Raw genomic sequence first — 55,116 nt, forward strand, 5'->3', positions numbered from 1 at the left:
GCAAACCCTTGCGAATGATGTTTGGCACTACAGCCTCTCACGGTGTGGCGCGCAATAAGTCTCTGACGCGCAAAGAGAGCCGCCGCTAGTACCCGGGCTCAACCGGCCGTTACCTGTTTAACTTGGGGGGGCAGGTCCGTGCCGACTACCTTGAGACCATGCCGATGGCGGCATGACCATGCTTACGGGGTGTCCAGGGATCCGGGTGCGGTACAAGGTGAAGCCGCCGAGCCAAGCGAACGTCAGCGCGTAGTGCCAAATTTTAAGTGCGCTCCCGGCGCATCAATGAGTTATACGCGCGGCTGTTTAAGTTGGGGGGTCAACGTCCGGCGCTACCTCGAGGACGTGCTCGGGCGCATCCAGGACCACCCCGCCAACCGCATCAGAGAGCTGCTGCCCTACCACTGGAGCGATCCTCAGGCCGCATAAGCGAGTCTGCTCAGACTGCAGCGGCCGCTCCGGGCTATCCAGACGGGGTCAACCGGACGGGTACGACCGACTACGTACATAATCAGGTACTGGCAACTCTTTCTAGACTGTTAGTAACACCGTGTCACACCCATTCATTTGTTGACGCACACGTTATAAAGTTTTTCGATCGCGTGATCCTTTTTGGCTATGATGGTATCAAGTGTGTCGTAGGGAGCGTCGGTCTTAAGAGCGAGATGTATCGCGTGCGCTGCTTCTATGTTTGTTTTTGCTTTTCTAGACAAAGTGAGCAAAAAGGGTGTCGCGTTTATTGAGTTGGCAAGCAAAATTAGCTTTAATGAGCTGGTGGGCGAAGAAAAAGAGGCGTGTCTTTCGGTCAAGAGCACAGCTGGAGTGCCGCGTAGCCAGGAGTTAATGGCGCAGTGATAAGTGTCTGTGATAACGAACTTTGCATCTTGGAGTTCGGCTAGAGTGTGTTCAAAATGCTCAACGTTCCATGGGTTGGTCCTCCAGCCGCTTTTTCGTGTTGGCAGTTGAAAGACATTGGAGAGGTAATTGATTATTCTTGAGGAGTTAGCATGCTTGCGTTTTAAAACAAAACCTTTTGAGGCGAAAGAGCGCGATAATGCGATAAGAATGTGGTCTTTTTTTGGTGGTTGTGAGCAAGCTAGATTGCTATCTAGAAAAAAAGCTGGATCTAACGAAGGGGTGAGATCTCCATTTTTTGCTCTATAGGGAACAAGCGAGGCGAAATAGTCATAAGTAAAAACATCCCTAGGCATGACTAGAAGGCTAGAGGCCAGGAGATTGCGCGCCGCGTTCTTGTATCTATCTGATTTTGGTGCTTTATAACCAGCGTTCGGGAATGTGGAGCCACCAAACAGCACCGTTTTTTGGAGAAGCTCAGGTGATGTGTTTTCAAAGAGAAGGCATTTAAAACAACGGTCCAATGCCTTTTGATAGGTTGTTTGTTCCCGTTTCTGTAATCGGTTGGCGACGTCTAAAAGGTAAGTCTCGCATTGCAAAAAGTCGCCCCAAAAAAAAACGATATCGTAATTTTTTAGTTGGGATTCGGGGGCGACAAGTTGTTCATAGTGGAAGCCACCAAAATGAGGGAAGCATAGTGAATAGTCGGTTTCAATGCAGAAGTAGGTGCACGTCCACTCCGGGGCTATTCTGTTGATGATGTCCCGTGCAGCTATATTCACGGAGAGCATGCCGTGATTACCGTGTACAGGATAGGCAGTGACAAATGCTACGTGTTTCATGCGCGGTATAACCTCCGTGCTGTGTGCCGAGTTTTCTCCGTAAAGGGGTGTGTGTTATGGATGATACCCGAATTTTTTTATATCGTCTTCGTATAGTGTCTCGACCAAGGCCTTTGTGCGTGAATTGTAGGCACGAAAAAGAAGTTTCCGGGAAGTGCGGCGCCCAATGTTTTTGTAGGGTAAATGGCGGTCGTTCAAGCCGATGGCTGAGGCGATGCGCGCGAAGTCCTCCGGTAACCGTTCTAGGTAGGCGATATCGTCGAGCAGGACAGTTATTCCGTCCTGGTCGGTGATGTCGGGCCAAATCGGCGCAGTATGAGTGGCGATGTGCCGGTTTCGTTTTTCAGCCCAGATCTCCGGCAGGCTGCGGAGGAAGTACTCGAAACTGAAATAGGTCAGTGTGCGCCGCCAGAGCCGTGTGTGGCGGCTGTAGAGGTAGCGCCAGCAGGATAGTGCGCGGTCGTACGGGTTGCGCACGACGGCGAACTTGAACGTGTTACGGAAGCTCTCCTCGTCGTCGAAAAGGAAGCGCTTGGCAAAGAGCATACGTCGGTAATCGTACTCGCCAAGGGGGATGCGGAAGTTATTGAGGTTGTCGTTCCACTCGGCCCGGGGGAGCGCGATGAAAGGGGTTGGGTTGCTGCGGTCCGTCCGTTGGTAAGCATCGCCAAGGGCGGTGCGGATGCTCTGCCCGGCGGACTTCTTAATGTGCAGCCAGAAGAAGGGACGTACGCTTGTGTTGCTCACGACAGCTCCAGGTTCTGAGGAGTGTGGTGGGATTCGTCAAGATGGCGGAGGATGGAGCACCCTCGCGTCGCAGTGTACACTGCGCAACCATGAGCGTGAAACGAAAGGCCTATAGGGGTTGGCAGGCCCGCCTGGATGGGGCGGGGCGACGCTGGTCCGGCTGGCGCAAGCGTCGACACCCGTTCTACCGCATTTATGCCACCGACTGGGACGCGACCTTTCTCCCCGAGCTCGACCGGCGGATCGCTATCGCCCCTGCGCATCGACTGGTCTGGGTGCGGGTCCCGAAAGCGGCCAACTCCACGGTCGCGTGGACCTTGTGGCGTCTTTTAAACCCAGGCGCTCCATCGCCCAGTGGCCGGGATGAGGTCAAGCGCTGGTTCACTCGCCCGAGCGATCTGGATGCGCAGACCGTGCAGGCGCTCGGCGACTTTTATAAGTTCATCGTGGTCCGCAATCCCTTTACACGGGTGTTGGCCGCCTACTTGGAGAAGGCGGGGCACCGCAAGTACGGTTACAAAATCCGGCGGCGGGCGATTACCCCCGGTGAGCCGCCGGTGGGCTTCCGAGGGTTCTGCGAGTACCTTGCCGCCGGCGGGGTTAACGACGATCCGCACTGGTGTGTGCAGGCCCGGCTGTGTCCTTTCCCGATTGAGACACTGGATGATGTGGCCTACGTCGAGTCCCTCCAGGCGGATCTGGCCCGAATCGTCGCAGCACTGGCCCCGGGGCGTACCGATCCCTACGAGCTGGTGCCGGCGCTCGGCCATGCCACGGGGGCATCGACCAAGGTAGCTGCCTATTATGGTGAGCCGGAGCGGCGCCTCATCGCCCAGGCCTACGCTGAAGATTTCGAGCGCTTCGGCTACGATCCGGAGCGGCTGCCGGGATGATCCGGGATGGGTGGTCATGGCGCCGGGCGTGGCGTCATGTCCGGCAGCTGGCGGTAGACGATGAGGGGCTCGGGGTGGTGCGCAGACCACTTCCGGAAGGGGGGGGAGAGTATCTCGTGGCGTGCGGGGCCCTCCGGGATCCGGCGCGGTTCGGCGCCGCCTTGTCGGCTTGGCGTGCGCAGTTGCTCGAGGGTGAAGGCGAGTGCCTCAGCCGAACCCGCGCTCACACTGTCTTCCGGCTGGTGACCGCAGAGCACGGATCGGTGGTGCTCAAGCGCGTAGAGCCTGCCAAGCCCTATCGCCGCTATGCGATCCCCACCCTGCTTGCCGGTTGGCGCCTGCATCGTTCAGTTCCGGGTAGTGTGCCGGAGCCCCTTGGTGCCTTCGAGTGCTACAACCGCTGGGGTCGTTTGCAGGAGGCGTGGCTGGTCGCCCGTTACGAACCGGGCCATTCCCTGCGCACCCTGCTGCGTCAGCCGGGGCGTGGATCCATGACCGCTTTGGCCCGATCCCTGGGGGGCTACCTCGCCCAGGTCCACAATGCCGGTGTCCTGTTCCGCGACGCCCACCCAGCGAATGTGTTGGTTCGGAGCGCACCGCCCGCTGGAGAGCCGGCCTTTTCGTTGATCGATCTGGATGCGCTGCGGTTGGCGCGACCCTCGATGCTGGAGCGCGTGAAGCTATTGATGAAGCTCGGTCTGCCGGAGCCGGAGCAGCACGCCTTGATCGAAGGGTATTGGCAGGCAGCTGACCGTCAGCCAGCGCCCCTGGCGATCTGGTTTCTCGAAAGGGTCTACTATCCGTTCAAGCGGGTGCGTCGGCGCGTTGTCAGCTGGGCGAGGGGCCGGTGATGCGCATCCTGTTCCTGAACTCGGCCCGCAACTGGGGGGGCAACGAGAAGTGGGTGGCGCTGGCCGCCGAGACGCTGGCGATGGAGCATCAAGTCCATGCGGTCTATCGCCGGCCTGCGGTGGGGGACCGCCTGGCGGCGTTGCCGGGGGTGGCGACGATCCGTTGGCCGTTCCTCGCTTTCCTGGATGCCTGGACCCTGGTGCGGCTCGTGCGCTATATCCGCCGCGAGCGTATCGATGTCCTCATCCCCACAAAACGCAAAGACTATGTTCTGGCCGGTCTGGCGGCCCGGTGCACCGGCGCCTGTAACGTGCTGCGCCTGGGCATCGTGCGTGAGCTCCATCCGTGGACACACCAGCGCTGGGTCTATGGCCGGTGGGTGGACGGGCTCATCGTGAACGCGCCAAGCATTCGCGAGACAGCGCTGGCCTCGGGCCTATTGGCGCCGGAGCAGGTGGCGGTTATCCCGAATGGCGTGGATGGGGATGCCGTGGCCGCAGCCGCAGCCGCTCGTTGCGAGCCGCCGTTCCCCTTTACCGTGGTGACGGTGGGCAAGCTCACCGAGCGCAAGGACATTGCCACGCTGCTGCGAGGCTTCGCAGCTTTCCTCCAGGCGGCCCCCGAGGCCGGTCTGGTCATCGTGGGTGAGGGGGTAGAGCGCGAGCGTCTGGAGGGCTTGGTGAAGGCGTTGGGGATCGCCGATCAGGTCCAGTTTCGCGGCTATCAGGCGAACCCATATCTCGAGATGGCGGCGGCCCATGCCTTCGTCAGCACCTCCCGCAACGAAGGGTTTCCCAACACCGTGATCGAAGCCCTCTACCTGGGTGTGCCGGTGATTGCCACCGCTGCCGGAGGCACCTGGGAGTGGTTGACCCCGGAGCGGGATGGTCTGCCCATCCCCTTCGACGACCCCGCGGCTGTGGCCTCGGCGCTGAGTGCGCTCCGTGCCGAGCCGATGCGTCGACAAGCATTGGCGGCCCAGGGGCAAGAGACCGCCCGGGCGCGTTTCGATGTCCGGCGGATGGGGGAGCGGGTTAGCGCGTTTCTGTCGCAGGTGTGTGGAGAAGGGCGCTAAGCTGTCGAACGTAATTATCCATATGGAAACGCTGAAACGCCCATTGACTGGCTGCGCTGCCGTGGGTTTGTCGCATCGTTTCGTGCTCGGCGTAGCGTTGGATTGCGGCGGCGATCGCTTCCGGGGCCACGCCTTTCGGCTCCCCCAGTGTGTCCGTGCTCGGGTCGTAGACCCACCGAGGTAGGCGTGCTGCTGCCACATCACAGTTGATTAGATCCTGGGTAGTCAGCGAAGGCCGGATGACGGTGCCTGTCTCTCCAGCATGCACCGTCTCCGGAAGTCCATCCACACCGCTGACTACGACCGGCACTCCCCAGGCTTGCGCCTCGATGCTGACCAGCCCAAACGACTCACGCAGCGAGGGGCAGAGGAGCAGGTCGAGGCCGCCATAGAAGCTCGCCATATCCGAGATATTGCCGTGGAAGCGCACGACTTGTCCCAACCCCAAACGTTCCGCGAGCTGCTCCAGGCGCGGACGCTCCGGCCCGTCGCCGGCAACCTCCATGCACAGCGCAACGCTTTTCCTCTGCAGGATGCGCGCGGCGTGCAGGGCGAGTTCGAAGCCCTTGAACGGTTCACAGCGACCCACCAGGCCTACGCGTAGTGGGTTGGCCTGGTCGCGCGGTGGTGCCGCACGGGGTGCCGAAGGCGCGGCCTCTGGCCGAAGCGGGTTGAGCAGAACCGTCGTTGGTCGATCGAGTCCCCAGCCTAGTTCTAGCACGCGCTTGGCAGCGGCTGAATTCGTGATCACCTGATCGGCCCAGGGTAACCCCTTGGCGAGGCGTCCGCCCGGCTCGCTGCGCCAGGCAGACCCGTGCTCCATGTAAATAATCCGAATGCCCTCGACACGCAGCGTCTTGAGGACCGGCTCAGAGGGCCACAACCCCCAGAGCAGGGCAGCAGCGGGTTGACCGTTGTGTTGCAGGCGACGCCGCAGGATTTGCTGATGGAGCCATCCCTTTTCCCGCAGTCGTACAGGGCCCCAACGTTTCAGGGGGCACAGTGCCAATCCCTGGGGTGGCCATTGGCTCTTCCATTGCGGGTGAAGGTGATCGGTCAGCGTGAGTCCCCCATGATCCCGGTCCGGGTGCAGGCGGCGGGCAACACTGAGCATCATCGATTCCACGCCGCCGACCTGGCCGAGGTTAACCAAATGAGCGATCGGTGCGGGGTTCAGCGCAGTGTGATCACGGTTCATTGGGATCCTTGATCTTCGATAGACCCTCGCAGCCAACGAGCCAGGTTCCGGCCATGGCGCAAGGGGTCGTAGAGCCGAGCGAAGTACGCGCCGCCCGTCTGTGCAATGCGCCGACGTCCTTCCGGGTCTTCAAGGTAGGCGCGCAGCGTATCGAGGAGGCTGTCGTAGTCGTCGAAGGCGACATAATCGCGCCCGTCCACTGGCATCTCGTGCAGCCAGATGTCACGCAGGCTGGGCGCGCTGACCATGAAGGCTTTGGCCTGCCATAGCTCCAGGTGACGGGCTGTAACCGGTCCATAGCCGTCGAGGGCGAGGTTGATGCGAGCGCGGCAGATGGCCTCGCGGTAGCCCGTGCCCTTGACCCGGGGGCCGCGCAATGTCTCGGGGACATCGGCCTCTGCCCGTGGGCGGGGCTGAAGGCCGCCCAGTGCATTCAGCTCGGAGGCTACAATCCGCGACCAGGCCTGCTCGCGGACGTCGTTGGCCTCATTGACTCGGCCGGCGAAAAAGACATCGTGCTGCTTGTCCGCCTCCGGCTCGCTGCAGCCCGGTCCTTCTTCCGGGCCCCCGAAGGGGCAGCCGGCCAGCGTCGGACGGATCTTGTCGCGGTTCTCAGTGCGCAGCGGGTAGCGTTCCAAGTCCCAATAAGGCTCTCGTTTCAACAGCAGATCGAAGGCGTCGACAATCTCTTCCGTCGGCATGTGCGCTGGATGGGCGCTGCCTAGGAAGAGGGCTTTCGGCCCCGGGAAGCGGTCCACCATGGCGTGGACGTAGGCCTGATCGTCCCACCAGTCCCCTAGCGCCTTGGCGTTGACCACCAAGGCATCGAAGCGGTGGAGCCAGCGCCGGGGCAGGCGGCGCAGCCACGGCGCCGCCAGGGTGGTGACGGCACACCCTGCGCGCAGGGACTGCTCGAAGAAGGTATCCTGCTGCTGCGGCATGCGCCACCACTTGCGCAGTCGTACCAGTGCGTGCTCGTTGCGCTCTGGGGAGCGGCGCAGATAGCAGACATTCAGGGTCATATACGGTCCGATGGCGTGCTCCGGAGACGGCCGTAGGCTACCACGTTGGCGTGTGCCGATGCCTGTAGTAGCTTGCCCGCCTGTCCACCGCTACCGGGAACGTGCCGATGAAGGTCCTCTACACCGCCGCCTACGCCGCCGGCAGCACCCGTGCGCGAATGCTCAACGTCGTCCGAACCGGGGAGAGCTTCGCGGCCGTGGCCGACGAAGCGGTGCTGCTCACTCGCCGCGGTCCGGTGCGGGATCGCGCGACCCTTAACGAGCAGTACGCGGTCGGTTCGGGCTTTCGCTGGATCCAGGTCCCCGGTTGGATGGAGCGCTCCGTCTTCCCGCCGCTCGTGCTCCCCTGGATCCTGCGCGAGCGGCCGGATGTCGTGGTCGCCCGCCACTGGACCCTGCCGCTGTGGACGGCGCGGCTGGGCATCCCCAGCATCCTGGAGGCACATGACCTGAAAGGGGCGCGTCCGCCGCTCATACGGCGGTACATCCGCGCCGCTGCGCGCGGTTCTGCCTTCTGCGGCATCGTCACGAATTCCGATGCGCACCTCCGGGCCTACCAAGAAGCCGGGTTCCCGGCGGCGCGTCTAATTGCGACGCCTTGTGCCGTACAAATCGAGGCCTTCACCCTTCCTGAGTCTCTGCCTGCGGATCCGTACCCGGCCAACGGCCGTCCCCGTGCCGTCTACGCCGGCCATCTCTACGACCACAAGGGCATCCCGCAGATCCTCGAGGCCGCGGCACAGGTCCCCGAGGTGGACTTCCACCTGGTCGGTGGGACAGCGGAGGACCTTGAGCAAGTGCGCGCGCGCATCGCCGAGCATGGCCTGGCAAATTGCCATCTCCACGGTATGCAACCGAGCCGGGATGTGCCGCGTTGGCTCTGGCACGCCGATGTGCTGCTGTTGCCCCCGCCGGAGGGCGAAAGCCCGTTAAAGCTGGCCGAGTACCTGGCGTCCGGGCGGCCGGTGGTGGCCGCGGATCAACCCGGGTTGCGCGCGCTCGTCAGCGAGCGTGAGGTCTTCTGGGCGCAGGCTGGGGACGGAGGCGCGCTGGCTGAAGCCGTGCGGCAGGCGTTGGCGCAACCCGATGCGGCTGCTGCGCGTGCTACCGCCGGCCAGGCGCTAGCGCAGACGTGGTCGTACCCGCAGCGGGCTCGGCAGATGCTGGCGCTCTGGCGGCCGGAGTTGGTCCCGACGGAGGCGTGAGGCGCGGCCCGCGAGCGGTGGCGGTGATCGCGGCCAGCGCCGCCTTGCTTGTGGCGGTAGCTCATGACGGCCTTGGTCAGCTCTGAGAGACTGCCCTTGAGAGTACCATCTGCCGGTCCAGCGCCGCTGCGATCTCCCGCGTCAGCCGCCGTTGCCAGCGGCCCCCGCGCAGGCCCGCTGCAGCGGCCCAGTGATCCACGAACGCCGAAGCCAGCTCGGGTGAAAGCCCTGGGGCGCCTCGTTTCGCGACTTGGCGCGCGGTACTCAGCGCAAACTTCTTGAGGCGATGGGACTGCACCGGCCGCGGTACCCAGGGTACCGGATAGATGCTCTCCAGATCGATGAACCACGGATCCGCGGGGTTGCCGTCACGGAGGATGAAGTTGCGCGCTGCTGGATCGGCGTGGAAGCCCTGGGCTCGGGTCAACTGACCCCACGCCGATGCGACCGCTTGCACGGCGGTGATCCGCTCTGCTGCGTCTGTGTGGTCGATCAGGTACCGCTCCAGGGTCGGTCCAGGGATCGCCTCCAGCCCCAGGGAGCCGGTGGGCAGCCAGCGGCTACCGCCCAGGGCGGCGAACAGGGGCCGGGCGAGTGGCAGCCCCGCGGCGCGGAACTGCTCGGCATCGTGGTAGATGCGTACCACGCTGCGCAGCCGGTGGCGCAGCGTGTCGCGCAGGCTGGCGTGGTAGAACTCCTTGACATAAAACGCCTCGCCGGCATCGTTGGCGAGCTGCCAGATCCGGGTCTTGCCGCTTCGCCAGGGGCGGGCACCCTCGGCTATGGCCGTGCAGAAATGCTGCAGCTGCCGGCGGTCACCGGCAACGAGGCGGAAGCAGAGGGGGTCTGGCTGTCTCCGGGCGGTGGTGTTATCGCGGTCCATGGGGCCTGCGGGATCCGTTCGTGTGACCCTAGATTGTAACGGCAAAGCAGCAGGCGCTGTCGTCGGTCGGCCGCCCCACGCGGGCTGTCCGCACATTGGCGTAGGCTAAGGTTGCGCCAGACCCCCTCGGGCGCCTCAAGTACCGAACACTTCGGCCTATCCGCAGCACCCCCCGCTGCAGCGCAAAGCCCAGCCCGTCAGGGATCTGCGAAGGCCTGTGGCCCCGCTGGAGGCAACGCACCGCAACGCGAGACAAGGCGGCGGCGGCGCTGATCCGCGCCCGGGTGCTGAGTCGTGTCAGCACCGCTGACCCCGTCACCGTGACAGCGCAACCGCCCCGGGGGCCAGTGACCCGAGTGGGGCCGCTGCGTGGTGGCAGCGCCGCGTGCGCTCGGCCTGCTGAGGGCGGTCAGCGGTGGCGTCTGGCCGGGGGGTTGCGGTTGGCCGAGCCATCGTAGCGCCGGGTGCCCAGGTTGCTCGGGGGCGGATTCTGGCTTTCTTGCGCGGTAGGTGTATACCTGTACACTAGTGGTCAGCGTTCACGGACGATAGTGGGAAGGGTGCGCCATGGCGAGCTTCTGCATTCGGCCCAATGGCACGATTCAGTACGACCTGTGCATCTACGGCCGCCGGTTCCGGGAAAGCTCGGGGCTGCGTGATACCCCCGAGAATCGGCGACGCGTGCGCCGGAATCTGCGCAAGATCAACGCCGAGTTGGAGATGGGCACCTTCGACTACGCGGCCTGGTTCCCGCAAAGCCGCAAGCTCGAGCGCGCGCAGCGCTGGATCCGGGAGCGGGGCTCGCGTGCTCCGGGGCGGCGCTTCGCGGACTATGCGCGGCAGTGGCTGGCGCTGCACGAGGGCGAGTGGAAGGAGAGCTACCGGCGACGCGTCGAGGGCGTGATCCATCAGTACCTCATCCCGCACTTCGGCGACTGGCCGCTCGATCAGATCACCGAGCGCTCCGTGCGCGCCTTCCGACAGGGGCTCATTGAGCAAACGGACGCCTGCGGCAAGCGGCGGCTGAGCAACGCACGGATCAATTTCATCCTCTCGCCGCTATCCGGCATCCTGCGCTTTGCCGAGCGGGAGCTGGGGATGCCCTCACCGATGGCCGGGCTGCCGCCCCTGCGCGATGACCGCAACGACCCGATGCCGCTGACCGCCGAGCAGGTCAACGCCTTTTTGGAGGTGGTCGACCCGCGCCTGCGGCTGTACTTCAAGCTGCGCTTCTACACGGGGCTGCGCTCCTGCGAGGTCAACGGCCTCAAGGTCAAGTACCTCGACCTGGAGCGTCGCCAGCTCCGGGTCCGCGAGGCGCGCGTCGATGGTCGGCAGACGACGCTCAAGCACCCGAAGACCCGGCGCGAGATCCCGCTCTCGCCGAAGCTGGCCGCGGAACTGGGTCAGCATGTGGCCACCAAGGCGGCCGAGGACTACGTTTTCGTGCGCGAGGACGGGCGGGCGATCGAGTCGAGCTGGGTGGCGGAGCAGCACTGGAACCCGACGTTGCGCCGGCTCGGCCTCGCTGCTCGTCGGTAAGCGTTCATTCCAAGGCGTTGTTCCGGGCCTGTGGTGAGCTGGGTAATCTGCGTTCATCCGATCGCAGACAGGAGCACCGAGATGCCCCACGCCCGCAGAAGCCGCTCCCGCCGGACAGCCGCCGAATGGCAGGCTTTGATCCAGCGTTACGCCCAAGGGGACCTGACGTTGCGCGCCTTCTGCGCGCAAGAGGGTGTGGCCGAAAGCACGTTCACCGCCTGGCGTCGACGCCTTCAGGCCGCTGCGGTGGCACCGAAACCGGCCGAGGTGGCGGAGCCGGCGCCTTCGGCGCTCGAGCCCGCAGGCGGTCTGTTCGCCGAGCTTTCGTTACCGGGTAGCCCGTCAACGGACGCCCCCGGCCAGGGTGAGCAGGACACCCCGCCCTGGGAGGTGGAGCTGGACCTCGGCGCCGGCGTCTGCCTGCGGATCCGGCGAGCTCCGGGGTGCTGACGCCGCCGCGGCGCCTGTGGCTGTGCACTCGGGCGACGGACATGCGCTGCTCGTTCGATGGTCTTGCCGCACTGGTGCGTCGCCACCTCGGCCGGGATCCGCTCAGTGGCCAGGGGTTCATCTTCATCAATCGCCGGCGCACCCTGATGAAGCTGCTCTACTTCGACGGCGACGGCTACTGCGTGTGGAGCAAACGCCTGGAGCAGGGTCAGTTCGGCGTGGGGGGTGCTCAGGCACAGGTCCTGGAGGCGCTGAGCTGGACGCAGTTCGCCGCATTGCTCGAGGGACTGGATCTGACCATCCGTAGCCGACGAAAAAGGTGGCATAAAGACCCCCGCTCGGGGGTGGAAGCCGGTATAATGGACCGGTGATTTGCGAAGGGAATCAGCCCCTTGTCGAATGCCATCTGTGCCACTGAGCACGCCCGGATTGTTGCCGAGAATCAGGCCCTGCACGGCGAGCTCAAGGAGCTGCGCCGCCAGCTCGCCTGGTTCAAACGCCAGCTCTTCGGCGAGAAGTCTGAACGCCACCAGATCCTCGATCCGGCCGTGCAAGCGAACCTGTTCGACCCGGCGGCCACGCCGGTGCCCGAGCAGCAAGAGCGTGAGAAGATCACCTACACCCGCAGGAAGGGCAAGAACCGCGACAACGCCGCCAACGACACGGGGCTGCGCTTTGACGACAGCGTCCCGAGGCGGGTCATTGAGGTGCCCCCGCCCGCAGGCCGGGAGAGCGATGAGGTCGTGGCCACGCGCACGACGTTCCGCCTCGCGCAGCGCCGGGCAGGCTACGAGATCCTCGAGTACCGCCACCCGGTTCTCAAGGAGCGCAGCAGCGGCGCGCTCACGAGTGTCCCGGCGCCGCGCAACGTCTTCGAGGGCAGTGTCTTTGATGTCAGCTTCGCCGCCGGGGTGCTGGTCGACAAGTTTTGCTACCACCTGCCGCTGTACCGACAGGCTCAGCGCCTGAGTCAGGCCGGCATCCAGGTGGCGCGCAGCTCGCTGACCGCCGTCGTAGCGCGCGCCAGTCCACTGCTCGCCCCGATCGCACAGGCACAGCTGGCGCACGTGCTCAGCGGCGGGGTGCTGGCCATGGACGAGACGCCGATCAAGGCCGGGCGCAAGGGCCCGGGCAAGATGCACCAGGGCTACTTCTGGCCGCTGTACGGTGAGAGCGACGAGATCTGCTTTACCTTCAGCCCCAGCCGTGGCGGCGCGCACATCGAACGCACCCTGGCCGGTCGCTTCCACGGGGTGCTGCTCACCGACGGCTACGCGGCCTACGAGCGATACGCCGCCGGACAGCCGCAGATCATCCACGCCCAGTGCTGGTCACACATGCGCCGCCAGTTCGAGCGGGCCCTGGACAGCGACCCGGCAGCGCGCGAAGCTCTGGAGCAGATCGCAGCGCTCTACGACCGGGAGCAATCGATCCGTGCGCGTGGACTCCACGGCGAGGACAAACGCCAGGCGCGCCAGGAGCAGTGCGCTGCGCTGGTGCGCGACTTCTGGCAATGGTGTGATGCGCAGCTCCAGCGCATGGATCTTGAGCCGCGCCACCCGCTGCTCAAGGCGCTGGGGTATGTGCGCGAGCGCCAGTCGGCCCTGGCCGTCTTCCTGGAACACCCGGATGTCCCCATCGACACGAACCACCTGGAGCGGGGGCTGCGCCCCATCCCCATGGGTCGGCGCAACTGGTTATTCTGCTGGAGCGAGGTCGGTGCCGAGCACGTGGCCACCATCCAGACGCTGCTGGTGACCTGTCGGCTGCAGGGCGTGGATCCGACCACGTACCTGATCGATGTGCTCCAGCGCGTCGGCATGCACCCGGCGGCCCGGGTCGAGGAGCTCACGCCGCGGTGTTGGAAAACCCGGTTCGCTGATGCGCCGCTGCGCTCGGATGTAGAGCCTTAGACACCACTGCCTCCCCAGTCCATAGTTAGCCAGCGAGAGCCGGTTGAATGCGCATTGACGATCTCAGCCTCGACGAACTCCTGGAACTCAACGAGATCATCTGCCGCCGCATCGACGAACTGCGGGCGCGTCAGGATCTCGATGTCCTCAAGCACCTGCGCCTGGGACAGGAGGTGTCGTTCGAAAGCCGCGAGGGCGAGGTGTTCGGCCGGGTGGTTAAGATTAACCGCAAGACGGTGGTGGTCCACACCGAGGATCACCGTCAGTGGAAAGTCTCCCCCGGGCTCATCAAGATGCTCCGGGATGTCCAGTGATCCCCGTCAACGACGTCACGGAATGACCGCTTACCTTCGACCTGCTGCTCATCGACGAACTCGGCTACCTGCCGATGAGCCGCCAGGCGCGCTACAACCTCTTCCAGCTGGTGCACGCCTTCTACGAGTACCGCTCGCTGATCCTGACCACCAACAAGGACTTCACCGACTGGGGCGAGTTCTTCCACAACGACAACGTCGCCGTCCCGATCATCGATCGGGTCATCCATCACTCATCGATCTACATGCTCGGAGGTGAGAGCTACCGACTCAAGGAGAAGACCGCCGGCTGAGACCGGCAAGGTGGGTCAATTTTAATGTCCGCAAGTGGGTCCAAGACGGTGGCCATTGACAACCAGGATCTCCGAGGAGGGCAGACTCGCGCCCTCACGCAGCTCCTGCATGCGCCGGATAAACGAGTCGCGCGCCTCTGGGGGGATAATAAGGTCTGCTAGGTTGCCCCCCATAGCCTCCTCGGCTGTATAGCCATAGAGCCGTTCACTGGCACGGTTCCAGTGAACCACTGTGCCGTCGAGCTGATACCCCTGGATCGCGATATCCGGTACGGTATCCAGGACATGCGCCAGCGCGATCTCATTACGGCGGAGGGACTCCTCGGTCTCTCTCCGGGCGGTCACATCGTGGTTAATCGCGCAGTACCCCCGGTACGAACCGGAATCGTCCCAGACCTCTCGGCGTGCCTGCTCAATACAGCGAACTTCCCCCGATCGGGTGAGGATGCGGAAATGTAAAGTTGTTGCAGCAGTATCGTTGTTGGTCTGGCAATGCTCACCGTGGTGGGCGCGGTCGTCGGGGTGGATTAGGCGCTCCAAAAGGTTAGGATCATCCAACAGTTCTTGCGCCGAGTAACCGGTAACCGACTGACAGGCCGACGAGACGTAGAGGAGTCGTCCGTCCTGCCCCACCCAGTAGACCCATTCGGGTAAGGAATCCGCCAGAAGCCGGTCACGTTCCTCACGCAACCGCTCGGGGGCATCCCGGTACCTGGCTGGCGATCTTCGACGCTGCTTCATGGGCTAGCCGCTCGGCAGGGGCTATATGAGGAGAGCAAATGAGCCGCGGTGGTTCTTTGAACTTGGACCAGGGTTGGAGAAGAAGTCAAGGAGCCCGCTGGGGGTAAGCTGCGCCGGTCCGGGATGTTCTTGCGGCACTGTGCATCGGGCTGCGACAGGCGGTCGCCGCGGCACGTCCGGCACCCCTCAAGGCTCGATCGTCCCTGATCGAGCGCCCCGCGGCCATCACGGCCCGCGGTCCTTCAGGAGGTAACCGGCCGCTAGGCCGATATCAACTCGTACCCGGCGGCGGCCAGCTCCTTGCTTAGGGTCTCGATGTGGGCCGGGCCCACCTCGCAGCAGCCACCGACGATGCTCGCACCCTGTCGCACCCAGCCCAGCGCATGCTCGGCATAGGCGGCGGGGTCGAGGTCCTTGCGGGCCTCCAGCACATCGACCGTACCCCCCGGCTGCAGTGCCTCGACGGAGGTGAAGGCGTTGGCGTAGGCGCCGAACGGCACACCAAGGTCCGCGATCTCGCTCATGGCCGTCGCGACTGCCTCGGGCACCGCGCAGTTGATCAGAACGCCCTGCGCGCCCACGGCCACCACTTCACGAGCCGCTTCGGCAAGAGACTCGCCGGAGCGCAGGCGTGTGCCATCCCCGTCGTCCACCGTGAACGCGGTCCAGACCGGCAGATTGCTCTCCACCCCGGCGATCGTCGCGGCACGGGCCTCACGGGCGAGGGACATGGTCTCGCAGAGGAAAAGATCGACCCCCTCGGCCTGGGCCTCGACCATCTGGCGGTAGTCGGCGTGACAGGTGGCGTCGTCCGGCGCTACGTCGGGGCGATAGCTCGCCACCAGCGGTGGCAGGCAACCGGCGATGCGCACATCCTGACCCGTTTCCTCACGGGCCGTGCGGGCGGCGTTTAGTGCCGCCTCGTGCAGGGGATGGAATAGATCGGGGTCCCCGTCACGGGCCAGACGGCGCGGGGTGGCACTGTAGGTGTTGGCGGTGATCACCCGGGCGCCGGCCTTGATGAAGTCACGATGGGCGGCGACCACCAGCTCCGGCTCTTCCAGCATCACCTGGGCGGACCACAGCGGTGATGCCGGGCGGCTGCTGCGCCGCCGCAGCTCCTGCCCCATGCCACCATCCAGTACCACGACCCGATTGCCTTGAGCATTCACCATTAAAGTATCCCCTTGTTTCCGCGAAAGCTGTCGACCCCGGCGGGGCCCGCTCGCCCCGAGGGTGACCGCCTCACCTTACGCACAAGGGGCAGGTCCCGAAAATAGCGGCGCACCCCGGCGCCGACGAAGTTGGAACCGCCACGGACGCCATCGAACAGGCCGAAGACACCGGAGCGGTGGTGGATGCGCACGAATCCGCTCCATGCCTGCCCTGGGGGCTTGCCCTCCAACTCCAGCAACAAATAGTTGAGCAGCTGCGCCGAGTCCTTCTCGTCACCCTTGTCCCCGCGGGGCTCGATAGCGGGCTCCTCGGTCGCCCACGACAGCCCCTCCCCAAAGGCCGCCCGGGTATCCAGCCAACGATCCCAGGGGAAACGGGTCCAGCGCGCGACCAGGACGCCGTTGATCTCCCCATGGCGCTGCAGGCCGGTGTGCCGGACCAGCTGCCCCTCGACCTCCAGGTCCAGGCCGCCGCGGCGGGCGATCCGAGTGCCGTAGGCCACGCTTACCATATAGCTCTCCTGGCGGCTGGCGGAGGCCCGGCTGATGATGTGAACCAGCCGGTTCTGGGCGCTCTGGCCGACGTAGAGCGCCACATAGGAGCGGTTGTCACCGGCTCCCGCCGGCTCTGTCCGCTCCATGGCCCCAGACGACGGGCCCGCAAGGACCAGGATCAGCGTGACAAGAGCGAGCCGGCCTCCCCTCATAACGATCACACCTTTGCGCCCGCACGACTCCCCAGCCCCCAATGTAGCCCAGCGCTGCCCCGCCCTCGTCGCGGCGCGGCACGAGCCGTTACCCTGTCCGCCAGGAACCCCCAGCCTGCTCACGGAGATCCGGATGCGCTTGCTGCTGAGCCTCGCCGCAGCGGCCGGTCTGATCTACGTCGGTTTCGGCGCGCTGCTTTTCTTCGGACAGGAGCGGATGGTCCACCTGCCGCAGATCCCCTCCCGCGAGCTGCAATCCGCCCCGGCAGACCGCGGCTGGGACTATCAGGATCTGGCCATCCCGAGCACCGACGGGGTCACCCTGCACGGCTGGCGCATCCCGGCCGATAGCCCCCGCGGGGTGGTGATCTTCTTCCACGGCAACGCCGGGAACATCTCCCACCGCCTGGACACGATCGCGATCCTCCGCGATCTGGGGCTGGATGTGATCATCTTCGACTACCGCGGGTACGGGCAAAGCGAAGGCAGCGCCCACGAGGCGGGGCTGCACGAGGATGCCCGTGCGGTGGCCCGGTGGGTGCGCGAGGAACTGGGCGTGCCCGGAGAACGGATGGTCTTCCATGGCCGCTCGCTGGGCGGTGCCCTGGCGGCCAGCGCGGCGCGCCACACCAGCCCGGCGGCGCTGATCCTGGAGTCGAGCTTTACCTCGGCCGAGGCGGTGGCCCGCGATCTCTATCCGTTCTACCCGACCCGCTGGCTGACGCGGCTCGAATACGCCACCGCCGATTACCTTACCGAGACCCGGGCACCGGTGCTGATCGTCCACAGCCGTGACGATGAGATCATCCCCTACCACCACGCCCGCTCCCTGCGCGAGGCCGCCCCGGGCGAGGCGCAGCTGCTCACCATCCGCGGTGACCACAACACCGGTTTTCTCACCAGCGGCCGGGCGTATCGCGACGGGCTGCGCCAGTTCCTGGACCAGCACCTGCCGTGACCCGGCCAGGGCGAGGTGCGATCCGCACCCGAGCTGGCCCGCATCAGCACCACCGGGCGGGCCACGTAGAGCGCCAGCATCGAGAGGACTAGAATGATCAGCGAGTAGGCGCCGCCGAATCTGAACGAGGGGAACGAACCATGAAGGGAGTAGACGGCAAGGTCATCGTCATCACCGGGGCCGCTGGGGGCATCGGCGAGGCCACGGCACGCCACCTCCACGCCCAGGGGGCGCGCCTGTTGCTCACCGACCGGGAGCTCGACGGTGTGCAGCGGCTGGCCGAGGAGTTGGGTGAAGGCACCGCCGCCATGGCGGTGGACGTCTCCAGCCAGGCCGACAACGAGGCCATGATCCGCGAGGCCGAGTCGCAATTCGGGGCTGTGCACGGGGTCTTTCTCAACGCCGGCATCGAGGGTCGGGCCGGTCCGCTGGAAGCGGCGGACGACAGCGTCTGGGAGCAGGTGCTGGCGGTCAACGTGCACGGCGTCCGCTACGGCATCCAGGCCGCCCTGCCCGCTCTGCGCCGCGCCGGTGGCGGCAGCCTCCTGATCACCTCGAGTGTCGCTGGCGTGCGTGGCGTCGCCGGGCTGAGCCCCTACGTCAGCAGCAAGCACGCGGTCATGGGCCTGATGCGCACCGCCGCGGCTGAGCTCGGCGCCGAGGGGATCCGGGTCAACTGCGTGAACCCGGGCCCGGTGGACAACCGGATGATGCGCTCGATCGAGGATCAGGTCAGCCCCGGGCACGGCGACGAGGTCAAGCAGGGCTTCACGGCGCGCATCCCGCTCGGGCGCTACGTCAACAACGACGAGGTCGCGTCCGTGGCGGCCTTCCTGCTCTCTGATGCGGCCTCGGGGATCACCGGCTCCAACTACATGGTCGACGGCGGGATGACCGCCCAGTGACCGGCCACGCGTGGGCCGCCCACCCGGGTGGCCCGCGTGTCTTACGGTGCCGTGGCCAGGAGCAGCCACACCACGCCCACCGCCACCGCGGCGGCGACGGCGGCACGGTAGAGCGGCGCAATCCAGGGCGGTGCGAAACCGTTGCGCTTGTAGCCGCTGATCATGGCCATGAGCAGCCGCTCGCCACGCACCCAGCGATACACCGCGATGGCCACCACGTGGAGGGTGATCAGGATCAGCAGCAGGTCGAAGGTGCGGCTGTGCAGGCGAGTCATGGTGCGCTCCATGTCGGAGCCGATCCAACCGGTCAGCGGCCCGCTACGCAGGATATCGTCGGTGGCGAATAGCCCCGATACCGCCTGCACCAGCGCCAGCGCCAGAAGGGCAACCACCGCCCAACCACCGAGTGGGTTGTGGCCGCGACTCGGGGTGCGGTCGCGCCACCAGTCCCGGAGGTAGCGGGCAATGGTCCGTGGGCCCGCCAGAAAGTCGCCGAATCGCGCCGTCTCGCTGCCGAACCACCCCCATAGCAGCCGGAACAGGATCAGGGTGATGACCGCATAACCGCTCGACTGATGGAGATCCCAGCCCGACAGCCCCTGCTCCGCGCTGTACCACGAGAGCCCGAGGGCAACCACCAGGGCCCAGTGGAAGAGCCGTGTGGGTAAGTCCCAGACCAGAACCCGCTGTTCTCCGCTCATCATCCCCCTTCCATGCACGCGGGCGATCCTTGTGCGTACCGCTGACCCGCTGCTCGCACGGTATCCAGCCTAGCTCCTTACCCGGTGCCTGTCAGGCCCCGTGGGTGCTCCCGCGTTTGATCCAGCCCCAACCACCGACTAGGCTTGAGCAAGTGCTGCCAAGCAACGGATCCATCGGGGTCCACTTCCCCGGACCCGACTAGCGCGAAAGGAGGTGCCATGATGCGCAGACTGCTCTCCACCACCCTGGCCATCACGACCGGATGCCTGCTGGCGACCGGCGCAGTGGCACAATCCGACGAGGATCAGATCGATTACCGGCAGGCCGTGTTCACCCTGGTCGGCGCCAACTTCGGCCCGATGGGCGACATGGCTCAGGGTGAGATCGACTATGACGCCGAGCAGTTCGCCCGCAATGCGGCCCGCGTTGCGGACCTTAGCCGCATGGCCAAGGAGGGTTTTGAGGGCGGCCCTCACGATGGTGACACCGATGCCAAGCCGGCTATCTGGGATGAGTGGGACCGCTTCTCCGAGGGCATGACCCATTTCGAGACCGCCGCCCAGGAGCTTGCCGAGGCCACCGAAGGGGGGGATCGCGAGCTGGCGGATGTTCAGGATCGCTTCATGCAGGTCGCTGAATCCTGCCAGAGCTGCCACGACAACTACCGGGACAACTGATCCCCGGATGATCGATTAGGGGCGCCGCTCCGGGCGCCCCAACCCTTCGCAACCAGGACGGAAACGCGCCAGGCATGGCTCTGATCCCTTCTCGATACCGGCCACGTCTGGGCGTCGGGGCCTTGCTGCTCCTCGGCATCGCCTCGCTGCTCGCCGCGCTGATCACCATTCACATCGTCGGCGGCTACATCCTGCTCGATCGCCAGCAGGCCCATGACCAGCAGGTCAATGCGGCGCTGGTCGAGGGCGTGCGGGCCGAACTTCGCGCCGGCTACGCCGAACTCGAGCGGTTTCTGGAGAGTAGCGAGGACCGCTATCGCCAGGCCCACGAACAGGCCCGCCAGACCATCGAGGCGGAAGGGATTGAGGCGGTCGATCTGGATGCCCTGGCTGCACAGCTTAGCCAAGCCCTGGGCGATCCGGTGCATCTTTATATCGTCGACCCGGAGCTGCGCATCACCCGGACGACCTTCGAACCCGACCAGGATCTGGATTTCACCATGGAGGGGATGGAGGACGCCCGCGGCATGCTCGAGACCGCGCTGGCGCAAGATCAGGTTCTCATTGGGCCGCCCACACTGGAACTGGTCAGCCGGGAGTTCCGCTTCTACACCTACGGCCCCCTCGGTGATGAGGGCTACGCGCTGGAGCTCGGGTTCAGCCCTGACTTCATCGATGAGGTCTTTCGGGGCATGGAGCGGCGCATGGAGCAGCGGACCCCGTATGAGGGTGAGCTCTTCTTCCTGGTCAACGGCCAGTGGCTGATCCCCCTGGGCCTGGATCCGGACCTGGGCGGGCTCGACAAGGCCGAGGCCTTCGCGCAGAGCCAGGTCCAGCTCGATGAACACACCCGCCACTCCCTGGAAGCGGTGGAGCGCCGTGGTGTCTACCGGCCGCAGAATGCTGACGAGCCCGGCACTTACTACGCCTGGCTGAACCGCATCGATCTCGACGAGGACGGCCACCACCTGGACATCCTGGCCCGCCTGGAGATGGAGCAATCCGCCTCCGAGGACGTGCGCCGCGTCTGGATCGCCGTGCTGGCAGGGACCGGCGGGTCCATCGTGCTTGCCACCGTGCTCTTTCATCAGATCGCACGCCGGCTGCTGGTCTTTCCGCTACGCCGGACGGCGCAGGCGGCAGCCGCCCGGCGCCCCATCCCGATCCATGGGCCGGTGGCGTGGCTGCGCGAACTGCGCCTGCTGGCCCGACAGATCAACCGCGGGCTGGCCCACAGCCACCGCGAACTCGCGGCCCTGAACCGGCAGGCCCACTCAGACCAGCTCACGGGTCTGCTCAACCGCAGCGGGCTGGATCAGCAGCTGGCCAACGAGATTGACTACCACCGCCAAAATGATCACCCCCTGTCGCTGCTGCTGATCGATCTCGATCACTTCAAGCAGGTCAATGACGAGCACGGCCACGCCATCGGCGATGCCGTCCTGCGCACCCTGGCCAGTCAGCTGCGCGCCGGGGTCCGCGAGGCCGATACGGTGGGCCGCTGGGGTGGCGAGGAGTTCGTGGTCCTGCTGCCGGCCACCGATCTGGCTGGGGCCCATCGAACGGCGGAGAAGCTGCGCAGGGCGCTGGCCGATCACCCGGTGTTCCGCCAGTACCAGCTGACGGCCAGCTTCGGGGTGAGCACGCTGGAGGCGGATGATGAGGGTGAAGACCTTTTCGAGCGCGCCGATTGCGCGCTTTATGCCGCGAAAACCCAGGGGCGCAATCGGGTCTGCATCCGCGCACCGGGCTCCTGACCCGACGGTGACGCGAGGCGGGAGCCCACGCCCCCGGGCCGGTAAACGGCCCGGGCATACGCCGCCCGCCGGCGCTAACGCAGATCCAGGGTGATGCGGGTCCCGCCCTCTTCCACCGTAAACGCGGCATCCTCGAAGTCGGGCGGTCCCATGCGGCCCATGGCGCCGCGGCTAAAACCGGCGGGTTCTCTCGGCACACCCAGGAAGTTGGTGGTCAGATCGCCACTGCCGTCCAGGTCCTGGAAGGCGGCCACGGCGTACTGACCGGGGGTCAGATCGGAGATCGTCAGCGTCACCGCGTCGCCCTCCACCGGACGGGTCTTGCGCGCGCGCGCCCGGTCCGCATCGGGGAAGGCCTCCGCGTCGTCGAAGAGTGCGACGTAGACACTGCCCTGGTCGGCCTTCGGCAACAGGATCTCCACCTCCAGCGTCACGGCCCGCGCCGCGACACCAACGGTCAGACCGAGCATGAGCGCCACCACCCGGACCCCGAGCCTCCCCGCCCCTGGACACAGCCCCGCTTTCCCCGAACGGGGCGTCAACTGCCGCACCCTCACGTTCGTCCTCCTTAGCCGATCGTGTCCGCCAGCGCGCCGCCGCCATCGCGGTACGGTGCCAGCAGGCGGTCGATTAGTTCCAGCAGCTGGCGCCTCTCGGCCAGCGGCTCGCGGGTACCCGGCACCAGGTACGGTGAGACGCTCCGACGATCGAAGTAGAACCCCCCGGATTCCGGTGCGCTCGAGGCCTCAGCCCCACTGGGCCCGCCGGCCCTTGCCGCCAGCCACACCAAGGTGTCCGCCCCCTGCTCGGGACTGCGCAACCGGCCGCGGGTCCAGCGCCAGAACCCCGGGATCGCCTCACGCACCCCGGCGGTATCCACCCAGCCAGGATGCATGGCGCAGCAGTCCACATCGCGGAACAGCGGCATGCGGGCCATCTGCGCATTGACGATCGTCTGTGCGCGCTTGACGTTGGCGTAGGTGGCGACCTTGTCGTAGCGTTCGTTTTCAAAGATATGGCGCAGGTGCAGGCGCTGCAGGTACATCCCCCCGGAACTCATCCAGATCACGCGGGCGCCCTCGCGCAGCCTGCCGGAGCTGGCCAGGTTGTGGACGAGCAGGTAGTGCCCGAAGAGCTGCGAGGCCATCTGCAGCTCAACGCCGTCGGCATTGCGCGTGAACTGCTCCGGCATCCCTCCGGCGTTGAGGGCCACAAAGTCAAGCGGCGGAAGGGTCTCCCCCGCGCGTGCCACGGCCGCCCAGTCCCCCGTATCCAGCGTGCGGTAATCCGGGTCCCCGGTCCCTGCCCCGCGCCCGCAACTCAGCACTCGATGGCCCATGCCGCGCAGGCGCTCAACGGCTGCAGCGCCGATGCCACGACTGCCGCCGGTAATCAGGCCGGTCAGTGCCTCCTGCGGGCCTTCCCGCAGGCGGTCCCGGAACCCGGGCCAGGTGCGCGCGTGGCGCTCGAAGCCGCTACGGTCGAATGAGAAGTAGATGGATGCATCGAGTAGCCACTCGTGGGGTTTTCTCATGGGCAGACCGTTCCGTGCGGCGAAGGGTGTGGCGTATACTCCGCAGCTTAATCGCGCCGCGCTCGACATCAAAGGGAGGAGACTTCGAGCGATGCCCGTCAGGAAACCACCCCTTCGCACCATCCTGATCGCCCTGTGCGGGGCCCTCCTTGTCACCCCCGTCCAGGCCGACGACGACCCGCTCACCCGCGGTGAGCTCATCGCCCAGAGCTGCTTTGCCTGCCACGGCCCCGATGGCCAGGGTGCCGATACCATGCCGCCGATCGCCGGCTGGGACGAGGAGCTGATGGTGGAATATCTGGAAGACTTCCAGAAAGGCAAGCGCAACCCCACCGTGATGGACCGTCACGCAACCGGTTACACCGCGGACGAGATCCGCGAGCTTGCCGCCTACCTGAGTGAACTCGACTGAGGCCCTGGATCATGAGCCGATCATACTCCCGACGCGATTTCCTGCGCCTGGGTGCCACCGGTGGCACCATAGCCGCACTGGGGCTGGCCGGCTTCCCCACCCTGAGCCTGGCCCGCAGCCAGCTCGATGCCCGCATCGCCGTGGTCGGGGGCGGTTCCGCCGGTGCCACCGTGGCCCGGTACCTCAAGGAGCACGCACCCAACCTGCGGATCACTCTGATCGAGCCCAACGAGACCTACTACACCTGCTACGCTGGCAACTGGTACCTCGGCGGTTTCCGGGATCTGGACACGCTGGGCCACGGCTACGACAACCTGCGTGAACGCCATGGCATCGAAGTGATCCATGACCGCGCTGAAGAGCTGGACCTGGCCGGCAGGCGCGTCATGACCCGCAACCATACCCCCATCCAGTACGACCGCTTGGTGGTCGCCCCAGGTATCGACTTCGACTGGGACCGGGTCGAGGGCCTCGACCGAGAAGGTACCGAGCAAATCCCACACGCCTGGCAGGGCGGCCGCCCGTTCCGGATCCTGCGCGAGCAGCTCGAGGCTATGGACGACGGTGGCACCGTCATCGTCTGCCCGCCTGAGTCGCCGTACCGTTGCCCGCCCGGGCCTTACGAGCGCATGGCGCTGATCGCCCACTACCTCAAGTCCCATAAACCGCGGGCGAAAGTGCTGGGACTCGATCCGAAGGACAGCTTCTCGAAGCAGACCCTGTTCAAGCAGGGCTGGGAGGAGCTCTACGGCGACATGATCGAGTGGGTTCCCGCGTCCGCCGGCGGCGCCCCCGAACGGCTCTCGGTGGCAGACCGCAGAGTCTTCACCGACGGGGGGGACCAGATGCACCAGGGTGATGTCATCAACTTTATCCCGCCTCAGCAGGCCGGCGCCATCGCCCATCGGGCCGGCCTGGTCGACGACACCGGCTGGTGCCCGGTGGATCAGGAGACCTTCCGGTCGAAGCGGCACGAAGACGTCTACATCATCGGGGATGCGGCGATCGCAGGCGACATGCCCAAGTCAGCCCACAGCGCCAACAACCAGGGTAAACTGGTGGCCGCAACCCTCGTCGGCGAACTCACTGGAGAGCCAAGCCCGGGGTTCCCCACGGTCAACACCTGTTACAGCCTGGTCGCACCCGATTGGGCGTTCACCATCGCGGCGGTCTTCGAGCACCGCGACGGACGAATCCGCGAGGTGGAGGGCTCCGGGGGGCTCAGCCCAGAGGACGAGGGCAAGGAGTTTCGTCAGGTCGAGGCCATTTACGCACCCGGCTGGTACGAATCGATCACCCGGGACATGTTCGGGTAGGGCGCTTCTGCCCGGTTGGCGATCGGGGATACGGCCGCGCTAGAGTGGGTCGCATCACCGGATGCCGGAAAGGACCCGTTCAACCATGCTGCGCCTTCTCAAGTGGCTCCTGCTGGGCCTCCTCGCCCTGATCCTGACCCTGGGCGTCGCCATTGCCGTGGCGGCGCTGGTTATCGACCCGAACGAATACCGCGATGACCTCGCCGCCCTCGCCGAGCGCGAGCTGGGCCGGGAGTTCGAGATCGAGGGCGAGATCGAGTGGTCGTTCTTCCCCTGGCTCGGTATCGAGGTCGGACGCATCACGATGGCCGACGCCGACGGCTACCACGACGAGCCGTTCGTTGAGTTCGACCGGCTCGCCGCCGCCATGAAGGTCTGGCCGCTGCTGCGCGGCGAACTGCACACGCGGGCCGTCGAGATCGAGCGTCCGGTTGTGCGGTTGATGCGTGACGAGGATGGCCAAGACAACTGGACGGACCTGGCAGAGCGATTCGCCGCGGAGGAGTCCGATGCCGGGCAGCAGCCCGCCGGCGCCGATGCCCCGGCGGATGCTGACGCGACCGAGCCCCCTCCGGCCGACCTGGAGGCCCTGGCGGGGATGGTCATCGGCGGAGTTCGTCTCAACGAGGGGGCCGTCTACTGGGAGGACCGCAGCGATGACCGGCGGATCCGGCTGGATCCCGTCAACCTGGAGATCGACACCCTGCGCTTGGACGAACCCGTGGGGATCCGGGCCGACGCCCTGGTCGGTGACGAGGAATACCTCGAGTTCACCAGTGAGGCCCGGCTGCGCCAAGCCGATGCCGGCCCGGAGCTGACGGCCAGCTGGTCGCTGAGCCCCCTCGATCCCAAGGGCCTGCTCGAGGCGCTCGGCGAGGAGCCGCCGGAGACCGAGGATCCCGGGGTGCTGCGCAGCTTTAGCGGCTCCGGGGAGATCGACGCCACGGCAGACCGCATCGATCTGACCGGGCTCGCCGTCGAGCTGGATGACAGCCGGGTCGAGGGCGAGGCGGCCATCGAGCCCGCGCAGCCGACCATCGAGCTGGCGCTGCAGCTCAACCACATCGATCTTGACCGCTACCTGCCGCCCGAAACAGCTGAGGGAGAGCCAAGCGGCCATGGCAACGGCGGGAACACGGACAGCGACGACGGTCCGCAAGAGGGGCTGGGGGATCTGCGCGAAGTGGCCCTGGACTTCCCGCTGGAGCCACTGCGCCCGCTGGTCGTCGAGGGCCGCATCGGCATCGACGAACTCCATGCCGCCGACCTGACGGTCAGCGACTTCGAGGCCCGGCTCACCGGCAGCGAGGGCGAGTTGGGTGCCGAGTCCCTGCGCGCCCGCCTTTACGAAGGCGAGCTGGCCGGTCACGCCTGGCTGGATGCCCGCGGCGACGTACCCGCTTTCAACGTGGCCACCTCCCTCGAAGGCGTGGCCTTTGCGCCCCTACTGGAGGATCTGCTGGATCGTGACTGGCTCCACGGGCGCGGCCATTTCCATTTCGAGGGCAGTGGCGGGGGCGCGCACCTGCACGGGCTGATCGAGGATTTCGAGGGGTCGGGCCGGATCGCCGCCGAGGACGGCAACCTGCTCGGGCTGAACATCCCCCACAAGATCCGCGAGGCGGCGGCCCAGCTGCGCCGTGAGGAACCGCCGGAGGCCCCCGGCCATGACGAGCGGACGGACTTCTCGGACCTGACCGCGAGCTTCACCCTGGAAGACGGCATCGCGCACAACGAGGACCTGCTGCTCGAGTCGCCCGTGCTCCAGGCCACCGGCGAAGGGTCGGCAAACATCCTTGCCGAGGAGATCGACTACCGCGTGCGGGCAACCCTGCCCGACGGCCTGAACGAGGAGGATGCCCCGCTGCTGCACCGCCTGGCCGGGGCCACAATCCCCCTGGAGATCACCGGTTTTCTGTTTGAGCCGGACATCCGGCTCGACCTCGCCGAAGCCTTGGGTGAGGAGCGCCTGGAGCGTCTCGGTGCCGCACGCGAAGAGATCGAGGAGCGGGTGGACGAGGAGCGCGAACGCCTGGAACGGGAGGCCGAGCAGGAGCAGGAGCGTCTCGAACAGGAGGCGCGGGAGCAGCGCGAACGCCTCGAGCAGGAGGCGGAAGAGCAGCGCGACGAGGCGGAACGGCGCCTCCGCGACGAGGTGGAGAGCTTCTTCTAAGGAGGGATCATCGGATGGGCACACTCCTGTTCGGTCGCGCAGACTTGGAGAACCGGCTGGCGGCCATGACGCCGGAGGAGATCGACGAGCTTCCCTTCGGCGTCATCCAGATCGACGACAACGGATGCATCCTCCTCTACAACGCCACCGAGGGGGCCATCACCGGTCGGGATCCGGCGGAGATGATCGGTCGCGATTTCTTCAACGAGGTCGCCCCATGCGGTCATACGGAGACCTTCTACGGTCGTTTCCGGGAGGGCGTCCGGAGCGGCGATCTCAACGAGATCTTCGACTACACCTTCGACTACCGGATGGCGCCGACGAAGGTCCGGGTGCACATGAAACGGGCCCTGAGCGGGGACAGCTACTGGATCTTCGTCAAGCGGATCAGTGCCCCGGCCGCCTGATGGAAGGGGCCCGTCGGCCGCCTGCACCCCCGGATCCCGCTGGCGTGGCGCGCAGCCGGGTGGCTCGGGGATAATGGGGACCCGCCCAAGCCCACCGGGCGCATGCCCAAGCCAGAGGGAGCCGCATGAGCGAAGACACCCCCAGACTCAACACCGACCTTGCCAGACAGGTTCAGGCCCTGGGCCTGGAGGCCGTCGACGCCCAGGACGACGAGCCAATGGCCACGGTGGAAGCCCTCATGCTCGGGACGCTTTCCTTCGCCCGCAACTACATGAGCGGTGCGGACCTGGCCGACTATCTCCGCTTCGTCGCCGAGCACGTCGAGCGGGCCGACGACGACCTGGAAGACGAACCGGGCGAAGAACCGTGATCGCACCGGCCCCCGGGCGGTAGGTAGCCCCGGGGCCGACCTCGCGACCTACTCGGCGGCCATGCGCTCGAGGGCATCGAGGGCCTGCTGCTCGCCCCCGACAAAGAACCGCACCTCGCCATCGGTGCCCCGGTAGAAGACCGTGGGTACGCTACGCACGCCCAGCTCTTGGGCCAGACGCATGTTGGCCTGGACGGCGTCGTAGCCGTCCACATCCTTCTCGTCCTCGATCATCGCCGCTGCATCTGCCTGCGCGCCCGAGCCGAGGAACCCGACCGGTACCCAGCGCCACTCCACGCTGGGCGTGGCATCGTTATCCACGGCGTTCTTCAGGTTGGTGCAGGCCGGGCAGTGCGGATCCTTGAAGGCGTAGACGCGGAAGTCGCTCTCGCCCTGCGCGATGTAGTGGCTATCGGCAAGGCGATCGAAGACGTCCGCCCGGGCGGACTCCCCCGGCGTGCCGTCAGAGCAGCCCACCATCAAAACCGCACCGCCCACGAGTCCCAAAACCGCCTGACGCATTACTCGACTCATCGATCACTCCCTCATCCATCCACCTGCGTAATGAGCCACCCGGGCGCGCCGCTGCGGCGCGCCCGGGCACCCCGCCTCAGTGCTCCACCCCGGGCAGCACGGCGTTGAGCAGGTGCGCCGCGCGCTCGTGGCCGGCCTCGGCCGCCTGCTCCCAAAGCTCGGCGGTGCGTTCCATGTCCGGCTCCGTCGTATGCCCCTCCAGGTACATCCAGCCTAGCTGAACCTTGGCCTCGGCATCTCCGGCGTCAGCCAGATCCCGGAAGGCCTCGTAGGCACCTTCCAGCTTCCCCTGCTCGTGGAGTTCGAAGGCCTCGTTCAGGGCCTGATCCGCTTCGCTCAGCTCCTCGTCCTGGCCGGACGCCGCTCCCGGCTCCGTGGCCTGGGCACCGCCGCCCCAGCCGGTGACCGCCAGCACGAGCACCACAGCGAGCCAGTACGGTCTGTTGCGTTGTGGCCGCATGGATCTCCTCCGAAACGTCATCTGGGTCGGCGCAGCGTAACGCAGGATCGCCCCGCTGTCGCACCGCGACGATGCGCTCGGCCACGGAAAGGTGCATTCGCTCTATCATTGACCGGTTAACATCGATCGATAGCCATTGATCCTCGCAACCCGGCAAGGAAACCCCGCGCGGCAAACATGGTGAACCTCCCCCCGCAGCACATTCTCCGAGCCCTCGGCGAGGGTGTAATGGGCGTCGACCGCCAGGGACGCTTCACCTTTCTCAACCCGGCCGCCCTGCGACTGCTCGGGTTCCGCGACGAAGCCAGCGTGATTGGCGAATCGGCCCATGCGCTGACCCACCACAGCCACCCCGATGGGCGCCCTTACCCAGAAGAGCATTGCCCCATCTACCGGGTCATCGAGACTGGCGAGGCCCTCGAGGCCTGGCAGGACCTGTTCTGGCGTAGCGACGGTACCGGCCTTCCCGTCCAGGGATCCACGCCCGGGGCCAGGTCGTGGCGCGGGATGCCGAGGGATTCCCCCGGCAGGTGCTGGGCATCCACACGGACATCAGTGAACTCAAGGCAGCCGAGCAGTCACCCCGTGATCAACGCTACCGACGGTTCCTGGAGGACTTCATCGGGATTGCCTACCAGAGGCGACTCGGTGAACCGGCCCCGGTCCTGCTGCGCGGCATGGTCGCTGAGATCACCGGCTACAACCAGGCGGATTTCATGGGCGGCCACTGCGACTGGACCTCCTTGATCCACCCCGAGGACCGCGAGCGGGTCCGGCAGCGGATCAGGGTGCTGATTGCCGAGGGCGGCACCTCGGACCTGAACTACCGCATCGTACACCGCGATGGCTCGGTGCGCTGGGTGCGCGATATCGGCCGTCTGGTGCGACTCAACAGCCAGGAAGACTGGGTCCTGCAGGGCGCGATCTACGACATCACCGAACAGAAGGAGGCGGAACGCGCCCGGGATACCTTCCTGGCTGCCGTCAGCCACGATCTGCGCACCCCCCTGAACACCATCGCCGGCTTCTGCGGGCTGCTGGCCGATACGCCACTCACCCCCCGGCAGGAGGAGTACCTCGGCTACTGCCGGAACGCGGCGGGGCAGCTGGAAGGGCTAATCGACACGCTGTTGGAGCTGTCCCGGCTGCACGCTGGCGGGCTGCGGCTTCAACCTCGGACGCTACGGCTGCGCCAATTCCTCCATGAGCAGCTAGCCCCCCTGGAGCATCAGGCCCGAAACCAAGGGCTCACCCTGCACTGGCACCCGGATGAGCGCCTCCCGGGGATCGTCCGCGGCGATCCGACCCGGCTGGCTCAGGTCCTGAATAACCTCGTGGGCAACGCCATCAAGTTCACCGAGCGCGGGTCGGTGGCGGTCTACGTGACTCCCGAAGGCGACGAGCGCATCAGTTTCCGCGTCAGCGATACCGGCCCCGGGATCCCGGAAGCCCTCCGGGCCTCCGTCTTCGAGCCATTCGCCCGCGGTGACCCAGCGCTGCACCGCGCCCCGGGGAGCGGGCTGGGGCTGGCTATCTGCAAGGAACTCGTTGCCCTGATGGGTGGTCGGATCGAGGTAACGAGCACCGAGGGATGCGGCACCACCTTCTCCTTCACCGTGTCGCTACCCACCTGCGAGGCAACGGATGCACCGACGGAGGCCGACACCGGCGTTCACGCGCCGCGGCGTCCGATCCCGGGCAACACACCACCGCAGGCCGTGGTGGCCGAAGACGAGCCAACCAGCGCCCTATTGCTCAGCAAGCTGTTGCAGCGCGCCGGCTGGGAGGTCACCACGGTCTCTGACGGCGAGGAGGCGATAGCCGCGTGGCAGCAGGCACAACCGGACCTGATGATCCTGGACATGCAGATGTCACACACCAACGGCGACCGGGCCGCAACGCGGATTCGGGAACTCGAACGGAGGCATCGGGTTCCGTATACACCCATTGTGATACTCACCGCCCACGCCCTGGACGACGTCCGCGAGCGCGCCCTGCAGGCCGGGTGTGACCGCTACCTGACCAAGCCGGTGGCGACGGACGCCCTGCACGCCGTACTGGACTGGGCCCGGGGTCAGAGTTCGGGATGAGGCTGCGCCCGGTCCGCCCCGCCCGGTTTCGCAACCCGTTCGGCCCTACCAAATCCCTGCTCCGGCTGCTTTTGACCGGCTTCGCGGTAGTGACGGCGCCGCTGATCCTGGCTCTGGCCATCGCCGCATGGTCCGTGGATCGGCTCGCCAGCGACAGTCAGATCGCCATCTATGAAGCCGTCGGCGTCACCGAGAACAGTGCTCACATGGCGCGTGTCGCCATGGATATCGAACGCGCTGCCCGCCGTTATGCCACCCACAACGACCCCGCCGCCCTTCAGGAGTATCGCCACTGGCGCCGCGAGCTGGCCGCAGCCGGCGCCCCGCCCGGTGCCTTCGGACCCGAGGAGGCCACCTGGCTTCACCAGGGGTTGCGGGTCGTAGAGTCCACCCTGGTGACCACGCTGCACCTGCTCGGGCCGGACCGGCCTGAGGCCACCGCCCAGGTGCCGGCACTGAGTCTGGCCCTGCACCGTTCGGTGGCCAGCATCTCCGCAGCCGGCTACCGACGGATCGACGAGGAGGTGGACCAGGTTCAGGCCTTCTCCGATCGGGCCCGCCAGATCTTCGTCTGGCATCTGCTTGCGGCGGTACCGATCACGCTGGCCTTCACCTTCTACTTTGCCGGACGCATCCACCGGCCTATCAAGGCCCTCGGTGACAACATCCGCCGGCTCGGGACGGCGGATTTCGAGCGCCCGGTGGCGGTCCGCGGCCCACAGGACCTGGAAAACCTGGGCCGCGAGCTGGATGACCTGCGCCGGCAACTGGCCGAGCTGCGCAACCAGCGCCAGCGGCTGCTGCGCCACTTCTCCCACGAGCTTAAGACGCCGCTGGCCGCCGTGCTCGAGGGGGCCGAACTCCTCCGCGATCCCACGTTCAACGGCGACCCGACACGACGCGAGGAGATCGTCGGGATCGTCCGCGAGAACGGCCACGAGCTGCGCCGCCAGATCGACAATCTTCTGCGTTTCGCGCGCCACGGCGAGGCCCTTGCCCGCCCGGCCCACTTCAACCGCCTGGACCTGGCCGCGCTGGTCCGCGAAGTCGTCGAGCGCCACGAGCTCACGGCCCGGCGCCGCGGCATCGAGATCCGGACCGACCTGGAACCCGCCGAGATCGAGGCCGATCGTGAACTCATGGCGACCGTGATCGATAACCTCCTCTCCAATGCCCTGCGCTATTCGCCGGAGAACCAGCCCATCGACCTGCTCCTGCGCGGCGACGACCAAGGGGTCACGCTCGAGGTACAGGATCGCGGGCAAGGCATCCCCGAGCACGAGCAATCGCTGATCTTCGAGCCGTTCCGCCAGGGCGAGACCCGGGGCAGCGGCTCGGTCAAGGGCAGCGGGCTGGGGCTGTCCCTGGTCCGCGAATGCCTGAATGCCCACGACGGCACCATCCAGGCGCTGGCACGTCCCGACGGGCCCGGCGCGAACATGCGCGTCTGGCTGCCCAAAGATGCGAAGGAGGCAACGGTATGACGCAACGCCCTCGGATCCTAGTGGTCGACGACGACCCGAGCCTGTGCCGGCTGATGGAAATGCGTCTGGAGGCCTCGGGCTACATGCCCACCACCTGTGAGAGCGGCGAGCGAGCCCTGGCCGAACTGGAATGCCAACCGGCGGACGCCGTGATCACCGACCTGCGCATGGAAGGCATGGACGGGCTGGCGCTATTCGATGCGGTCCGCGAGCGCTGGCCGGCCCTGCCGGTGATCATCCTCACCGCCCACGGCTCCATCCAGGATGCCGTCGAGGCGACTCGCCGCGGCGTCCACGAGTTCCTCACCAAGCCCTTCGACCCGCCCGAGCTTCTTGAGCAGTTGGAGAAGGCCCTGTCAGCACGCGGCGGCCAGACCTCCGACACCGCCCGCGAGGCGGGACGGCGTCATGGCCTGGTGACCCGCAGCCCGCGCATGGAGGAAGTCCTTGAGCGCGCCTTGCTGGTCGCCGACTCCGACGCCAACGTCCTGATCCAGGGCGCCAGTGGCTCGGGCAAGGAACTCGTCGCCCGCGCCGTGCACGCCCACAGTCCCCGCGCCGAGGGGCCGTTCGTGCCGGTCAACTGTGGGGCCATCCCGGAGACGCTGCTCGAGTCCGAGCTCTTCGGGCACGTCCGTGGCGCTTTTACCGGCGCCGACCGGGATCGTGCTGGGCTGTTCCGCGACGCCGACGGCGGCACCCTGTTCCTCGACGAAATCGGCGACATGCCCGCGCAGCTGCAGGTCAAACTCCTGCGTGCCCTCCAGGAGCAGGTCATTCGCCCGGTGGGCGGACGCGACCCGATCCCGATCAACGTGCGCGTGCTCTCCGCTACCCACCGAGACCTAGAGGCCGCCCGTGCCGACGGCTCGTTTCGCGAGGACCTCTACTTCCGCCTGGCCGTCGTCACCCTGGCCCTGCCCGCGCTGACCGAGCGGCGCGAGGACATCCCCCTGCTCGCCCGCCACTTCCTGACCGAGGCCACCCGCCGCCACGGTCGTCCCGTCGAGGACCTCTCGCCGGAGGCCATCGAGGTGCTGGTCCAGGCCGACTGGCCAGGCAACGTGCGCCAGCTGCAGAATGTTATCGAGCAGTGCGTGGCCCTGAGCACCAGCGAGATCCTCCCCGAGCGCCTGATCCGCCAAGCCCTCAACCAAGATCAGGAACCGGCCATTCCCACCCTGGCCGAGGCCCGCGAAGCGTTCGAGCGTGACTACCTGATCCGGCTGCTCAAGCTCACTGAGGGGAACGTCAGTCAGGCCGCCCGGATCGCCGGGCGCAACCGCACCGAGTTCTACCGCCTGCTCGGTCGCCACCACCTCCAGGTGGCCGACTTCAAGGGCACCGGCGAGCCCCGCCACGACGTCTAGACGGCCTGGCCGGTTGCCACGCCGGAGGACCACGCCCACTGGAAGTTGTGGCCGCCCAGCTGCCCGGTCACATCGACGACCTCGCCGATGAAGTGAAGCCCGGGCACCTGACGGGCCGCCAGGGTGCGCGAAGAGAGCGCGTCGGTGTCGACGCCGCCGGCGGTCACCTCGGCCTTGGCGTAGCCGGCCGTACCGGCCGGGGTCAATCGCCAATCCTCAAGCCGCCGCGCCACCTCATCCAGGGCCTGATTGCTGTAGCCCTGCAACGGTCCCGACCAGCCCTCGAGTTCGCACAACGCCCGCGCCAAGCGTCGTGGCAGGTGGCGCTCCAGGCAACGATGCAGGGCCCGCCGGCCGCGTCCGCTGCGCACCCGGGCCAGCTCCTCGCGCAGGGCCGTATCCGGTAGCCAGTCCACGCTCAAGGGGGCCTCTGGCTGCCAGTAGCTGGAAACCTGCAGCGCGGCGGGTCCGCTCAACCCGTGGTGGGTGATGAGCAGGTCATCCCTGAACTCAGCCCCAGCACAGCGCATACGGACGGGCAGGCTGATCCCCGCCAGAGATCCGATCGGCCGGTGGAGGTAGTCCGGCAGGGTCAGCGGCACCAGCGCCGGGCGCGTCGGCTGCACCGGCAGGCCGAACTGCCGGGCGATGGCGTATCCCAGGCCGCTGGCGCCCATCCGGGGGATCGACAGGCCACCAGTGGCCACCACCAATGCCTCGGCGTGCACCGTACCGGTCGGGGTTGCCACGGCGAAGCCCGCCGCCGTCGAGCCGACGCTACGAACCCCCGTCGCCATGCGCAGCTCCACCCCCGCCCGCGCGCACTCATCGAGCAATAGGTCGAGGATCGGGCGGGCCGAGTCACGGCAAAACAGTCGCCCCGGCTCACGCTCCTCATAGGCAACGCGGTGGCGCTCCACCAACTCCAGGAAGGCGGCCGGCGGGTAGCGCCGCAGCGCCGAGATGCAGAAACGCGGGTTGGCCGACAAGAAGTGCTCCGGCCCGCTATCAAGGTGGGTGAAGTTGCAACGCCCGCCGCCCGACATGAGGATCTTGCGTCCCGGTTTGCGAGCGTGATCGAGCACCACCACCCGCCGGCCCCGCCCGGCGGCGGTGGCGGCACACATCAGCCCGGCGGCACCGGCACCGATCACGATCACATCGGTCTGTTCCGTCATCACTCCTACCGAATGTCGACGACCCGACTGGCCCGCTGGAAGCGGACCCGCCAGCCCGGCCAGGCCGGTAGTTCCCAGCGCTTCGGATCGGTGCGGCGGATGCCGCCGACCTTCTCAGCGACCACCTCCCGGCGCCGGACGTGGTAGTGGATACGCAATTCGAGATCGGGGAGTTGGAGCCGGCGCGGATAGCGCTCATCGAAGTCGGATCGCTGCCACTCCGGAATCCCCGGGAAACGCAGGTCCCCGGGCTCGAGCAGCGCGAGATCCTCACCCCGCTCCACGCCCAGGCGCTCGAGCTGCTCCAGCAGCCACGGCCGCGGCTCTGGAACGGCGCCCTCGGCATACCCCAGAGCGACGTACAGGGCCCACGCCTCCAGATCGTCACGAAGCCGACCACCGGCCGGCGCCAGCAGCGCGTCCTCCAGGATCAGGTCGGCCGCTGCCTCGCGCGCCGCGGCTCCCTCCGGCTCCACTTCCTCGCACCCGATGCAGCGCCCGGCAAAAAGCCACTCGCGGCGGGCAGTCAGTCGCTCCCCAGTCCATGCCGGCTCGCTGATCCCCTCGCTGCAGGCGCCACTGGCAATGACGCATGGCAGCGGCAACGGCGCCAGCGCCGTGGCCACGCTGATGGTCTGCCGCGTGCCGCGACCGGGGACACTGTGCGCACTGAGGACCAGCGCCGCCTCGGCCTCCTCCGGGAACCAAGAGTACTCGCCGAGCACCACCTCGTCGCCGGCGCCATTGCCGAGCGCCTGCCGCCTTCGCTGCCGACGCACATAGAGCCAGGTCGGCATCGCCCGGGCGGCGGCGGTCAGGGCCCGCTCGACCCGTGCGCGGTCGACGCCCGGTACGCCCACCTCCCTCGGCCTCGCCTCAGGCCGCGGCAGTATCGGTAGATCGAGCAATTCGCGCAGCTGACCTGCCAGCCGTCGCGCTTCCTCCCACGCCCGCGCATCGACCTGCACACCGGGGAGACGCTCACAGCGCAGCGCCGCCACGCGTAACCGGGCATCGCAGCGCTGCCCAAGCAACCCGGCCAGCTGCTCGCGTTCGTCGGGATCGCCGCGGACCTGCAGCCAGCGATCCCCCACCGCCAGCCCGGCAATCCAGTCGGCCATCAAGCCACCGGTCTCGGCGTCGGGCATGGCAAGCACGAGATGGGCCAGCTCCGGATCGACGGGCATGCGGAACAGCCGTTGCCCCCGCGGGGTGATGCCCCCAGAGGCATCCAGAGCCCCCATCGCCTGAAGCAGCCCCTCAGCCTGCTCCAGGCTCTCGGCCCGGGGCGTGTCCACGAAGGGCAGATCGGGGATCCGATAACCGGCACAGGCTCCCGCAAGCACCAGTTCGGTCAGATCCTCGCGCAACACCTCCGGCGGAGCATGCTCGGGCAGCGGTGCGGCATGCCCCCACAGTCGATAGCAGGTGCCCGGCTGCAGACGGCCGGCGCGCCCCGCGCGCTGCGCCGCGCTCGCCCGCGAGATCGGTTGCAGCGAGAGAACCGTCCGGCCGTTGCGGCGCAAGGTCCGCCGTTCCAGGCCGCTGTCCACCACCGCGGTAATCCCAGGTACGGTCAGCGAGGTCTCGGCGATATTGGTGGCCAGTACCACGCGACGCGTCGTTCCCGGCTCCAGCGCCCGGCGCTGCTCGGACAGCCGGACCCCGCCGTGGAGCCGGATCACCTCGGCTTCCACCCTGGAGAGCGCCCGGCGCGCCTCCTCGATCTCACCCTGTCCGGGCAGGAAGGCGAGCACGTCCCCGGCCGTCTCGTCCAGCGCCCGCCGGATCGCCTCGGCCAGGCGCTTGCCGAGATCTCTGCGCTGCGGCATGGTCCGGGGCTGCTCGCCCAGGTGGCATTCACCCACCGGATACCCCCGGCCCGGCGTCTCCAGGTACGTGCCACCCAGCTCCTTGGCCAGTCGCTCCCCGTCCACGGTTGCGGAGGTGATCACCAGGTGCTGAGCGGCATCGGCGCGCAGCAACGCCAGGAGCAGGTCGGTGTCCCAGCGCCGCTCGTGGAACTCGTCGAGGATCACCGTCGTGAACTCGGCCAGCCGCCCCTCGGCCCGCCAGCGCAGGGCCACGCCGGGGGTAACGAACAGGATGCGCGTCCGCTGCGAGTAGCGGCGCTCCAGGCGGACGGCATAGCCCACGCGCTCTCCCGATTCCGTCGCCATTTGTGCGGCCACGAAATCGGCCAGGCTGGTCGCCGCCACGCGGCGGGGCTGGACGACCAGCACCGGACCGCCGGCCTCCGCCGCCCAGACCGGCAGCCGAGTGGACTTGCCGGAGCCGGTTGCGGCCGCCACCACGCAGTGGCCCTGCTCCAGCGCCCGGGTGAACGACGGACGCAGCGGGTCGATGGGCAGAGCCGGATCTTGCTCCTCCTCGCTCATGAGGTCCTCACCGGATTAGCCGTTCAGCCCGCCCGTCCAGCAGGGGTCGATGCTCGCCGCCGCATCGCGCTCCTCGGCCTCGCCGCGGTACCAGCCCAGGCGCGGATGCAGCTGCACCGTCGGCCCGACCACCACCAACGCTGGACTCTCTAGCCGCTCGGAGCGGACCCGCTGTGCCAGCGTCCGGAGATTGCCCAGAACCACCCGCTGCTGCGGTGTCGTCGCCTGGGCGACCACAGCGGCCGGATGCTCGGGCGGGAGCCCACATTCGCGTAGTTGTTCGCAAACCGCCTCGAGGTTGACCAGGCCCATGTAGATGATCAGCGTTTCGTCCTCGCGATAGGGCGCGTGGGCCCTCATCTGCGGGTGCCCGGCACGCCGGTGGCCGGTGAGCAGGCGGCAGGTCTGGGCGTAGTCCCGATGGGTCAGTGGGATGCCGGCGTAACTCGCCGCCCCCTGGGCAGCACTGATGCCCGGCACCACCTGGAAGGGGATGTCGTGCTCGATCAGGCCCTCGATCTCCTCACCGCCGCGGCCGAAGAGGAACGGATCACCGCCCTTGAGCCGGAGCACCCGCTTGCCGGAGCGGGCCAGATCGATCAGCCGTTCGTTGATCCGCTCCTGTGGCAGCGTATGCCGCCCCCGTCGTTTGCCCACCGGGATCCGCTCGGCCTCCTTGCGCACGAGATCCAGCAGGGCCGGCGCCGCCAGGCGGTCGTAGAGCACCACGTCCGCCCGCTGCATGAGCCGCAGCGCGCGGAAGGTCAGCAGATCGGGATCCCCGGGGCCAGCCCCGACCAGAAAGACCTCCCCACGCGGGGCCGGCCGCGCCCGCTCCTCCTCGAGCAGCCGCAACAGCTCGGCCTCCCCCTCGGCCTCGCGACCGGCAAGCACCGATTCCGCGGCGGCACCATCAAAGATCTGCTCCCAGAACCGCAACCGCCAGTCCTTGTCCGGCAAGGCCACACGCACCCGCTCGCGCATCCGGCCAGCCAGGCGCGCCAGCCGACCGTAGGCCGCCGGCAGCAGGGTCTCCAGCCGGCTGGCGATCTGTCGAGCCAGCACGGGGGCGGCGCCGCCGCTAGAGACCGCCAGTTGCAGGGGCGAACGATCGACCTGCACAGGTGTTATGTAGGTGCTCAATGAAGGGCGTCCGGCTACATTGACCGGGATCCCCCGGACGCGGCAGGCGTGATAGATGGTGCGGTCGGTGGCCTCGTCCCCGGTGGCCCCCACCACCAGTGCTGCGCCTTCTTCCATGCCCGGGGCGAACCCCTCGGCGCGGTGGTGGAGTTCGCCGGTAGCGTTCTCCAGCAGGCGCTCACACGGCGCACCCAGCTCCGGCGCGATCAGCTCCACGCGGGCGCCGGCCCGCAGCAGATCACCGGCGCGTCGGGCCGCGGCTTCGCCGCCGCCGACCACCAGGCAGCGACACCCGTCAAGCTTGAGGAAGATCGGATAGTGGTGCATAGACTCAGCCCGCACGCCCCGATGCGTCCCCGGCCGGGTTCCTGCCGGTAACACGCTGCAGCGAAAGCAGGCCCCGACCGCGTTCATCCACCAGCTCCAGGCTGCAGTGCTGGCAGGTACCGGCCAGCGCCCAGGCCGCGGCCACGCGCTGCCAGTCGAGTTCGACCCGGCCGCCTCCGGCACCGAGGACCAGCGTCTCACCGTCGTAGTAGAGCCCCGCACCAGCCACCGAACAAACCATGCGCGTTCCGGCCGGCCCGCGCACGACAGCCCGGATCCGCGGCCACTCGCGGCACTCCTCCAGGTGACGCGGCAGGTCCGTCACCTCGATCCGGCTGGTCATGAACGGCGTATCCGGCTCCGCCACGTCGTCCGCAACGGCGGCCAACGCCTCAGCCCAATCGACGTCGAAATGCGCCGCCGCGGCCTCCAGGCTTGGCGTCTGCTGCTCGCGCAACCACTGACGCAGGACCACCGGCCAGCCCTCCAGCCCCAGACTCAGCGATTGCCCGCGCTGCTCACCGGGCACGGGCGTGCCAGCCTCGGCGTACTTGGCGGTGTAGCCCCGCGGGGTCACCATCCGGCCGTGCTCGAACCGGGTCGAGCGGTTGCCGATGATCACCGTGCTGAGCATACTCGGCTCGGCCTGGTGGAGCTGCTCCAGGGGCAGGTGCTGGACCTGCTGGCGCTCGCGGTAGGCCGAGCGGACCACCGCCACCGGAGTCTTCGGATCGCGATAGCGCAGCAGGATCTCCTGCGCCCGGGCGATGTGCGCCTGGCGGCGTTTGCTCGCCGGATTGTAGAGGACGGTGACGAAGTCACCGCGCCCGGCGGCCTCCAGCCTGCGCGCGATCACCGGCCAGGGCGTGAGCAGGTCCGAGAGCGAAATGGTGCAGAAATCGTGGGTCAGGGGGGCACCGACCAGGGCAGCGCAGGAGGACAGCGCCGAGGTCCCCGGCACCACCTCCACCTGAACCTCCCCGGCGCCCCCCTGCCAGCCCTGTTGAAGCAGGAACTCGTAGGTCGGCCCTGCCATGCCGTAGACCCCGGGATCGCCGGAAGAGACCAGGGCCACCACCTGCCCGGCCCGGGCCGCTTGCCAGGCTGCCTCGACCCGGTCAAGCTCCTCGGTCATGGCCTTGCCGATCACTGTCTTACCTTCCAGCAGCTCCGGGATCAGCTTGAGGTACGTCTGGTAACCGATGACCACCTCGGCCTCGGCGATCGCCTCTCGGGCCCGCGCAGTCATGTGCGCCGGGTCACCCGGGCCGATCCCCACCAGAAGGATCTGCCCCGGAGGGGGAACATCGCCTGTCATGCGTTCAGCCTCGCTATCGATACCGTGGCGTTGCGTCCGTCGCCGCCCCGCCAGCGGCGTTTCTCGATGATCAGATCGGCGCTGTCGGCATCGGCCCGGCACAGCGCCGCCGCTTCGGCGACCGCCGGCGTCCCGGTGTGCCGGCGCACCACCTCAGAGGGGTGCGGCACCGGGATCGCGGCCAGTTGCGTCGCCGGATAGAAAACCAGGGGCCAGCCGTGGGCCCGCGCCAGGGCGTGCAGCGCCGGTTCATCGCGCTTGAGGTCGATACTCGCCACCGCAACCACGTCCGCGTTGCACAGCCCAGCCTCGGCCAGTGCCGCGGCCACCGCCGCGGCCACCGTCTCCTCCGCTGCACCGCGGTCACAGCCAATCCCCAACACCACACGCGGCATTACGGACCCCGGCGCGCGGTTCGGTAGCGTACCAGCCGATCGCCCAGGCGTGCCTGCCAATCGGCGGACGGCGCCTCGTCGCGGACCCAGAGCACGGCACTGTAGGCCCCCGGGTCCAGGGCATCGGACTTGGTGAAGCGGTACAGGTTCGCCGGTGGTGGGGTTGCCGGGCGCCAGGTGTCGGCCTCCTCGATCAGCGCGACCGGCTCACCGTGAAGCAGCGCCGCCGCGGCCCGACGTAGGGCTGCAGTGGACGCCACCACCCGCCAGCCCTGCTCCCGGCCGAGCAGATCCACCGCAGGCAACCCGCGTCGGTCCGAGGCCGTGGTCACCACGGGAGTGGCGCCGAGTTCCCGGGCGACGCGCTGCGCCCAGGCATTGGCCCCGCCCAGGTGGCCGCCGAGCACCGCCACCGCGAAATGCGCCGAATCATCCACGCTGACCACCCCGGGGTCACGGGTCTTATCGACCAGATACGGGGCGAGCAGGCGCACACAGGCACCCACCGAGGCGAAGCAGATAACCTGTTCGAGGGGGGAGCGGAGACGCTCCCCCAGGGCCTCCGCGAGTGCCCCGGATGCCACCGGCGTGCAGCGCTCGCCGTGGTCGGCCAGCAGTGGCGCGACCCGCTCGGTGACCAGGATTTCCGCCCCGGGCCAGAGCACCGCCAGGCGCGCCGCACCGGCGGCACCGCCACGGCTGACCACCACCAGCAACAGCCCTGCACCCGCCTCGCTCAAACGCCCTCGCCTCCTCCGGAGGGCGCGCCGGAGCGGCCCTTGCAGACCATCAGCAGCGAGAGGTAATGAACCGTCTCGCCGCGCAGCCCGGTGATCTCCGTAACCACCCGCTCCTGCGGGGTGCCGACGCGCTCGACGAAGACGCTGGCGTCGCTCAACCCGCGCCGCTCGAGCAGCTCGATCAGCGGGTCGAGCAAGGGCTTGACCTTGAGCAGCACCAGCGTATCCACCTCCGGCAACAGTCGTTCCACGGTCTCCATCCCGTACCCCCCCGGGAGCACCGCCAGCGCGTCGCCCTGGCTGGCCAACGGCCAGCCGACGCGCGCCGGGGCCGCCAGGAAGGAGGCCACCCCCGGGATGGTCTCCACTCCGGCACCGGGCTCCTCGGCGAGCACGGTACGGGCCAGGTGCCCGAAGGTGGCGTAGGTCGAGGCATCGCCCTCGACCAGGAAGGCCACATCCCGCCCCTGCGCCAGGGTCGTGGCCACGGTCGTCGCCGCCCGCCCCCAGTGCAGCGCCAGCGTCCCCGGGTCGTGGGTCATCGGGAAGACCAGGGGCATGGCATCGTCCGGTGCCACCAGCCCGCCGCGCTCGACGATATCCAGCGCGTAGCTGCGCTGCCCTTGGGCCCGCACCGGATACGCCCAGCGCGCATCTCCCTGCAGGACCTGCCAGGCCCGGCGCGTGATCCATCCGGGATCCCCGGGGCCCAGCGAAACCCCGATCAACCTTCCCGAGGCTGTCGTCATGCTGTCTCCGTCTTGTTCGCCGTGAGTACCCAGACCGGGTTCTCCGCGCGGAAAGTGCGCATCCCGGCCAGCTCACCACTGCGGCTGGCCTGCAGCTGCACCGCCTCCCACTGCACGGTCCCCTGGGCCGCGGCGGCATCGAGCCGGGCCATGGCCTGTTGGAGATTCTCCAGGGTCACCACGTTGATCACCAGCCGCCCGCCCGGACGCAGTCGCTCCAGGCAGTGGTCGATCAACGTGCCCAGTGCTCCGCCGGAGCCACCGATGAACACCGCGTCCGGATCCGGCCATTGTTCCAGCCCCTGCGGAGCCCGGCCGTGATGGAGCGTGACATTCCCCGCCCGACGCCGGCGCCGATTCTCCTCGGCGATGGCGAGATCCTCGAGGCGGCGCTCCATGGCCCAGACATGCCCCCGCGGGCAGAGCCTCGCGGCCTCGAGGGCCACCGCCCCGGAACCGGTCCCGATATCCCAGACCCGGCTCTCGGCGGTCAGCGCCAGACTGGCCAGGGCAACCGCCCGGACCTCCCGCTTGGTGATCAGGCCGCGCTGCGGGCGACGCTGGGCAAACGATGCATCGGCCCCGGCGAATGGCCAGGCCAGTGCCGCCGTACGGCGCCGCACCAGCGCCACATGGGGCTGCGCATACCGGTGCGCCGCAGCGCTGCCGAGCGGCGCCGGCGGATGGAGCTGTTCATCCTCCCGCCCGATGCGCGCCACTACGGCCACCTCCAGTTCTTCATCGCTGTAGCCGACCGCCTGCAGCTGCCGGGCCAGCCAGTCGGCGCCATTCTCACCGGTGGTGTAGACCGCCACGCGCTCGTGATCATCCAGGGCACGCAGCACCCCGCTCATCGGGTGCTCGGGCGACGCCGCCTGCGCCGACCAGTCATCGGCCGCGCGGCCGTGCACCGAGGCGATGGCGGTCTGCGCCACCGGCCAACCGAGCCGGGCACAGGCCAGCTGAACCAGCGACGGGGCCGGCAGTACCCGGCAGCGCGCGGCACCGAGGCTCGCGGTGACGCGCTCGCCAATGCCGTGGCAGAGCGGGTCGCCACTGGCAAGAACCACCACGTGCCGCCGCTGCGCCGCCGCGGCCTCGATCCAGGCCGGAACTTGCGCCACGCTGCCGGTCAGATCCCGGCGCTCCGCCCCGGGGGCCAGGGGCGCACAGGTTTCGAGAACGCGCCGCCCGCCGATGAGCAGATCCGCCCCGGCGATCGCCTCGCGGGCAGCAGGCGCCAGCGCTTCGGGGCCGTCATCCAGCACGCCGACGATGGTGCACACGGGGCTCACGTGCCGGCCTCCCCGGCCAGGCCAAGCAGGGCGTGGAGGCAGGCCACCACCGCCGGCGTCCCGCCCTTGCGCCCGGCCGTGGCAATCCACGGCACCCGCTGTTGCGCCATAGCCTCGTCGCTGGACTCGGCGGCGGCGACAAATCCCACCGGCATGGCGATCAGCAGTCGCGGCGCCACCTCGCCACGCTCGATGCGCGCGAGGATCGCCCGCAGGGCGGTCGGGGCGTTGCCCACGGCGACCATGGCGCCGTCGAGCCGCCCCTGCTCGGCGGCCAGGGCGACGGCCTGCTCGGCCCGTGTCGTCCCGGCGCGCTCGGCACGCTCCGCCGCTTGCGGGTCGTTCATCAAGCAGTGGGCCTCGACCCCGAAATAGCGCAGGCGTTCCGCCGAGAGGCCGACCCGGATCATCTCGACATCGACGAACACCGGCGCCCCGGAGCGGATCGCCGCCACCCCGGCTGCCACCGCCTGGGGATGGAAGCGGGTCACACCGTTGAAATCAAAATCCGCCGTGGCGTGGATCATGCGCCGGACTACCGGCCACTGTGCGGTGTCGTAGGCGCTGCGATCTCCGGCCTCGGCATCAACACGGGCGAAGGAGCACTCCTCGATACGCCGCCCGGAGGCGGTCTGCTGCTCGGTCACGGACGGCTCACGGGACATTGCGGCACCCTCAGTGGTGGTGATGATGGTGGTGATGACCGGCCGCGGCCCGGTGCGGACAGCCGTCGCACTCGAGCATGGCCTGCCCGGTCCGCGCCTCCTCCACCCGGTGGGCGATCAGATCGAAGACTTCCGGCTCGAAACCGAGATAATCCGCCAGGGCGAAGACCGTCCGGGGATACTGGATGCGCAGCCGCTCCACCTGTTGCTCGATGCGCTCGATCAGCCGTCCGGTGAACAGGTAGTACGGCAGGATCACCTGTTGCGTCGCGCCCAGCAGGTGGTGGCGCTGCACCACCGCCTCCAGGCGCGGGTGCGTCACGCCAGTGAAGGCGATATCGACCAGGTCATGCTCGCCACCCTCGTAGAGCCACCGCCCCAACCGCGCGAGCTCCCCGTTGGCGGTGCGGTCCGAGGACCCCCGACCGAGCAGGATGACGCCGGTGGTCCGCGGATCGGGGACGTGCAGGGCCTGCATGGCATCGCGCAGACGCCGCTCGACCAGACCCAGCGACGATTCACTGACTCCCAGGTGGCGTGCCAGGCGGAAATCGACGCCGGGGTGCCGCTCTCGAGCCGCATCGACCTGCTCGGGCACCTCGAGTTTCACGTGCCCGGCGGCATTGAGGATCAGCGGCACGGCAATGACGCGCTCGGCACGGGCCGCGGCGCGATCCAGGCCCTCGCTAAGCAGCGGATCGGCGAACTCGATGAAGCAGGTCTCCAGTCGCCAGTCCGGATAGCGCTCGGCCAGCATCCCGGCGAACCGGCGGATCTCCTCATTGCCGTCCTCTTGGCGTGATCCATGCCCGATCAGAAGGATACAATCACTCATTCAGAAACGTCCTCAGCTTTCAGGGCGGCGGAAACGGTGCGCGAAGTCCGGATCGTAGAGCCGCGAGCGCGCCGCCGGCGCCGCCTGCCGCGCCCCCAGCGCCGGTCCAACCAGGATCATCGTCTGGCTGTTGAGCCCGGCGGCGCGGCAGTCTTCGGCGAGATCGCGGATGCAGGTGCGCAGCACCTGCTCCACCCCGGGCCAGGAGGCGCGGTGGACCACCACCACCGGGGCATCCTCTTCCCAGCCACCCCGGCAGAGGGCGTCCGCCAGGCGCTCCAGCAGGGTGATCGAGAGATAGATGCACAGGGTGCTGCCGTGGCGGGCTAGGTCGGCGAGCTGCTCGCCGGCCGGCATGGGGGTACGCCCCTCCACCCGGGTGAAGATCACGGTCTGAGTCCCCTCTGGCAGGGTCAGGCTCTCGCCGGCGGCCGCCGCGGCAGCCATCGCCGAGGTCACCCCCGGGACCAGGTGGACCGGGATGCCAGCCGCATCCAGCGGACGCACGATCTCCACGAAAGCGCCGTAGAGCCCCGGATCGCCGGGCTGCAACCGCACCACGCGGCGTCCGGCCCGGGCGCGCTCGAGCAGCCAGCCCTGGATCTCCTCCAGGGTCATGCCCTTGGAGTCGGCGACCTCACAGTGGGGCGGCGCCCATTCCAGCACCCCGGCGGGTACCAGCGAGCCGGCGTAGAGCACGGCGTCCGCCGCCGCGACACGATCCCGCCCGCGGACCGTGATCAGATCGGCCGCCCCGGGCCCCGCCCCCACGAACCAGACCTCACCCGTCATGCACACCCCCTCTCTGCTGCAATCGGTAGCCGACCACGAAGGGCGCCTGCTGGTGCTCGACAACGCGGACATCCACGTCATAGGCGGCACGGATGGTCGGCGTGTCGATCACCGCCTGCGGCGGTCCGTCGGCCATGACCCGGCCATCGCGCAGCAGCACGATGCGGTCAGCCAGTTGCACGGCGATGTTGATATCGTGGAGCACGACCAGCACGCCCTGCCCCTGTTCCCGGGCGCACGCGGTCAGGATCTCGATGGCATCGCGCTTGTGCTTCATGTCCAGATGGTTGGTTGGCTCGTCGAGCAGCAGGAACGGCGTCTGCCGGACCAGCGCCCGGGCGATGGCCGCTTTTTGCCGCTGCCCGCCGCTGATCTCGGTCAGCGGCGCCTGCGCCAAATCCGCCATACCCAGACGCTCGAGCACAGCCTCGGCGCGGGCGAGGTCCGCCGGATCGTGCCGCCAGCTCGCCCGACGCAGACCGAGCAGTACACTCTCGAGCACGGTCAGCGGGTAGACGGCATCGGCGGTCTGCGCCACGTAGGAGAGCCGGCGGGCGATGCGCGCCTGCCGCTGCCCCTGCACCGGCTCACCGGCGATGGTGAGGGTCCCGTGGCGCGGACGCAGGATGCCGGTGATGCACTTGAGCAGCGTGCTCTTGCCAGAGCCGTTGGGCCCGATCAGGGCGACCACCTCGCCGGCTTCCACGCGGGCGTCGACACCGCGAAGCACCTCGGTGCGCCGATAGGCGTAGCGCACGCCGCGCAGTTCGATCCCGGTCGCCGTCACGCCCCCCCTCCCGTCTCGCGGCGACGCAGGATCAGGTAGATGAAAAGCGGCGAACCGATGAACGCCGTGACCACCCCCACGGGCAATACCACCGATTCGAAGGCGTGCAGCGATACCAGATCCGCCAGCGTCAGCAGCAGGGCGCCAATCAGGGCAGTGGCCGGGATCAGGAAGCGGTGATCCGAGCCGATCAAAAGCCGCGCTAGGTGCGGCGCCACCAGACCGAGGAAGCCGATCCCGCCGGTGAACGCCACGGTGACCGCGACCAACAGGGCGACCAGGAACATCAGGCCGATGCGCAGCGGACCGACCGCGATCCCCAAGCTGGTGGCGGTCTCGTCACCGAGCAGCAACCGGTTCAGATCGCCGCTTTTCCAGAGGAAGACCGGCAGGGTCGCCACCAGCGCCGCACTGATGAATACGAAGCTCTCCCAGTCGGCGCGGCTGAGGCTGCCCACGCTCCAGAACATGACCTCTCGGGTGGCGTCGGCATCAGCGAAGTAGATCAGCAGCGTCGTGGTCGCCCCGAAGAAGTACATCAGAGCAATGCCGGCGAGGATCAGGCTCATCGGCGTCGCCCCCTTCCACTGCCCGATGAGCAGGATGAGCAGGGACACCGCCATGGCGAAGAGGAAGGCGTTGCCGACGATGCCGTAAACACCGAAGGCCGAGAAGCCGAAAATGATCGCCAGCGCCGCCCCCAGCGAGGCTCCCGAGGCGATCCCCAGGGTGAACGGCGAAGCCATAGGATTGCGCAGCAGGCTCTGCAGGATGACGCCGCCGAGCGCCAGCCCCATGCCGGCCACCATCGCGGTGGCCAGGCGCGGCAGGCGGATGTTCCAGACCACGTTCTCGGTCTGCGCGCTGACCCACGACGCCCCGAGCGGGCGAGCCACCAGCGCCTGCACCACCTCGCTCAGCGGGATGCCCATCGGGCCCAGCGCCAAGCCAAAGCCCGCCGTAGCCACCAGGGCTGCCGCCAGGCCGAGCAGCACCAGCGTCTTGGCCCGGATCGCGCGCGTGTAGTCGTCAATGAGGCCCCGCGGTGGCGCCGGCCGGACGGGGGTGCCGACGGTCAACTCAGCCATCCTCGAGGCTGCTGAGCTCCATGAGCCGGTCGTAGAGACCGGGGTCGCCGTAGAAGACCTCCAGAATCTCCTCGCCGCGGTCGCGGAGATCGACGCCTGCCATGGCCTCCGGGTAGAGGACGCGAGCCATGTGCACCAGATCGATCAACCCCGTCGCCAGGTCCCAGCCCATGTAGGTGCCCTTGAAGCGGTGGATACGCTCCGCCTCGATGGCTGCTACACCGGACAAGCGCTCATCGTCGAGCACCTCGGCGCGTTCCACGCGACTCGCTCGGGACGGTGTGTGGAGGAGGATATGCTGGGGATCCCAGCTCAGCAGCTCCTCGGCACTGACCTCGCCATCGTCGCCGGCACGGCCGGCAGTGACCATCTCGGCACCGAGCAGCTCGACGGGGAAGTAGAAGGAGACGTGGTTGTAGAGATTGCGCCGGTGGGCCAGATAGACCCGAGGCGGCTGCTCGCCAGCGACCCGCTGCTGCACGGCGGAGACCGTGGCGTGGTAGAAATCGAGCAGCTCTTCGGCCCGCTCCTCGCGACCGGACACTTCGCCGAGGAGCCGGTAGGCCTGTTCGATCTGCTCCTCGACGGCCTCCTGCGACGCCCGCTCCCGGCCCAGGGTGTTCAGCGCCACCACCGGCACGCCCAGCTGTTGCTCGTAGCGTTCTGCCTGTTCGGCCATCGCCTGATCGTCATCACCGCGGCTGAAGGCCCAGTAGATAAACAGATCCGGCTCCGTGGCGAGCACCCGCTCGGCACTGAACTCCGAACCGGGCTGGCCGCCGCCGACCATGGCCACCTCGTCAAGGCGCCCGAAGGCCTCGACCTCGATGGGCTTCGCCTCGGAGAAACGCGAGCCGTACATATCGCTCGGGATGCCCACCAGGCGCTCCTCAACCCCCAGGTGGAGCGCCATGCGGAAGGCGTCGACATTGACCGTGGCGATCCGCTCGGCCGATTCCGGGACCTCCACGCTGCGGCCGAGCATATCCTCAACCTCACGGGTTTCCCGGACACCCCCTCCATCCGGATCATCGTCGAGGGCATCCCCACACCCGCCGAGGATAAGGCCGACCCCGGCCACGAGGGCGATGCATGGATTGCGGTGCATGGCTCCTCCAGTCACTGGATCCAGTACGCCATGCGGGGAGCGGGTCGGAAACGGGCACGCCGTGGCGCTGGGACAGGGCGCGGCTGAAGCTACCGTCACCGCCACGCACGGTTCCCCGCCGTGTGGCTGCGACCCCCAGACCGGTCTCCGGGCTCGCGAGCGGGGTCGAACCCCGGGCGCCGCGCCTTCCCGCACCGGGTGCCAGGGACACCGTGGATGCAGTGGCGATGCAGCGCCCACTCTCGCCTACCGTTGCGGGGACAGCGTCGGCCTTGCCTGCGCCCGCCCGGGCCGCAGTGCGCACCGACTTCCCGACCGTCCCCGGCGCTGTCGGGCGGACCACGCGGCGGGGAACGGCCCCGGCAGCGATGGTAACTGCCAGGTCACCTGGGGAGGCTGGACTCTACGGCCGGCTCGGGGCAGCTGTCAACGCGGCCCGATCGGGCGCCCAGCCGGGCCGATGGCCACAACCTCGAACTTTATGGCACAATTGCGCCGTATCAAAGAAGGGTATGGACGCCCGCGACCCCTCCCGACCCCCCGACGGAGATGTCATGGGCACAGACGCGAATTCACCCTGCCCCCAGGCGGGTGACATAGTCACCGACGCGCTGGATACCCTGCCGCTGAGCGACCAGGAACCGCACCTGCGCCTTAGCGAGCGCTTTGAACGCCTGCGCTGCCATATCAACCAAGCGCTGCCCGGCGGCGCAATCCACCGCATCGCCGTCGCCATCTACGAACCGGACGCCAACCGTCTCAAGACCTACGGCGCCGGCGGCGATGCTCCCAGCCCCCTGGATCACTACGAGACCCGGCTAGGCGAGGCCCCCACCCTGCGCGCCCTGGCCGAGGCGCCGCAGGTGCGCATCATCGACGACTACCGGGAACACCCCAGCCCGAAACCGCACACCGTCAGCATCCGCGAGAGCGGGTTGCGCGCCGGGATGATCCTGCCGCTGCAGCACGACGAGAATTTCTTCGGCTTCCTGTTCCTCAACTCCCGGCGGCCGGGCTACTTCTCGGAGGCCGTCGTCGAGCGGCTGGCGCCTTACATCGACCTGGCCCGCTTGCTCGCCATCACCTCCATCCGCACCACGCAGACCCTGCGCGGCGCGGCGCGCACGGCCATGGCCTTCGGCCGTGCGCGGGACGACGAGACCGGTGGCCACCTCGCCCGGATGGCGGAGTACAGCCGACTGATCGCTCTGGAGCTGGCCGCAGCTCACGGTCTCGGCGACGAATACATCGAGATGGTCTATCAGTTCGCCCCGGTGCATGACGTGGGCAAGATAGCCGTCCCCGACGGCATCCTGCTCAAGCCCGGCCGGCTCACCGACGAGGAGTTCGCGCAGATGCGCGAGCACGTCAGCCGCGGCGTGGCCATGGTGCTGGCGATGACCGAGGAGCTGGGGCTGAGCGAGGACCGGCGGGCGGCCATCATGCGCAACATCGTCGCCTACCACCACGAGCGCCTTGACGGCAGCGGGTATCCGACCGGTGCAAGCGGCGAGCAGATCCCGCTGGAGGGGCGCATTGTGGCCGTCGCCGACGTCTTCGACGCCCTGACCAGCGAGCGTCCCTACAAACGGCCTTGGGGTTTCGCCGAGGCTGCCGAGACCCTGCGAGCCGAGGCAAAGGCGGGCAAGCTGTGCGGGGAGTGCGTGGAGGCTTTCCTGCGCCGGGGCGCCGAGATCGAGGCGATCAGACAGCGCCACGGCCACCGCTGAGCTAGCCGCACACGTCCAAACGAGCGCGACAGGCCCGCGGAATCCGGTAGAGATAGACCGGGGCGTCCAGGCGCACGGGCGGCCGGTGCACGGCGCACGGTTGCCAGCCCGGGATGCGGAACGTGTTGCTCACCACCAGCGCCCCGGCGGGCAACTCCCGGCGCCATCGCGGCTCGAGCTCGCGAATCGCCTCAAGGTGCAGATAGCAAACCACCGCACGGGCATCACGGAAGGACACCTGGCGCAGGTCGCGGCGCCGGAATTCGACATTGGGCACCGGCCGGATCCACTGCAGCAGGCAGGCGAACAACCACGGCAGCGGCGAGAGCTCGTACCCGATCACCCGGGCCCGCGGGCACCGTCGCCCCACCGCCCGGGCCAGCCCGCCCCATCCAGAGCCAGCCTCGATCACCGTTCCCTCGAGCTCGGCCGGTAGCGCAGCAATCACCAGCTCCTGCCCCAGACGTGTGGAGGGCAGCGGCGAGATGCCGGTGACCACCGTGTAGCCGACGATCAGCAACATGCCCCCCAGCATGACGACAAGAATCAACGCCTCCAAAAACACCGTTCCTCCATGGAGTCTCGCACAGCCCCGCCCAGGGCCGGTTCGTTCCGCGGGCGTATACCCACGCATAGGCTGGTAGAATGGTCGGAGCCGGACAACGAGCCTGAGACCATGAACCAGCGGGCCATCCCCACCAAGCGGGCCACCGTTCAAGCCGACGACCTGGCGCTCGGAAAGCCCGTGCCCTACGACATCGAGGACGCCTACGGGCACCTACTGCTGCGGCGCGGCTCGATTCTGCGCTCCCGCGAGCAGCTGGAGCGGCTCCTGCAGATCGGCCGGACGCCCTACCACGTGGCCGCCCGGCGTCAAGAGACCGGCGGGGTCTCGCGGCGGCGCGAGCTCGCCTTGGCCGCTTTCCGCAACCCCTTCGACCTGATCTATCAGATCTCCCGCGCGCTGCAGGAGACCTTCAAGTGGCTGGGCGAGGATAACGACCGCTTCCTGCGTCGCCTCGACCACCTCGCCAGCCGTATCGGCGACCTGGTCGAGCGCGACGCCGATGCGGCCATTGGGGCTGCCCACCTCGATGAGGCGTTCGCCTACTCGATCCGCCACCCGATCCGCCAGGCGATCCTTTGCGATGTCGTTGGCAGCCAGTTGGACATCCCGGACAGCGAGCGGCGTTCCATCGTCCTCGCCGCCCTCTCGGCGAACATCGGTATGCTCGAGACGCAGGATGGCCTTGATCGCCAGAGTGCACCACTCGACGACGCCCAGCGCAGGGACCTGGAAGAGCACCCGTTGCGCTCGGTGGAACGCCTGTCGGCAGCCGGGGTCGAGGACCCGATCTGGCTCCGGGTCGTCGCCGAGCACCACGAACGGCTCGACGGCAGCGGCTACCCGGCTGGCCTGCACGGTACTCAAATCTGCCGCGGGGCGCGGCTCCTGACCATCGCCGACACCTATCTGGCGATGATCAGTAACCGTGTCTACCGGCCTGCCACGGCGGTCCGCGAGACCCTGCTCGAGCTGATGAATCAGAGTGGCCGGATCTACGACCGCGACATCCTCTCCGGGTTGATCCAGACCATCGGGATCTATCCGGCAGGCAGTTTCGTCGCCCTGGACAGCGGCGAGCGCGGCGTCGTCATCCAGCGCGGCAACCGCGGCGCCAACCCGGTCGTGGCCGTCCTGATCAAGGCCAACGGCCAGCCCACGGCACGACCGCTCTATCGCGACACCAGCCAGCCGGACATGCCCAACGTCGACTCACTGGAGCCCACCCATCAGCTGGCACAGCGCTTCCAGCTCGCCTCGCTGTGGGGCTACGATTCCTGAGCCGCGCGCGCCGGTGCCGCGCGCCCCGGATGGAGACGCAATGGCCGCCGTGCAACGCCTGCTCAGTTCCGCCTGGCTGCTTCACCTGCTGTTCCTGGCCGCCCTGGCGGCCTGGATCGTCCTGCTTGACGCCCCCTTCCCGCGCCCGGCGATCGCGTTGCTGGAGGCCCACTCGTTCGAGTTCCTCGCCATCGCCGGCGGCATGGTGGCGGTGTTGGCCCTGCTCTACCGGCGCGCCAACCTGGCCTTGCAGGCCGCCGCCATCAGCCTGGCCATCAGCGGGATCGGCGTTGCGCCGTCACCGGCCCACGGGGTCACGGCGGCCGCCATCCTGCTGCCGATCAACCTCCTGATCCTGACCCTGCTCGATGACCGGGGCCTGCTCAGCCGAGCCGGGCTGTGGCGCTGCGCCGCCCTGGCGCTGCAAGCCCTGCTCGTCCTCGGCCTGTTCCGCTACCAGCCCGACTGGCTGGAAGCACTGGCCGCCACCACCTTCCTGCCGCTTGGCTTGGCCGACTGGAGCAGCCTGCCCGAACAGGGCCTGCTGCTCGCCGCGCTGGCCGCCGCGAGCCTGCTCCTGTGGGCCCTGCTCGACCCCACCCCGCCCCACGTGGGCGCTTTCAGCGCGCTGCTGACCACCACCCTCGGCCTGGAACTGGCCCTTGCAAGGGGCGGCGAGCTGGTGCTGCCCACCCTGCTGGGCGCGGTTGCCCTCTTCCTCCTGCTTGTCGCCGTTTTACAGGAAGCCCACCGCATGGCGTTCCGCGACGGGCTCACCGGCCTACCGAACCGGCGCGCCATGGACAGCCTGACGCAGGGACTGAGCGGAAGCTACGCCATCGCCATGACCGACGTCGACCACTTCAAGTCCTTCAACGACACCCACGGACACGAAGTCGGGGACCAGGTGCTGCGTCGGGTGGCGGCAAACATCGGCCGGGTCGGCGCGGGCGGGCACCCCTTCCGCTACGGTGGCGAGGAGTTCGCGGTCGTCTTCCCGGGGCGCACCGCGGAGCAGGTCGTCGAGGCGCTGGAAACGGTGCGCGAGACGATCGCCAGCACCCCGTTCCGCCTCCGGGGTAGCGACCGGCCGGCCGATGACCGGCACGGCAGCCGCAAACGGGGCATCAAGCGCGGGCGGCAGCAGACGCAAATCACCATCAGCATCGGCGTCGCCGACAGCAGTACCGCGACAGACGCCGACGCCGTCGTACAGGCCGCCGATCAAGCCCTTTACCGGGCCAAGAAGGGCGGACGCAACCGGCTGGCCCAGTAGCACAATCCTCCGCAACCCCACGCCGGGATTGGAGAGGACCGATAAGGAGCTTTCGGGCATGACGAATGAGCACACCACCGACGGAACCATTTGGGTGGTCAAGACCGGACGCACCCTCCCTGCACTGCGCCGGCAGGGTGACTTCGAGGACTGGATCGGCGCCGGCCTGGGGCGTGCTCCCTGGCGCACCGTGGACGCCACCGCCGGACCCGCATCCCTGCCGAAACCGGCTCACCCGGCCGGTATCGTGGTCACTGGTTCACCGGCGATGGTCTCGCATCGTGAACCGTGGAGCGAAGCCGCCGCCGACTGGCTCGCGCAAGCCGCCGGCAAAGATATCCCGATCCTCGGTATCTGCTACGGCCACCAGTTGCTGGCCCACGGCCTCGGCGGCCACGCCGGCCCCAACCCACGCGGCCGCGAGATCGGCACCGTCGGCGTCGAGCGCCTGGCACCGTGCGCCGACGACCCCCTGTTCGCCCCCGTGCCGGAGCGCTTCGCAGCCCACGTCACCCACGAGGAGTCGGTGCTGGAACTGCCCGAGGGCGCCGTCATTCTCGCCGCCAACGGGCACGACGCCCACCAGGCGTTCCGTTGGGGGCGTCACGCCTGGGGCGTCCAGTTCCACCCGGAGTTCGACACCGCCATCACCCGCGGCTACATCTTCCATCGCCGCCCGGATCTGCGCCGGGAGGGCTTCGACCCGCGCGCGCTCTATCGCCAGGTCGCGGCCACGCCGGAGGCGACGGCGCTGCTCGATCGCTTCGCCGCCTACGTCACCAGCCGAGCGCGCTAGACAACGCGCCCGGCTGGCCGCTGGCTACTCGGAGGAATCACCGACGACGATGTTGGGGAAGGCGCTGCCGGAACTGCGCTCGCGCAACGACAACTGGGCCGCGACGCTGCGCGCCATGTGCCGGTAATCGGTAGCGATCCGGCCGTCGGGGTCGGCGGCCACGGTGGGGTGGCCGCTGTCCGACTGCTCGCGGATGGTGATATCCAGCGGCAGCGATCCGAGCAGGTGCACCCCGTACTGGCTGGCCATGGCGGCGCCGCCACCGCTGCCGAAGATGTGCTCCTCATGGCCACAGTTCGAGCAGATGTGCGTGCTCATGTTCTCGACGATACCGAGCACGGCCACATCCACCTTCTCGAACATGCGCAACCCCTTGCGTGCATCGAGCAGCGCGATGTCCTGGGGCGTGGTGACGATCACGCCGCCACTGACCGGCACCTTCTGGGCCAGAGTAAGCTGAATGTCCCCGGTCCCCGGCGGCATGTCCACGATGAGGTAGTCAAGCCCCTCCCAGGCCGTCTCGGTGAGCAGCTGCTCCAGGGCCTGGGTCACCATGGGCCCTCGCCAGATCATCGGGGTCTCTTCATCGACCAGGAAGCCGGCCGACATCACCTGGATGCCGTGGCCGAGCATCGGCTGCATGTGCTTGCCGTCCCGGGACTCCGGCTGGCCACGCACACCGAGCATGCGCGGCTGGCTCGGCCCGTAGATGTCGGCGTCGAGCACCCCGACCCGGGCGCCATCGGCCTGCAGCGCGAGGGCCAGATTGGCCGTGACCGTCGACTTGCCCAC

General features: G+C 67.9%; 56 protein-coding genes, 1 pseudogene and 1 riboswitch (1 of these 58 only partly in view). Of the genes and pseudogenes, 28 read left to right on the top strand and 29 right to left on the bottom strand.

Annotated elements, in window-relative coordinates:
* The first annotated feature begins 285 nt into the window (after positions 1–285).
* Entirely contained in the window at positions 286–429 is a 144-nt protein-coding gene (locus CCR79_RS07150; protein WP_201170320.1) for a transposase domain-containing protein, read from the top strand.
* Between the two features lie 134 nt (positions 430–563).
* Here CCR79_RS07150 and CCR79_RS07155 read toward each other — a convergent pair whose 3' ends face one another.
* Positions 564–1,697 (bottom strand): polysaccharide pyruvyl transferase family protein, encoded by a 1,134-nt coding sequence (locus CCR79_RS07155; RefSeq protein WP_201170322.1) that lies wholly within the window; start codon positions 1,695–1,697, stop codon positions 564–566.
* A 54-nt stretch (positions 1,698–1,751) separates the two neighbouring features.
* Positions 1,752–2,444, bottom strand: coding sequence for a sulfotransferase family 2 domain-containing protein (locus CCR79_RS07160; RefSeq protein ID WP_201170324.1), 693 nt, complete (start codon positions 2,442–2,444; stop codon positions 1,752–1,754).
* An 89-nt stretch (positions 2,445–2,533) separates the two neighbouring features.
* Here CCR79_RS07160 and CCR79_RS07165 point away from each other — a divergent pair, with 89 nt between their 5' ends.
* The 3 genes from CCR79_RS07165 (at position 2,534) to CCR79_RS07175 (ending at position 5,264) form a co-directional block, all read left to right on the top strand.
* Positions 2,534–3,337, top strand: a complete 804-nt coding sequence (locus CCR79_RS07165) for a sulfotransferase family protein (protein ID WP_201170326.1) — start codon at positions 2,534–2,536, stop codon at positions 3,335–3,337.
* A gap of 242 nt (positions 3,338–3,579) precedes the next feature.
* Entirely contained in the window at positions 3,580–4,188 is a 609-nt protein-coding gene (locus tag CCR79_RS07170) for a lipopolysaccharide kinase InaA family protein (protein WP_201170327.1), read from the top strand.
* Positions 4,188–5,264 (top strand): glycosyltransferase, encoded by a 1,077-nt coding sequence (locus CCR79_RS07175; protein ID WP_201170328.1) that lies wholly within the window; start codon positions 4,188–4,190, stop codon positions 5,262–5,264. Before CCR79_RS07170 ends, CCR79_RS07175 begins: the two co-directional genes overlap by 1 nt.
* Here the strand turns inward: CCR79_RS07175 and CCR79_RS07180 are convergent.
* Entirely contained in the window at positions 5,224–6,462 is a 1,239-nt protein-coding gene (locus CCR79_RS07180; protein ID WP_201170330.1) for a glycosyltransferase family 4 protein, read from the bottom strand. The two genes, CCR79_RS07175 and CCR79_RS07180, sit on opposite strands and share 41 nt — an antisense overlap.
* Positions 6,459–7,484, bottom strand: a complete 1,026-nt coding sequence (locus CCR79_RS07185; protein WP_201170332.1) for a glycosyltransferase — start codon at positions 7,482–7,484, stop codon at positions 6,459–6,461. Before CCR79_RS07185 ends, CCR79_RS07180 begins: the two co-directional genes overlap by 4 nt.
* 107 nt (positions 7,485–7,591) lie before the next feature.
* On the opposite strand from CCR79_RS07185, the gene CCR79_RS07190 reads away from it, so the two are divergent.
* Positions 7,592–8,689: a glycosyltransferase family 4 protein gene (locus tag CCR79_RS07190; protein WP_242510856.1), complete on the top strand. Its 1,098-nt coding sequence runs from the start codon at positions 7,592–7,594 to the stop codon at positions 8,687–8,689.
* Between the two features lie 76 nt (positions 8,690–8,765).
* Here CCR79_RS07190 and CCR79_RS07195 read toward each other — a convergent pair whose 3' ends face one another.
* The gene (locus CCR79_RS07195) at positions 8,766–9,572 is read right to left on the bottom strand and encodes a lipopolysaccharide kinase InaA family protein (RefSeq protein ID WP_201170337.1); all 807 of its coding nucleotides are present in this window, start codon (positions 9,570–9,572) and stop codon (positions 8,766–8,768) included.
* A gap of 567 nt (positions 9,573–10,139) precedes the next feature.
* Between CCR79_RS07195 and CCR79_RS07200 the strand changes: the two genes are divergently transcribed.
* The 6 genes from CCR79_RS07200 (at position 10,140) to CCR79_RS07225 (ending at position 14,084) form a co-directional block, all read left to right on the top strand.
* Positions 10,140–11,114, top strand: coding sequence for an Arm DNA-binding domain-containing protein (locus CCR79_RS07200; protein ID WP_201170339.1), 975 nt, complete (start codon positions 10,140–10,142; stop codon positions 11,112–11,114).
* A gap of 81 nt (positions 11,115–11,195) precedes the next feature.
* The gene (gene tnpA, locus CCR79_RS07205; RefSeq protein ID WP_201170340.1) at positions 11,196–11,564 is read left to right on the top strand and encodes an IS66 family insertion sequence element accessory protein TnpA; all 369 of its coding nucleotides are present in this window, start codon (positions 11,196–11,198) and stop codon (positions 11,562–11,564) included.
* Positions 11,558–11,935 carry an IS66 family insertion sequence element accessory protein TnpB gene (gene tnpB, locus CCR79_RS07210; protein ID WP_201170341.1) on the top strand — a complete coding sequence of 126 codons (378 nt, stop codon included), beginning with the start codon at positions 11,558–11,560 and terminating at the stop codon, positions 11,933–11,935. Before tnpA ends, tnpB begins: the two co-directional genes overlap by 7 nt.
* Positions 11,936–11,956: 21 nt before the next feature.
* Positions 11,957–13,477, top strand: coding sequence for an IS66 family transposase (tnpC, locus tag CCR79_RS07215; RefSeq protein WP_201170342.1), 1,521 nt, complete (start codon positions 11,957–11,959; stop codon positions 13,475–13,477).
* Positions 13,478–13,524: 47 nt separating this feature from the next.
* Positions 13,525–13,791, top strand: a complete 267-nt coding sequence (locus CCR79_RS07220) for a hypothetical protein (RefSeq protein ID WP_201170343.1) — start codon at positions 13,525–13,527, stop codon at positions 13,789–13,791.
* A 44-nt stretch (positions 13,792–13,835) separates the two neighbouring features.
* Positions 13,836–14,084, top strand: coding sequence for an ATP-binding protein (locus tag CCR79_RS07225; RefSeq protein ID WP_274601267.1), 249 nt, complete (start codon positions 13,836–13,838; stop codon positions 14,082–14,084).
* 21 nt (positions 14,085–14,105) lie between these two features.
* Here CCR79_RS07225 and CCR79_RS13565 read toward each other — a convergent pair whose 3' ends face one another.
* The 3 genes from CCR79_RS13565 to CCR79_RS07240 all read right to left on the bottom strand — a co-directional run bounded on the left by CCR79_RS13565 (position 14,106) and on the right by CCR79_RS07240 (position 16,641).
* Positions 14,106–14,774 (bottom strand): PAS domain-containing protein, encoded by a 669-nt coding sequence (locus CCR79_RS13565; protein ID WP_207190324.1) that lies wholly within the window; start codon positions 14,772–14,774, stop codon positions 14,106–14,108.
* 311 nt (positions 14,775–15,085) lie between these two features.
* Positions 15,086–16,000, bottom strand: a complete 915-nt coding sequence (locus tag CCR79_RS07235) for a homocysteine S-methyltransferase family protein (RefSeq protein ID WP_201170344.1) — start codon at positions 15,998–16,000, stop codon at positions 15,086–15,088.
* The gene (locus CCR79_RS07240; RefSeq protein WP_201170345.1) at positions 16,000–16,641 is read right to left on the bottom strand and encodes a hypothetical protein; all 642 of its coding nucleotides are present in this window, start codon (positions 16,639–16,641) and stop codon (positions 16,000–16,002) included. Before CCR79_RS07240 ends, CCR79_RS07235 begins: the two co-directional genes overlap by 1 nt.
* 199 nt (positions 16,642–16,840) lie before the next feature.
* On the opposite strand from CCR79_RS07240, the gene CCR79_RS07245 reads away from it, so the two are divergent.
* Together CCR79_RS07245 and CCR79_RS07250 are read left to right on the top strand one after the other, a co-directional pair.
* Positions 16,841–17,665 carry an alpha/beta hydrolase gene (locus tag CCR79_RS07245; protein WP_201170348.1) on the top strand — a complete coding sequence of 275 codons (825 nt, stop codon included), beginning with the start codon at positions 16,841–16,843 and terminating at the stop codon, positions 17,663–17,665.
* 140 nt (positions 17,666–17,805) lie between these two features.
* On the top strand, positions 17,806–18,570 hold the full coding sequence (locus CCR79_RS07250) for an SDR family NAD(P)-dependent oxidoreductase (protein ID WP_201170351.1): 765 nt from the start codon (positions 17,806–17,808) through the stop codon (positions 18,568–18,570).
* A gap of 41 nt (positions 18,571–18,611) precedes the next feature.
* On the opposite strand, the gene CCR79_RS07255 is transcribed toward CCR79_RS07250, so the two are convergent.
* Positions 18,612–19,271: a cytochrome b/b6 domain-containing protein gene (locus tag CCR79_RS07255; RefSeq protein ID WP_201170354.1), complete on the bottom strand. Its 660-nt coding sequence runs from the start codon at positions 19,269–19,271 to the stop codon at positions 18,612–18,614.
* Between the two features lie 219 nt (positions 19,272–19,490).
* Here CCR79_RS07255 and CCR79_RS07260 point away from each other — a divergent pair, with 219 nt between their 5' ends.
* A complete protein-coding gene (locus tag CCR79_RS07260; RefSeq protein WP_201170356.1) occupies positions 19,491–19,949 on the top strand; it encodes a c-type cytochrome in 459 nt (152 codons plus the stop codon).
* A 74-nt stretch (positions 19,950–20,023) separates the two neighbouring features.
* On the top strand, positions 20,024–21,706 hold the full coding sequence (locus CCR79_RS07265) for a GGDEF domain-containing protein (RefSeq protein WP_201170358.1): 1,683 nt from the start codon (positions 20,024–20,026) through the stop codon (positions 21,704–21,706).
* 74 nt (positions 21,707–21,780) lie between these two features.
* Here CCR79_RS07265 and CCR79_RS07270 read toward each other — a convergent pair whose 3' ends face one another.
* Together CCR79_RS07270 and CCR79_RS07275 are read right to left on the bottom strand one after the other, a co-directional pair.
* Positions 21,781–22,263: a DUF2141 domain-containing protein gene (locus CCR79_RS07270; RefSeq protein ID WP_201170360.1), complete on the bottom strand. Its 483-nt coding sequence runs from the start codon at positions 22,261–22,263 to the stop codon at positions 21,781–21,783.
* Between the two features lie 11 nt (positions 22,264–22,274).
* Positions 22,275–23,240, bottom strand: coding sequence for an NAD-dependent epimerase/dehydratase family protein (locus tag CCR79_RS07275; protein WP_201170362.1), 966 nt, complete (start codon positions 23,238–23,240; stop codon positions 22,275–22,277).
* Positions 23,241–23,331: 91 nt separating this feature from the next.
* On the opposite strand from CCR79_RS07275, the gene CCR79_RS07280 reads away from it, so the two are divergent.
* The 5 genes from CCR79_RS07280 to CCR79_RS07300 all read left to right on the top strand — a co-directional run bounded on the left by CCR79_RS07280 (position 23,332) and on the right by CCR79_RS07300 (position 27,919).
* Positions 23,332–23,652: a c-type cytochrome gene (locus CCR79_RS07280; RefSeq protein WP_201170364.1), complete on the top strand. Its 321-nt coding sequence runs from the start codon at positions 23,332–23,334 to the stop codon at positions 23,650–23,652.
* Positions 23,653–23,663: 11 nt separating this feature from the next.
* On the top strand, positions 23,664–24,968 hold the full coding sequence (locus CCR79_RS07285; RefSeq protein ID WP_201170367.1) for an NAD(P)/FAD-dependent oxidoreductase: 1,305 nt from the start codon (positions 23,664–23,666) through the stop codon (positions 24,966–24,968).
* A gap of 85 nt (positions 24,969–25,053) precedes the next feature.
* Positions 25,054–27,141: an AsmA family protein gene (locus CCR79_RS07290; RefSeq protein WP_201170370.1), complete on the top strand. Its 2,088-nt coding sequence runs from the start codon at positions 25,054–25,056 to the stop codon at positions 27,139–27,141.
* A 14-nt stretch (positions 27,142–27,155) separates the two neighbouring features.
* The gene (gene pyp, locus CCR79_RS07295) at positions 27,156–27,548 is read left to right on the top strand and encodes a photoactive yellow protein (RefSeq protein ID WP_201170371.1); all 393 of its coding nucleotides are present in this window, start codon (positions 27,156–27,158) and stop codon (positions 27,546–27,548) included.
* 125 nt (positions 27,549–27,673) lie between these two features.
* Entirely contained in the window at positions 27,674–27,919 is a 246-nt protein-coding gene (locus CCR79_RS07300; protein WP_201170372.1) for a hypothetical protein, read from the top strand.
* A gap of 48 nt (positions 27,920–27,967) precedes the next feature.
* Here CCR79_RS07300 and CCR79_RS07305 read toward each other — a convergent pair whose 3' ends face one another.
* The gene (locus CCR79_RS07305; RefSeq protein WP_201170373.1) at positions 27,968–28,453 is read right to left on the bottom strand and encodes a thioredoxin fold domain-containing protein; all 486 of its coding nucleotides are present in this window, start codon (positions 28,451–28,453) and stop codon (positions 27,968–27,970) included.
* Between the two features lie 76 nt (positions 28,454–28,529).
* Complete coding sequence (locus CCR79_RS07310) at positions 28,530–28,913, bottom strand: sel1 repeat family protein (protein WP_201170374.1); 384 nt, start codon at positions 28,911–28,913, stop codon at positions 28,530–28,532.
* A 177-nt stretch (positions 28,914–29,090) separates the two neighbouring features.
* Here CCR79_RS07310 and CCR79_RS13895 point away from each other — a divergent pair.
* From CCR79_RS13895 to CCR79_RS07330, 4 genes and pseudogenes are all read left to right on the top strand, one after another.
* Positions 29,091–29,372 (top strand): annotated as a pseudogene (locus CCR79_RS13895) (PAS domain-containing protein); the annotation flags it as partial.
* A gap of 38 nt (positions 29,373–29,410) precedes the next feature.
* Complete coding sequence (locus tag CCR79_RS07320) at positions 29,411–31,003, top strand: PAS domain-containing hybrid sensor histidine kinase/response regulator (RefSeq protein WP_345941485.1); 1,593 nt, start codon at positions 29,411–29,413, stop codon at positions 31,001–31,003.
* A gap of 71 nt (positions 31,004–31,074) precedes the next feature.
* Positions 31,075–32,487 carry a sensor histidine kinase gene (locus tag CCR79_RS07325; RefSeq protein WP_201170378.1) on the top strand — a complete coding sequence of 471 codons (1,413 nt, stop codon included), beginning with the start codon at positions 31,075–31,077 and terminating at the stop codon, positions 32,485–32,487.
* The gene (locus CCR79_RS07330) at positions 32,484–33,857 is read left to right on the top strand and encodes a sigma 54-interacting transcriptional regulator (protein ID WP_201170381.1); all 1,374 of its coding nucleotides are present in this window, start codon (positions 32,484–32,486) and stop codon (positions 33,855–33,857) included. The genes CCR79_RS07325 and CCR79_RS07330 overlap by 4 nt, the downstream gene beginning before the upstream one ends.
* Here CCR79_RS07330 and CCR79_RS07335 read toward each other — a convergent pair.
* The 14 genes from CCR79_RS07335 to CCR79_RS07400 are packed head-to-tail and all read right to left on the bottom strand — an operon-like array spanning position 33,854 to position 48,676.
* Entirely contained in the window at positions 33,854–35,035 is a 1,182-nt protein-coding gene (locus tag CCR79_RS07335) for an NAD(P)/FAD-dependent oxidoreductase (protein WP_201170385.1), read from the bottom strand. The two genes, CCR79_RS07330 and CCR79_RS07335, sit on opposite strands and share 4 nt — an antisense overlap.
* 5 nt (positions 35,036–35,040) lie before the next feature.
* Positions 35,041–37,434, bottom strand: a complete 2,394-nt coding sequence (locus CCR79_RS07340; protein WP_201170388.1) for a helicase-related protein — start codon at positions 37,432–37,434, stop codon at positions 35,041–35,043.
* 15 nt (positions 37,435–37,449) lie between these two features.
* Positions 37,450–38,904 (bottom strand): siroheme synthase CysG, encoded by a 1,455-nt coding sequence (gene cysG / locus CCR79_RS07345; protein WP_201170392.1) that lies wholly within the window; start codon positions 38,902–38,904, stop codon positions 37,450–37,452.
* Positions 38,905–38,908: 4 nt separating this feature from the next.
* A complete protein-coding gene (gene cobJ, locus CCR79_RS07350) occupies positions 38,909–40,222 on the bottom strand; it encodes a precorrin-3B C(17)-methyltransferase (RefSeq protein WP_201170393.1) in 1,314 nt (437 codons plus the stop codon).
* Positions 40,219–40,617: a cobalamin biosynthesis protein gene (locus CCR79_RS07355; protein WP_201170394.1), complete on the bottom strand. Its 399-nt coding sequence runs from the start codon at positions 40,615–40,617 to the stop codon at positions 40,219–40,221. The genes cobJ and CCR79_RS07355 overlap by 4 nt, the downstream gene beginning before the upstream one ends.
* On the bottom strand, positions 40,617–41,357 hold the full coding sequence (locus CCR79_RS07360) for a cobalamin biosynthesis central domain-containing protein (RefSeq protein WP_201170395.1): 741 nt from the start codon (positions 41,355–41,357) through the stop codon (positions 40,617–40,619). The genes CCR79_RS07355 and CCR79_RS07360 overlap by 1 nt, the downstream gene beginning before the upstream one ends.
* Positions 41,354–42,106 (bottom strand): precorrin-2 C(20)-methyltransferase, encoded by a 753-nt coding sequence (gene cobI, locus CCR79_RS07365; protein ID WP_201170396.1) that lies wholly within the window; start codon positions 42,104–42,106, stop codon positions 41,354–41,356. Before cobI ends, CCR79_RS07360 begins: the two co-directional genes overlap by 4 nt.
* The gene (gene cbiE, locus CCR79_RS07370) at positions 42,103–43,401 is read right to left on the bottom strand and encodes a precorrin-6y C5,15-methyltransferase (decarboxylating) subunit CbiE (RefSeq protein ID WP_201170397.1); all 1,299 of its coding nucleotides are present in this window, start codon (positions 43,399–43,401) and stop codon (positions 42,103–42,105) included. The genes cobI and cbiE overlap by 4 nt, the downstream gene beginning before the upstream one ends.
* Complete coding sequence (locus CCR79_RS07375) at positions 43,398–44,066, bottom strand: precorrin-8X methylmutase (protein ID WP_201170398.1); 669 nt, start codon at positions 44,064–44,066, stop codon at positions 43,398–43,400. Before CCR79_RS07375 ends, cbiE begins: the two co-directional genes overlap by 4 nt.
* A gap of 10 nt (positions 44,067–44,076) precedes the next feature.
* Positions 44,077–44,901 (bottom strand): sirohydrochlorin chelatase, encoded by an 825-nt coding sequence (locus tag CCR79_RS07380; RefSeq protein WP_201170399.1) that lies wholly within the window; start codon positions 44,899–44,901, stop codon positions 44,077–44,079.
* Between the two features lie 12 nt (positions 44,902–44,913).
* Positions 44,914–45,693, bottom strand: coding sequence for a precorrin-4 C(11)-methyltransferase (gene cobM / locus CCR79_RS07385; protein ID WP_201170400.1), 780 nt, complete (start codon positions 45,691–45,693; stop codon positions 44,914–44,916).
* Positions 45,683–46,480, bottom strand: coding sequence for an ATP-binding cassette domain-containing protein (locus CCR79_RS07390; protein ID WP_201170402.1), 798 nt, complete (start codon positions 46,478–46,480; stop codon positions 45,683–45,685). Before CCR79_RS07390 ends, cobM begins: the two co-directional genes overlap by 11 nt.
* Positions 46,477–47,568 carry a FecCD family ABC transporter permease gene (locus CCR79_RS07395; RefSeq protein ID WP_201170403.1) on the bottom strand — a complete coding sequence of 364 codons (1,092 nt, stop codon included), beginning with the start codon at positions 47,566–47,568 and terminating at the stop codon, positions 46,477–46,479. Before CCR79_RS07395 ends, CCR79_RS07390 begins: the two co-directional genes overlap by 4 nt.
* On the bottom strand, positions 47,561–48,676 hold the full coding sequence (locus tag CCR79_RS07400) for an ABC transporter substrate-binding protein (protein WP_201170405.1): 1,116 nt from the start codon (positions 48,674–48,676) through the stop codon (positions 47,561–47,563). The genes CCR79_RS07395 and CCR79_RS07400 overlap by 8 nt, the downstream gene beginning before the upstream one ends.
* 141 nt (positions 48,677–48,817) lie before the next feature.
* Positions 48,818–48,990: riboswitch (cobalamin riboswitch) on the bottom strand.
* 240 nt (positions 48,991–49,230) lie between these two features.
* On the opposite strand from CCR79_RS07400, the gene CCR79_RS07405 reads away from it, so the two are divergent.
* Positions 49,231–50,406, top strand: a complete 1,176-nt coding sequence (locus tag CCR79_RS07405) for an HD-GYP domain-containing protein (RefSeq protein ID WP_201170407.1) — start codon at positions 49,231–49,233, stop codon at positions 50,404–50,406.
* 1 nt (position 50,407) lies between these two features.
* On the opposite strand, the gene CCR79_RS07410 is transcribed toward CCR79_RS07405, so the two are convergent.
* Positions 50,408–50,941, bottom strand: coding sequence for a class I SAM-dependent methyltransferase (locus CCR79_RS07410; RefSeq protein ID WP_201170408.1), 534 nt, complete (start codon positions 50,939–50,941; stop codon positions 50,408–50,410).
* A gap of 141 nt (positions 50,942–51,082) precedes the next feature.
* Between CCR79_RS07410 and CCR79_RS07415 the strand changes: the two genes are divergently transcribed.
* Genes CCR79_RS07415 through CCR79_RS07425 form a run of 3 tightly spaced genes read left to right on the top strand, consistent with a single transcriptional unit; the run spans position 51,083 to position 54,324 of the window.
* Positions 51,083–52,252 (top strand): HD-GYP domain-containing protein, encoded by a 1,170-nt coding sequence (locus tag CCR79_RS07415; protein WP_201170409.1) that lies wholly within the window; start codon positions 51,083–51,085, stop codon positions 52,250–52,252.
* A 40-nt stretch (positions 52,253–52,292) separates the two neighbouring features.
* On the top strand, positions 52,293–53,528 hold the full coding sequence (locus tag CCR79_RS07420; RefSeq protein ID WP_201170410.1) for a GGDEF domain-containing protein: 1,236 nt from the start codon (positions 52,293–52,295) through the stop codon (positions 53,526–53,528).
* Positions 53,529–53,586: 58 nt separating this feature from the next.
* Positions 53,587–54,324 (top strand): glutamine amidotransferase, encoded by a 738-nt coding sequence (locus tag CCR79_RS07425; protein ID WP_201170411.1) that lies wholly within the window; start codon positions 53,587–53,589, stop codon positions 54,322–54,324.
* A gap of 24 nt (positions 54,325–54,348) precedes the next feature.
* Here CCR79_RS07425 and apbC read toward each other — a convergent pair whose 3' ends face one another.
* Positions 54,349–55,116, bottom strand: partial view of an iron-sulfur cluster carrier protein ApbC gene (apbC, locus tag CCR79_RS07430; RefSeq protein WP_201170639.1) — the 3' portion only. The gene runs 330 nt beyond the window's last position; the window shows 768 of its 1,098 coding nt (coding positions 331–1,098); its start codon lies off the right edge, out of view — the gene reads right to left on this strand; its stop codon occupies positions 54,349–54,351.

The organism is Halorhodospira halophila, from assembly GCF_016653405.1.
Taxonomy (GTDB): domain Bacteria; phylum Pseudomonadota; class Gammaproteobacteria; order Nitrococcales; family Halorhodospiraceae; genus Halorhodospira; species Halorhodospira halophila_A.

Coding starts and splice junctions, on each gene's coding strand:
- CCR79_RS07150 (WP_201170320.1), top strand. CDS start 286: ATGAGTTATACGCGCGGCTGTTTAAGTTGGGGGGTCAACGTCCGGCGC.
- CCR79_RS07155 (WP_201170322.1), bottom strand. CDS start 1,697: ATGAAACACGTAGCATTTGTCACTGCCTATCCTGTACACGGTAATCAC.
- CCR79_RS07165 (WP_201170326.1), top strand. CDS start 2,534: ATGAGCGTGAAACGAAAGGCCTATAGGGGTTGGCAGGCCCGCCTGGAT.
- CCR79_RS07175 (WP_201170328.1), top strand. CDS start 4,188: ATGCGCATCCTGTTCCTGAACTCGGCCCGCAACTGGGGGGGCAACGAG.
- CCR79_RS07180 (WP_201170330.1), bottom strand. CDS start 6,462: ATGAACCGTGATCACACTGCGCTGAACCCCGCACCGATCGCTCATTTG.
- CCR79_RS07185 (WP_201170332.1), bottom strand. CDS start 7,484: ATGACCCTGAATGTCTGCTATCTGCGCCGCTCCCCAGAGCGCAACGAG.
- CCR79_RS07190 (WP_242510856.1), top strand. CDS start 7,592: ATGAAGGTCCTCTACACCGCCGCCTACGCCGCCGGCAGCACCCGTGCG.
- CCR79_RS07195 (WP_201170337.1), bottom strand. CDS start 9,572: ATGGACCGCGATAACACCACCGCCCGGAGACAGCCAGACCCCCTCTGC.
- CCR79_RS07200 (WP_201170339.1), top strand. CDS start 10,140: ATGGCGAGCTTCTGCATTCGGCCCAATGGCACGATTCAGTACGACCTG.
- tnpA (WP_201170340.1), top strand. CDS start 11,196: ATGCCCCACGCCCGCAGAAGCCGCTCCCGCCGGACAGCCGCCGAATGG.
- CCR79_RS07220 (WP_201170343.1), top strand. CDS start 13,525: ATGCGCATTGACGATCTCAGCCTCGACGAACTCCTGGAACTCAACGAG.
- CCR79_RS07235 (WP_201170344.1), bottom strand. CDS start 16,000: ATGGTGAATGCTCAAGGCAATCGGGTCGTGGTACTGGATGGTGGCATG.
- CCR79_RS07240 (WP_201170345.1), bottom strand. CDS start 16,641: ATGGAGCGGACAGAGCCGGCGGGAGCCGGTGACAACCGCTCCTATGTG.
- CCR79_RS07245 (WP_201170348.1), top strand. CDS start 16,841: ATGCGCTTGCTGCTGAGCCTCGCCGCAGCGGCCGGTCTGATCTACGTC.
- CCR79_RS07250 (WP_201170351.1), top strand. CDS start 17,806: ATGAAGGGAGTAGACGGCAAGGTCATCGTCATCACCGGGGCCGCTGGG.
- CCR79_RS07255 (WP_201170354.1), bottom strand. CDS start 19,271: ATGAGCGGAGAACAGCGGGTTCTGGTCTGGGACTTACCCACACGGCTC.
- CCR79_RS07260 (WP_201170356.1), top strand. CDS start 19,491: ATGATGCGCAGACTGCTCTCCACCACCCTGGCCATCACGACCGGATGC.
- CCR79_RS07265 (WP_201170358.1), top strand. CDS start 20,024: ATGGCTCTGATCCCTTCTCGATACCGGCCACGTCTGGGCGTCGGGGCC.
- CCR79_RS07275 (WP_201170362.1), bottom strand. CDS start 23,240: ATGAGAAAACCCCACGAGTGGCTACTCGATGCATCCATCTACTTCTCA.
- CCR79_RS07280 (WP_201170364.1), top strand. CDS start 23,332: ATGCCCGTCAGGAAACCACCCCTTCGCACCATCCTGATCGCCCTGTGC.
- CCR79_RS07285 (WP_201170367.1), top strand. CDS start 23,664: ATGAGCCGATCATACTCCCGACGCGATTTCCTGCGCCTGGGTGCCACC.
- CCR79_RS07290 (WP_201170370.1), top strand. CDS start 25,054: ATGCTGCGCCTTCTCAAGTGGCTCCTGCTGGGCCTCCTCGCCCTGATC.
- pyp (WP_201170371.1), top strand. CDS start 27,156: ATGGGCACACTCCTGTTCGGTCGCGCAGACTTGGAGAACCGGCTGGCG.
- CCR79_RS07300 (WP_201170372.1), top strand. CDS start 27,674: ATGAGCGAAGACACCCCCAGACTCAACACCGACCTTGCCAGACAGGTT.
- CCR79_RS07305 (WP_201170373.1), bottom strand. CDS start 28,453: ATGAGTCGAGTAATGCGTCAGGCGGTTTTGGGACTCGTGGGCGGTGCG.
- CCR79_RS07310 (WP_201170374.1), bottom strand. CDS start 28,913: ATGCGGCCACAACGCAACAGACCGTACTGGCTCGCTGTGGTGCTCGTG.
- CCR79_RS07330 (WP_201170381.1), top strand. CDS start 32,484: ATGACGCAACGCCCTCGGATCCTAGTGGTCGACGACGACCCGAGCCTG.
- CCR79_RS07335 (WP_201170385.1), bottom strand. CDS start 35,035: ATGACGGAACAGACCGATGTGATCGTGATCGGTGCCGGTGCCGCCGGG.
- CCR79_RS07340 (WP_201170388.1), bottom strand. CDS start 37,434: ATGAGCGAGGAGGAGCAAGATCCGGCTCTGCCCATCGACCCGCTGCGT.
- cysG (WP_201170392.1), bottom strand. CDS start 38,904: ATGCACCACTATCCGATCTTCCTCAAGCTTGACGGGTGTCGCTGCCTG.
- cobJ (WP_201170393.1), bottom strand. CDS start 40,222: ATGACAGGCGATGTTCCCCCTCCGGGGCAGATCCTTCTGGTGGGGATC.
- CCR79_RS07355 (WP_201170394.1), bottom strand. CDS start 40,617: ATGCCGCGTGTGGTGTTGGGGATTGGCTGTGACCGCGGTGCAGCGGAG.
- cobI (WP_201170396.1), bottom strand. CDS start 42,106: ATGACGACAGCCTCGGGAAGGTTGATCGGGGTTTCGCTGGGCCCCGGG.
- CCR79_RS07375 (WP_201170398.1), bottom strand. CDS start 44,066: ATGTCCCGTGAGCCGTCCGTGACCGAGCAGCAGACCGCCTCCGGGCGG.
- CCR79_RS07380 (WP_201170399.1), bottom strand. CDS start 44,901: ATGAGTGATTGTATCCTTCTGATCGGGCATGGATCACGCCAAGAGGAC.
- cobM (WP_201170400.1), bottom strand. CDS start 45,693: ATGACGGGTGAGGTCTGGTTCGTGGGGGCGGGGCCCGGGGCGGCCGAT.
- CCR79_RS07395 (WP_201170403.1), bottom strand. CDS start 47,568: ATGGCTGAGTTGACCGTCGGCACCCCCGTCCGGCCGGCGCCACCGCGG.
- CCR79_RS07400 (WP_201170405.1), bottom strand. CDS start 48,676: ATGCACCGCAATCCATGCATCGCCCTCGTGGCCGGGGTCGGCCTTATC.
- CCR79_RS07405 (WP_201170407.1), top strand. CDS start 49,231: ATGGGCACAGACGCGAATTCACCCTGCCCCCAGGCGGGTGACATAGTC.
- CCR79_RS07410 (WP_201170408.1), bottom strand. CDS start 50,941: ATGCTGGGGGGCATGTTGCTGATCGTCGGCTACACGGTGGTCACCGGC.
- CCR79_RS07415 (WP_201170409.1), top strand. CDS start 51,083: ATGAACCAGCGGGCCATCCCCACCAAGCGGGCCACCGTTCAAGCCGAC.
- CCR79_RS07420 (WP_201170410.1), top strand. CDS start 52,293: ATGGCCGCCGTGCAACGCCTGCTCAGTTCCGCCTGGCTGCTTCACCTG.
- CCR79_RS07425 (WP_201170411.1), top strand. CDS start 53,587: ATGACGAATGAGCACACCACCGACGGAACCATTTGGGTGGTCAAGACC.